Annotated in this window: 50 protein-coding genes and 1 pseudogene; 29 read left to right on the top strand and 22 right to left on the bottom strand. The window is 43.2% G+C overall.

The window, feature by feature from the left end; all coding sequences use genetic code 11:
• Positions 1–469: 469 nt before the first annotated feature.
• The 3 genes from F9Y84_RS18265 to F9Y84_RS18275 all read left to right on the top strand — a co-directional run bounded on the left by F9Y84_RS18265 (position 470) and on the right by F9Y84_RS18275 (position 4,480).
• Positions 470–1,837 (top strand): MFS transporter, encoded by a 1,368-nt coding sequence (locus F9Y84_RS18265; protein WP_128730838.1) that lies wholly within the window; start codon positions 470–472, stop codon positions 1,835–1,837.
• A gap of 17 nt (positions 1,838–1,854) precedes the next feature.
• Positions 1,855–2,505 carry a single-stranded DNA-binding protein gene (gene ssb, locus F9Y84_RS18270; RefSeq protein ID WP_125251194.1) on the top strand — a complete coding sequence of 217 codons (651 nt, stop codon included), beginning with the start codon at positions 1,855–1,857 and terminating at the stop codon, positions 2,503–2,505.
• A gap of 502 nt (positions 2,506–3,007) precedes the next feature.
• Positions 3,008–4,480, top strand: coding sequence for an EAL domain-containing protein (locus F9Y84_RS18275; RefSeq protein WP_225740663.1), 1,473 nt, complete (start codon positions 3,008–3,010; stop codon positions 4,478–4,480).
• A gap of 72 nt (positions 4,481–4,552) precedes the next feature.
• Here F9Y84_RS18275 and F9Y84_RS18280 read toward each other — a convergent pair whose 3' ends face one another.
• Positions 4,553–5,458, bottom strand: coding sequence for a 1-aminocyclopropane-1-carboxylate deaminase/D-cysteine desulfhydrase (locus tag F9Y84_RS18280; protein ID WP_147389360.1), 906 nt, complete (start codon positions 5,456–5,458; stop codon positions 4,553–4,555).
• A gap of 299 nt (positions 5,459–5,757) precedes the next feature.
• On the opposite strand from F9Y84_RS18280, the gene F9Y84_RS18285 reads away from it, so the two are divergent.
• From F9Y84_RS18285 to tldD, 9 genes are all read left to right on the top strand, one after another.
• Positions 5,758–7,770, top strand: coding sequence for an SUMF1/EgtB/PvdO family nonheme iron enzyme (locus F9Y84_RS18285; RefSeq protein ID WP_147389361.1), 2,013 nt, complete (start codon positions 5,758–5,760; stop codon positions 7,768–7,770).
• A 67-nt stretch (positions 7,771–7,837) separates the two neighbouring features.
• Entirely contained in the window at positions 7,838–8,881 is a 1,044-nt protein-coding gene (locus F9Y84_RS18290; RefSeq protein ID WP_010376642.1) for a rod shape-determining protein, read from the top strand.
• Positions 8,881–9,723: a rod shape-determining protein MreC gene (gene mreC / locus F9Y84_RS18295; RefSeq protein WP_128730842.1), complete on the top strand. Its 843-nt coding sequence runs from the start codon at positions 8,881–8,883 to the stop codon at positions 9,721–9,723. The genes F9Y84_RS18290 and mreC overlap by 1 nt, the downstream gene beginning before the upstream one ends.
• On the top strand, positions 9,716–10,195 hold the full coding sequence (gene mreD / locus F9Y84_RS18300) for a rod shape-determining protein MreD (protein WP_125251189.1): 480 nt from the start codon (positions 9,716–9,718) through the stop codon (positions 10,193–10,195). The genes mreC and mreD overlap by 8 nt, the downstream gene beginning before the upstream one ends.
• Entirely contained in the window at positions 10,195–10,770 is a 576-nt protein-coding gene (locus F9Y84_RS18305; protein ID WP_147389362.1) for a Maf family protein, read from the top strand. The genes mreD and F9Y84_RS18305 overlap by 1 nt, the downstream gene beginning before the upstream one ends.
• Entirely contained in the window at positions 10,763–12,235 is a 1,473-nt protein-coding gene (gene rng / locus F9Y84_RS18310; RefSeq protein WP_125251187.1) for a ribonuclease G, read from the top strand. Before F9Y84_RS18305 ends, rng begins: the two co-directional genes overlap by 8 nt.
• A 13-nt stretch (positions 12,236–12,248) precedes the next feature.
• The gene (locus tag F9Y84_RS18315; RefSeq protein WP_147389363.1) at positions 12,249–16,175 is read left to right on the top strand and encodes a YhdP family protein; all 3,927 of its coding nucleotides are present in this window, start codon (positions 12,249–12,251) and stop codon (positions 16,173–16,175) included.
• Entirely contained in the window at positions 16,168–16,983 is an 816-nt protein-coding gene (locus tag F9Y84_RS18320) for a carbon-nitrogen hydrolase family protein (protein WP_147389364.1), read from the top strand. Before F9Y84_RS18315 ends, F9Y84_RS18320 begins: the two co-directional genes overlap by 8 nt.
• Positions 16,980–18,419 (top strand): metalloprotease TldD, encoded by a 1,440-nt coding sequence (gene tldD, locus F9Y84_RS18325; RefSeq protein WP_128730845.1) that lies wholly within the window; start codon positions 16,980–16,982, stop codon positions 18,417–18,419. The genes F9Y84_RS18320 and tldD overlap by 4 nt, the downstream gene beginning before the upstream one ends.
• Positions 18,420–18,486: 67 nt before the next feature.
• Here tldD and yjgA read toward each other — a convergent pair whose 3' ends face one another.
• Positions 18,487–19,005, bottom strand: a complete 519-nt coding sequence (yjgA, locus tag F9Y84_RS18330) for a ribosome biogenesis factor YjgA (protein ID WP_125251183.1) — start codon at positions 19,003–19,005, stop codon at positions 18,487–18,489.
• A gap of 137 nt (positions 19,006–19,142) precedes the next feature.
• On the opposite strand from yjgA, the gene pmbA reads away from it, so the two are divergent.
• Entirely contained in the window at positions 19,143–20,492 is a 1,350-nt protein-coding gene (gene pmbA, locus F9Y84_RS18335) for a metalloprotease PmbA (protein WP_147389365.1), read from the top strand.
• A 53-nt stretch (positions 20,493–20,545) separates the two neighbouring features.
• Here the strand turns inward: pmbA and mgtE are convergent, their stop codons facing one another.
• The 12 genes from mgtE to F9Y84_RS18395 form a co-directional block, all read right to left on the bottom strand.
• Complete coding sequence (gene mgtE, locus F9Y84_RS18340; protein ID WP_125251181.1) at positions 20,546–21,904, bottom strand: magnesium transporter; 1,359 nt, start codon at positions 21,902–21,904, stop codon at positions 20,546–20,548.
• A 517-nt stretch (positions 21,905–22,421) separates the two neighbouring features.
• Complete coding sequence (locus F9Y84_RS18345; protein WP_167508234.1) at positions 22,422–22,694, bottom strand: HPr family phosphocarrier protein; 273 nt, start codon at positions 22,692–22,694, stop codon at positions 22,422–22,424.
• Positions 22,684–23,556 (bottom strand): RNase adapter RapZ, encoded by an 873-nt coding sequence (gene rapZ / locus F9Y84_RS18350; protein ID WP_147389366.1) that lies wholly within the window; start codon positions 23,554–23,556, stop codon positions 22,684–22,686. Before rapZ ends, F9Y84_RS18345 begins: the two co-directional genes overlap by 11 nt.
• A complete protein-coding gene (locus F9Y84_RS18355) occupies positions 23,549–24,007 on the bottom strand; it encodes a PTS sugar transporter subunit IIA (RefSeq protein WP_125251178.1) in 459 nt (152 codons plus the stop codon). The genes rapZ and F9Y84_RS18355 overlap by 8 nt, the downstream gene beginning before the upstream one ends.
• Before the next feature lies 1 nt (position 24,008).
• On the bottom strand, positions 24,009–24,296 hold the full coding sequence (hpf, locus tag F9Y84_RS18360; protein ID WP_010376661.1) for a ribosome hibernation promoting factor: 288 nt from the start codon (positions 24,294–24,296) through the stop codon (positions 24,009–24,011).
• Between the two features lie 29 nt (positions 24,297–24,325).
• Positions 24,326–25,825: an RNA polymerase factor sigma-54 gene (locus tag F9Y84_RS18365; RefSeq protein ID WP_125251177.1), complete on the bottom strand. Its 1,500-nt coding sequence runs from the start codon at positions 25,823–25,825 to the stop codon at positions 24,326–24,328.
• Positions 25,826–25,871: 46 nt separating this feature from the next.
• Positions 25,872–26,597: an LPS export ABC transporter ATP-binding protein gene (gene lptB / locus F9Y84_RS18370; protein ID WP_125251176.1), complete on the bottom strand. Its 726-nt coding sequence runs from the start codon at positions 26,595–26,597 to the stop codon at positions 25,872–25,874.
• Positions 26,594–27,148, bottom strand: a complete 555-nt coding sequence (lptA, locus tag F9Y84_RS18375; protein ID WP_147389367.1) for a lipopolysaccharide transport periplasmic protein LptA — start codon at positions 27,146–27,148, stop codon at positions 26,594–26,596. The genes lptB and lptA overlap by 4 nt, the downstream gene beginning before the upstream one ends.
• Positions 27,138–27,692, bottom strand: coding sequence for an LPS export ABC transporter periplasmic protein LptC (lptC, locus tag F9Y84_RS18380; protein WP_147389368.1), 555 nt, complete (start codon positions 27,690–27,692; stop codon positions 27,138–27,140). The genes lptA and lptC overlap by 11 nt, the downstream gene beginning before the upstream one ends.
• Entirely contained in the window at positions 27,689–28,240 is a 552-nt protein-coding gene (gene kdsC, locus F9Y84_RS18385; protein WP_147389374.1) for a 3-deoxy-manno-octulosonate-8-phosphatase KdsC, read from the bottom strand. The genes lptC and kdsC overlap by 4 nt, the downstream gene beginning before the upstream one ends.
• On the bottom strand, positions 28,240–29,211 hold the full coding sequence (locus tag F9Y84_RS18390) for a KpsF/GutQ family sugar-phosphate isomerase (RefSeq protein WP_147389369.1): 972 nt from the start codon (positions 29,209–29,211) through the stop codon (positions 28,240–28,242). The genes kdsC and F9Y84_RS18390 overlap by 1 nt, the downstream gene beginning before the upstream one ends.
• 9 nt (positions 29,212–29,220) lie before the next feature.
• Positions 29,221–30,180: a calcium/sodium antiporter gene (locus F9Y84_RS18395; RefSeq protein WP_125251172.1), complete on the bottom strand. Its 960-nt coding sequence runs from the start codon at positions 30,178–30,180 to the stop codon at positions 29,221–29,223.
• Positions 30,181–30,354: 174 nt separating this feature from the next.
• Here F9Y84_RS18395 and F9Y84_RS18400 point away from each other — a divergent pair, with 174 nt between their 5' ends.
• The 7 genes from F9Y84_RS18400 to murA are packed head-to-tail and all read left to right on the top strand — an operon-like array spanning position 30,355 to position 35,012.
• On the top strand, positions 30,355–31,155 hold the full coding sequence (locus F9Y84_RS18400; RefSeq protein WP_176033140.1) for an ATP-binding cassette domain-containing protein: 801 nt from the start codon (positions 30,355–30,357) through the stop codon (positions 31,153–31,155).
• Positions 31,156–31,157: 2 nt separating this feature from the next.
• Positions 31,158–31,937, top strand: coding sequence for a lipid asymmetry maintenance ABC transporter permease subunit MlaE (gene mlaE, locus F9Y84_RS18405; protein WP_128730851.1), 780 nt, complete (start codon positions 31,158–31,160; stop codon positions 31,935–31,937).
• 13 nt (positions 31,938–31,950) lie between these two features.
• A complete protein-coding gene (gene mlaD, locus F9Y84_RS18410) occupies positions 31,951–32,496 on the top strand; it encodes an outer membrane lipid asymmetry maintenance protein MlaD (protein ID WP_125251169.1) in 546 nt (181 codons plus the stop codon).
• 2 nt (positions 32,497–32,498) lie between these two features.
• Positions 32,499–33,185 (top strand): MlaC/ttg2D family ABC transporter substrate-binding protein, encoded by a 687-nt coding sequence (locus F9Y84_RS18415; RefSeq protein WP_125251168.1) that lies wholly within the window; start codon positions 32,499–32,501, stop codon positions 33,183–33,185.
• Positions 33,172–33,477 (top strand): STAS domain-containing protein, encoded by a 306-nt coding sequence (locus F9Y84_RS18420; protein WP_125251212.1) that lies wholly within the window; start codon positions 33,172–33,174, stop codon positions 33,475–33,477. Before F9Y84_RS18415 ends, F9Y84_RS18420 begins: the two co-directional genes overlap by 14 nt.
• 5 nt (positions 33,478–33,482) lie before the next feature.
• Positions 33,483–33,740, top strand: coding sequence for a BolA family protein (locus F9Y84_RS18425; protein WP_099643171.1), 258 nt, complete (start codon positions 33,483–33,485; stop codon positions 33,738–33,740).
• Between the two features lie 12 nt (positions 33,741–33,752).
• Positions 33,753–35,012, top strand: a complete 1,260-nt coding sequence (gene murA, locus F9Y84_RS18430; RefSeq protein WP_125251167.1) for a UDP-N-acetylglucosamine 1-carboxyvinyltransferase — start codon at positions 33,753–33,755, stop codon at positions 35,010–35,012.
• A 64-nt stretch (positions 35,013–35,076) separates the two neighbouring features.
• Here the strand turns inward: murA and F9Y84_RS18435 are convergent, their stop codons facing one another.
• The 3 genes from F9Y84_RS18435 to F9Y84_RS18445 form a co-directional block, all read right to left on the bottom strand.
• Positions 35,077–36,156, bottom strand: coding sequence for a trypsin-like peptidase domain-containing protein (locus F9Y84_RS18435; RefSeq protein ID WP_125251166.1), 1,080 nt, complete (start codon positions 36,154–36,156; stop codon positions 35,077–35,079).
• Positions 36,157–36,259: 103 nt separating this feature from the next.
• Positions 36,260–37,612, bottom strand: a complete 1,353-nt coding sequence (locus F9Y84_RS18440; RefSeq protein WP_147389370.1) for a DegQ family serine endoprotease — start codon at positions 37,610–37,612, stop codon at positions 36,260–36,262.
• A 110-nt stretch (positions 37,613–37,722) separates the two neighbouring features.
• Positions 37,723–38,178 (bottom strand): Z-ring associated ZapG family protein, encoded by a 456-nt coding sequence (locus F9Y84_RS18445; RefSeq protein WP_125251164.1) that lies wholly within the window; start codon positions 38,176–38,178, stop codon positions 37,723–37,725.
• Between the two features lie 122 nt (positions 38,179–38,300).
• On the opposite strand from F9Y84_RS18445, the gene zapE reads away from it, so the two are divergent.
• The 8 genes from zapE (at position 38,301) to F9Y84_RS18485 (ending at position 44,845) form a co-directional block, all read left to right on the top strand.
• Positions 38,301–39,389 (top strand): cell division protein ZapE, encoded by a 1,089-nt coding sequence (gene zapE, locus F9Y84_RS18450; RefSeq protein WP_147389371.1) that lies wholly within the window; start codon positions 38,301–38,303, stop codon positions 39,387–39,389.
• Between the two features lie 350 nt (positions 39,390–39,739).
• The gene (gene rplM / locus F9Y84_RS18455) at positions 39,740–40,168 is read left to right on the top strand and encodes a 50S ribosomal protein L13 (protein ID WP_010376694.1); all 429 of its coding nucleotides are present in this window, start codon (positions 39,740–39,742) and stop codon (positions 40,166–40,168) included.
• Positions 40,169–40,176: 8 nt separating this feature from the next.
• On the top strand, positions 40,177–40,569 hold the full coding sequence (rpsI, locus tag F9Y84_RS18460; protein ID WP_161568695.1) for a 30S ribosomal protein S9: 393 nt from the start codon (positions 40,177–40,179) through the stop codon (positions 40,567–40,569).
• A gap of 502 nt (positions 40,570–41,071) precedes the next feature.
• Positions 41,072–41,662 carry a ubiquinol-cytochrome c reductase iron-sulfur subunit gene (gene petA / locus F9Y84_RS18465; RefSeq protein ID WP_125251162.1) on the top strand — a complete coding sequence of 197 codons (591 nt, stop codon included), beginning with the start codon at positions 41,072–41,074 and terminating at the stop codon, positions 41,660–41,662.
• The gene (locus tag F9Y84_RS18470) at positions 41,662–42,963 is read left to right on the top strand and encodes a cytochrome b (RefSeq protein WP_125251161.1); all 1,302 of its coding nucleotides are present in this window, start codon (positions 41,662–41,664) and stop codon (positions 42,961–42,963) included. Before petA ends, F9Y84_RS18470 begins: the two co-directional genes overlap by 1 nt.
• The gene (locus F9Y84_RS18475) at positions 42,960–43,697 is read left to right on the top strand and encodes a cytochrome c1 (protein WP_125251160.1); all 738 of its coding nucleotides are present in this window, start codon (positions 42,960–42,962) and stop codon (positions 43,695–43,697) included. Before F9Y84_RS18470 ends, F9Y84_RS18475 begins: the two co-directional genes overlap by 4 nt.
• Positions 43,698–43,793: 96 nt before the next feature.
• Entirely contained in the window at positions 43,794–44,420 is a 627-nt protein-coding gene (gene sspA, locus F9Y84_RS18480) for a stringent starvation protein SspA (protein WP_125251159.1), read from the top strand.
• Positions 44,420–44,845: a ClpXP protease specificity-enhancing factor gene (locus tag F9Y84_RS18485; protein ID WP_125251158.1), complete on the top strand. Its 426-nt coding sequence runs from the start codon at positions 44,420–44,422 to the stop codon at positions 44,843–44,845. The genes sspA and F9Y84_RS18485 overlap by 1 nt, the downstream gene beginning before the upstream one ends.
• A 216-nt stretch (positions 44,846–45,061) precedes the next feature.
• Here F9Y84_RS18485 and dolP read toward each other — a convergent pair whose 3' ends face one another.
• From dolP to F9Y84_RS18505, 4 genes are read right to left on the bottom strand one after another with little or no spacing between them, the layout of a single operon-like run.
• Complete coding sequence (dolP, locus tag F9Y84_RS18490; protein ID WP_125251157.1) at positions 45,062–45,628, bottom strand: division/outer membrane stress-associated lipid-binding lipoprotein; 567 nt, start codon at positions 45,626–45,628, stop codon at positions 45,062–45,064.
• The gene (locus tag F9Y84_RS18495) at positions 45,625–46,212 is read right to left on the bottom strand and encodes an SIS domain-containing protein (RefSeq protein WP_128731595.1); all 588 of its coding nucleotides are present in this window, start codon (positions 46,210–46,212) and stop codon (positions 45,625–45,627) included. The genes dolP and F9Y84_RS18495 overlap by 4 nt, the downstream gene beginning before the upstream one ends.
• Position 46,213: 1 nt before the next feature.
• Entirely contained in the window at positions 46,214–46,579 is a 366-nt protein-coding gene (locus F9Y84_RS18500) for a YraN family protein (RefSeq protein WP_125251155.1), read from the bottom strand.
• A gap of 8 nt (positions 46,580–46,587) precedes the next feature.
• A complete protein-coding gene (locus F9Y84_RS18505; RefSeq protein ID WP_147389372.1) occupies positions 46,588–48,474 on the bottom strand; it encodes a penicillin-binding protein activator in 1,887 nt (628 codons plus the stop codon).
• Positions 48,475–48,534: 60 nt separating this feature from the next.
• On the opposite strand from F9Y84_RS18505, the gene rsmI reads away from it, so the two are divergent.
• On the top strand, positions 48,535–49,392 hold the full coding sequence (gene rsmI, locus F9Y84_RS18510) for a 16S rRNA (cytidine(1402)-2'-O)-methyltransferase (RefSeq protein WP_147389373.1): 858 nt from the start codon (positions 48,535–48,537) through the stop codon (positions 49,390–49,392).
• Between the two features lie 154 nt (positions 49,393–49,546).
• Here rsmI and F9Y84_RS18515 read toward each other — a convergent pair.
• A pseudogene (locus F9Y84_RS18515) lies at positions 49,547–49,660 on the bottom strand (IS481 family transposase); the annotation flags it as partial.

Here is a 49,660-nt window from a genome sequence, read left to right on the forward strand (position 1 = left end):
GCTAAGACTATTTAAACTGCCACCTAGAAGAGAAGATAGGCAGTATCCAAGAGCGATAAAGCCTAAGCCATCAAAGTACCCATATAAAAAAAGAAATGCCAGTCAGCTTAACTGACTGGCATTGGGCGTATTGCTGGTTTTTTGGAAGAGAAATTCAATATTCTATACCAGAGTCAAAACAACCCAGATTTTGAGATGTTTACAATAAACTCTCTGATTATCAACGAAGATCCAGTTTATTTTGCTTTCAGCAAAAAGCGCACTTCGATTGAGCGATTACAGCGCTTAACACAGGCATTTGAGCGCTTAAAGCGCAGTGGTAAATTAAATCAGATAACTGAAAAATATAGCGTAAACTGAGGTCTAACCGTGCTTTTCTATCACACACTTTATTCTGCTAATTAGTGTAAGTTAGCACTAGAGTTTGTTAAACTTGCGCGTGATTTTTGCTAGGGACGAATTCCGCCTTATGTCTACTGACTCTTTAAATCCGATAGAAAAGCGAGCCGCTATTTCTCTTGCTGGTGTATTTGCTTTTCGTATGCTTGGCTTGTTCATGTTGATGCCGGTATTGGCTATTTACGGTCAATCCCTACAAGATGTGTCACCGTTATGGATAGGGTTAGCTATTGGTGCGTATGGTTTAACTCAAGCATTGTTGCAAATTCCCATGGGGTGGTTATCTGACAAGTTTGGTCGTAAACCTATTATCATTGCAGGCTTACTGGTATTTGCATTAGGTTCTATTATTGCTGCGTTAGCAGATAGTATTTATTGGGTCACACTTGGTCGTGCTTTACAGGGAATGGGGGCAATTGCAAGCGCGCTACTTGCCTTAGCTGCCGACCTGAGTCGTGATGAGCAGCGTCCTAAAGTAATGGCTGTTATTGGTATGTGCATAGGTATGAGTTTTGCTTTTGCTATGCTCTTAGGACCTATGGTTGCTGCTTCATTTGGTATTGCCGGGATCTTCTGGTTAACGACACTACTGGCGTTTGTCGGCATTGCCATTATTATTTTTATGGTACCTAACGCCGTTAATAAAGCACCAAAAGGCGATACGGTCGCCAGTTTTTCAGATATTCGACGTCTGTTGCAACACTCACAGCTGCTGAGGCTTGATCTTGGTGTGCTTCTTCTACATCTAACCCTAACGACTATTTTTGTTGCTTTACCTGGTCAGTTAATTCGAGATGGACTAGCAGCTGACAAACATTGGCAACTTTATATCCCAGTTTTCTTGTTAGCCTTTTTATTAATGGCTCCGATGATGATAGTGGCTATCCGTAAACAAAAAGAGAAGCAAACCTTTTTACTGTCGATAGCAATGTTAGTAGTAAGCTCAGTTATTTTATATTGTTACGTTGATTCCTTATGGGTTATTGCAGGTGCGATGCTAATATATTTTATTGCATTCAATTTTCTTGAAGCAACGATGCCTGCGCTGGTTTCCCGTATTGCTCCTGCAAATCAAAAGGGCTCTGCGATGGGGATATTCTCCTCTGGACAATTTATGGGAGCCTTTATTGGTGGTGCACTTGGTGGAGTGTTGGCACAAAATTTTGCGATCGATACGATATTTGCCGCAACGGCTATTATTGGGGTAATATGGTTCGTTATCGCTTGGGGCATGCAAGTGCCACCAAAAAGCAAAACGATTAGTCTGGTTGCTGCTGTAGGTAGTGAACAGCAAGCATCGAAGTTAGCAGAACAGCTAGTTCTATTGCCAGGTGTGCTTGAAGCGACAGTCGTGAGTGACGAGAATCGTAGTTACTTGAAAGTAGACGATAAAGTTTTTGATTTGAAGCAAGCCAAGCAACTGCTAGGCTTGTCATAATGTGAGGAGACAATGCCATGGCACGTGGTGTTAATAAAGTAATTTTGGTAGGTAATCTGGGCCAAGATCCTGAAGTTCGCTATATGCCAAATGGTAATGGTGTGGCTAACATCAGCATCGCGACAACAGACAGCTGGAAGGATAAAAATACCGGTCAACTACAAGAGCGCACTGAGTGGCACAGAGTTGTACTATTTGGCAAGCTAGCAGAAGTGGCTGGTGAGTACCTGAGAAAAGGCTCACAAGTATACATCGAAGGGCGTTTGCAGACTCGTAAGTGGACAGATCAAAGCGGCCAAGAAAAGTATACAACAGAAATTGTTGTAGACATGGGTGGTCAAATGCAGATGTTGGGTGGCCGTGGTGAGCAGCAAGGCCAAGGCGGCGGTCAATACCAAGGTGGTCAGCAACAGCAAAATAACTATGGCCAACAAAGCTATAATCAAGCGCCACAACAACAGTATGCGCAGCCACAGCAGCAGTCAAACCAGCAACAAGGTGGCTTTGCACCTCAGCAATCGCAGCAGAATACACAACAATCTTCTGGCTTTGGTGGTCAATCGCAAGGTGGGTTTGCACCGCAACAGAATCAAAACCAGTCACAGTCAGGCGGTAGCTCAAACCCTATGGAGCCACCAATCGATTTTGATGATGATATTCCGTTCTAAAGAACATGTGAAATAGTGTAATTTTTTCTAACCCCAGCCTCGTGCTGGGGTTGTTGTAATTGATTTCCTCATAGGAACTTTTCCGTATAAATTGATATTGAACACGACCACTTTTCTGACTTGTTCTCAGGTGCTTAGTTTATAGAGGTAATTTAATACCAATTTGACTTAATACTTGCTCAATTTGAAGGAGTAAATCTGACGCTAACAGCGTTAAAAATTTCTTATTTAGAACAACAAAATAGCAAAATTTTTGCCTGGTTATCGACAATATTTTCTCGCCTCAAAATAGACCACTTAATTAAGAAAATTGGTATAACCTTCAACCTTGCTTGAGTTTTGTGCAATTTTGAACAACACTTCAGTTATCTTTCAAACCAAATCAAGCCTTATGCCAAGTCAGCTGTTAGATGGATGTAGTAGTCAATACAGGAACAAGTTAATCGCGGTCAGCTTGGTTGTGTTGTTATGCTTAAATTTTCTAATTCAACACTTGCTGCACATGCAAATTCACAGCCAAGGAGAAGCGGCTGCTGCTGAAATAACTCAATTAACAGCCAGTAAAGTGGAACAGGATGCTGAGCGCATTGCGGCAAATCATGGTTTCAGCACTTTACCTCTAGCACAGCACGAAGCTCACCGGTTTGTGGTTAACGAAAGGTCGGTTGTGCTCTATCATGAACCTGTCTGGGTCAGTCATGGTCACTTACTTATTTTTTTCAATTTGCTTTTTTTTGGTCTTGTTCTTTTCGTTCATCGCTGGTGGTTCTTATACGGTAAGCCTGAGCCTAAAGAAGATAACGATGAGCGCACATTGTTACCAATAAAATCTGAAGAAGGTTATGCGTTGTTTGCATTAGTACATTGGCAGTGTCATTCACCAAAAGAGGTTGATCTACAGCTACACTTTCAGCTTGCATTGGTTAAGGGGCTCAGTGAGTTTGGTACGGTGGCGGTAAAATACTTACCATCGGGTGCATTAGCGGTTACCGTAAAACAGGTTGATACCAGTAAAGGCATGGAATTGGCGAAGCAGATGCATGAAATCGTTTTTAAAGTCATGTTAGCGTTTCGTGGTGACCTATCGCGTAGCAAAGTAAAGCTTGGTGCGTGTCTTTATCAAGAGAATAAGCAACAAACGCAAGTTTATCAGAGTGCAAAGTCTGCACTTGCGATTGCGCAAAATCAAGTGTGGCAACATACCCACTTAGTTCACCTGACAGAGTTACTCGCAAGAAGATTAAATGAAGATGGTGAAATGCTGCTCACTCATCTTAAAACAGGACAATTTTCATTGTTTTTTCAGCCGCTGTTCGATTTTTTGGTGGAAGATGTCATTGTGAGCGAAGCCTTGTTAAGGGTCTCTCATAAGGAAATGGGACGCATTTCTGCAAAACAAGTGATGCAGCATCTATACACACCAGAGCAATTTCAATTTCTTGATAGGGCTATTGTTAAGCAAGTACTTTCGGTTTATCAACAAGAAAAGAGCTTTGGTAAGGTCAGTATAAATTTGCATATCAATAGCTGGCTAGATCAAACTTTTATTGATTGGTTAGAGCAGCAAATAGTCGCTGCCCATGGTGGCTCTGCAATCGGTTTTGAGCTTAGTATTGAAGATGTGCATTTACATGGAGAAAGATTGCTTCAAGCGTTTAGACGGCTCAAAGGCTTAGGTTGTGACCTTTACTTGGACAATGTAACACAAACGGTATCTTTGGCTTCTACCCCACTTATCAAACAGGTCAAAGCGATTAAGTTGAGTTATGAATTGGTGCATGAAATTGAGAAATCGGCTTATCGGAAACGAACCGTAAGGCAAATTGTTACACAAGCTAGAGGGTTAGGGATCCCTGTATACGCTGTGGGCATCGAAACACAAAGCGAGTTAAGTTGTATTAAAAGCTTAGGCGTTAAAGGCGCACAAGGACATTATTTTTCAGCGCCTCTGGAACAGCTTGCGGATATTCACTAACCCGATGTGGCGGTAGCAATAAATATCCTCACAACATATTGATTATGTACTTACACCACCGTGTCGCAAGGATTAACGGTGGTCTTGCTGCATGTAACGCATCCCATCAAGTCCTTGTAATCCACCTGTGTGGATAGCGGTGATCACACTGCCGCTATCAAAATAACCCTGCTGTGCCAAAGAGAATATAGCGAAAAATAGTTTGCCTGTATAAATAGGTTCCAAGGGGAGTGCGTACTTTTCCTTCATGTGAGCGCAAAATGAGAGTAATTCCGGTGTGGTTTTGGCATATCCGCCATGATGAAAGTCATGTAGAAGTCCCCAAGTATTAAAGCAATCGTTGGGTAGTAGCGCTTTTATTTCTTGTTCTAAGTATTGCGCGCCTTTTAACACGGTAACACCAAGTACTTGGGAACTTTTCGATGCAGCTATCAGGCCTGCGAGTGTGCCTCCGCTACCGACAGCTGTCATTATATAGTCACTCTGTGGTAGTGAAGTGGCAAGCTCTTGAATACCTTGTAAAGCAAAGTGGTTGCTTCCTCCTTCAGGTATAATAAAGGCATTTTCAAACTTGGCTTGCAACCGCAGTAAATAATCGGGACTCGACCTTTGTCTATACTCTATGCGACTGACGGGGTGTAGGGTTAGCCCACATGCGCTCGCCATTTTTAGTGTAGGGTTGTGATAGTCCAGTTCTGGACCTCTGACAATCAGGTGGCCTGCTATTCCAAATAGTTTACATGCCATACTTGTAGCGTATAAATGATTGGAAAAAGCACCGCCAAAGGTGACCAGCTCTTCAAGTCCGGATTTTTGTAGATGAAGTAAGTTATATTTCAACTTCCGCCATTTGTTTCCTTGAATTACTGGATGGATCAGGTCATCACGTTTCACTTGCAATGTAAGACCATATTTTTCCAGTATCGGATGATTGATGATTTGAATTGGCGATTCTTTAATATCTTGGATTGCTAACATGACGAGGTTGGTATGAACAGACACTGTGTTATGGTAAACAGCATCAACATTTCACTCCAGTGTTTGTTACTACTTTTTTAAGTGATGCGAAGATTGTCATGTTAAATGTGTAACGCAGCGTAATGAGAGAGAAAAATCGACAAAATCTCATCTAAAAACTGGCAAGACGCTGGTTAATAGTTGTAAACTCAGATATTAATTGTGCAAAGCTTGTGTTTTACTTTGTAAGTACATAGCATAGAGCCCTAACTATAAGAAATAACAAGACCAAACAACTGCCGCTGTTGGGAATGGAACATATGCGAATTGCTCCTTTAACTTTTATTGTCTCGGCCTCTATTCTGGCCATGAGTACTGTTGCTTCAAGCGCTATGGCGCAAGACACTGCGACGGTCACAGCCATTGAATCTGAGCTGTCTACTAAGCAAACTGAATTAGATAAATACTCGGTTGTGTTGGAAAAGCACTTAGCAGAAGAAACACGTCTACAATCTCAGCTTGAATTACTGCGCAAACGGTCTGGAGAGTTAGACAAAGAGAAAAACCAAGCATTGGATGCGATGAATGAGCTGTATAGAAGGTTGATTGACGATCCCTCTATTGATATTTCCGTAGCGCAGTCTCGTTATCAACAAGCGGTAGCGGATCACAAGCAAAACAAAGAAGATATTGCGATGCAAATAGCGGCAATTGCATCTCAACGAAAAGATATTGAGCAGGTTCGCATCACCAAACATACTTTGGTGAATACACTTGAAAACCTCAAGGATCAACTCGGCACTGCACGAGTTGAAAGGCTTCGCAACGAATTTACTCGCGAAGGTACATTAGAGATAGAGCATACGATTAATTGTAAACGCACAGAAACTTTGGCTGCTTGTGAACAGCGTGGTCAACAGATGGGTTTGCAAAAAGCAACAAAACGCTTTATTGACCAAATCTTTGCTAACTTGACAGAAAGCAGAGTGGTTGAGCCAAAACGCAATATGGCCGGAGCGCAGGTACACGTAGTTAGTAGTCATGTTGTAAATAGCGGGTTTAGTGGTCAAGGCAATTACAGCGTGAATTTAAGTGTGACGATGCGTGGCGATGTAAACAGCAGTCGTTTATGTAACTTGTTAAGCTTAGATAACCGTTATTGTGTTGAATATGGCACTCCACTGGCCGTCAATTACCAATCAAATTACACGGCAATATACAGCGACGACCAACTGACTTTTACAGATAAACAAAGTACGCCGGTGGATGTGGCTACTATTGCTAAACAACCCATCGTGGAGACCCCCCTTGTAAAAAAGTCACAAACGGCTGATAAAACAGTCGAGCTGACATTACGGTCTAATGTTTACGATGACGAAGTATTCATCAACGGAGTGAGCTATGGTGCGACCAAAACGACGGTTGTTATCCCAACGGGCTTCTATGATGTTGAAATCAGAAAAATCGGTTACGAACCTTACAAAGCGCGAATTCATCTACAAGCAGCACAAACTATCAATGCAAAGTTAGTCAAAAAGCGCCAGTCAGTTACTCAGTTAGTCAGTAAAAAAACAGGAACTAATACTTCACCGGTTCAGTCTATTGCTCAGTCACCTACTGAAAATGAACTCGCGATTATTCCAGCTGGCACTTTCAAGATGGGAGACTTAACGGGTAATGGCTTGCCAAATGAGCGTCCAATTGTGGAAAAAGTGCTAAGCCACTCATATGCAATGCAAAGTACTGAAGTCACGGTTGCCGCCTTTCGGCGTTTTGCACAAAGCACGGGTTATAAAACGTTAGCTGAGCAGGGTAAAGGGTGCGCATTTTATAAAAACGGTGAACCTGTTTGGGAACTTGAATTTAACTGGCAAAACCCTGGCTATGAGCAATCAGATAATTTTCCCGTTGTCTGCGTTGCTTACGATGACGCTAAAGCGTACGCTAATTGGTTATCTGGTGAAAAAGGACAACAATATCGATTACCCAATGAAGTCGAGTGGGAATATGCTGCTCGCGCAGGTACAACTTCAGAGTACCCTTGGGGAAATGAAATTGGTAGAAATTTAGCAAATTGTGGCTGGTGCGGAAGTGAGTGGTCAAATAAAAGCCCAGCTCCAGTCAGTCAGTTTTCACCAAATAGTTACGGTCTGTATGACACAGTTGGAAATGTATGGGAGTGGACGCAGAAGCGTGCATCTCAACAGGATGTTACTGTACGTGGTGGTGCGTGGAATTTTGCTCCGAGCTTGGCAAGAGTATCAACTCGCTTAGCTTTAGCACCAGATTTTAGAGCGAATTATATAGGCTTTCGACTTGTTCGAGAGCGTTAAGTAGTAAATTAAGAGCAGCGATTAGCGCTGCTTTGTTTGACAGAATTCTGAAAGGTCACCCAGCCTCATGTTTAAAAAATTACGCGGATTATTTTCTAACGATCTCTCTATCGACTTAGGGACAGCTAATACACTTATCTATGTAAAAGAAGAAGGCATAGTACTGAATGAACCGTCAGTCGTTGCTATTCGACAGGAGCGTGCCGGTGGACCAAAAAGTGTCGCATCTGTTGGTACTGCTGCAAAGCAAATGCTGGGTCGAACACCGGGTAATATAAAAGCCATTCGTCCAATGAAAGATGGTGTAATCGCTGACTTTTATGTGACAGAAAAGATGCTGCAGCATTTTATTAAGCAAGTACATAATAATAACTTTATGCGTCCTAGCCCACGCGTACTTATTTGTGTACCGTGTGGTGCAACTCAGGTTGAAAAGCGTGCTATCCGTGAGTCAGCAATGGGAGCAGGCGCGCGCGAAGTATACTTGATTGAGGAGCCGATGGCCGCGGCAATTGGTGCTGGTTTACCGGTATCTGAAGCCACTGGTTCAATGGTTGTCGACATTGGTGGCGGTACTACAGAAGTGGCGATTATCTCGCTAAATGGTGTCGTTTATTCTTCATCAGTACGTATCGGTGGTGATAAGTTTGATGAAGCTATTATCAACTATGTGCGTCGCAACTTCGGAAGTTTAATTGGTGAAGCAACGGCCGAGCATATTAAACATGAAATTGGCTCTGCCTTTAAGAGTGAAACGCCGATTGAAATCGAGGTTCGTGGCCGTAACCTTGCTGAAGGTGTGCCGCGTTCCTTTACCCTAAACTCGCATGAGATCCTAGAAGCGTTACAAGAGCCATTAATGGGGATTGTCAGTGCGGTTATGGTTGCTCTTGAGCAGTCCCCACCAGAGTTGGCATCTGATATTTCTGCTCATGGTATGGTGCTCACAGGTGGTGGTGCCTTGCTAAAAGATCTCGATCGCTTGCTAATGGAAGAGACCGGGATACCAGTTGTCGTTGCTGATGATCCATTGACTTGTGTCGCCAGAGGGGGAGGCAAAGCGCTAGAAATGATTGATATGCACGGTGGTGATGTTTTTAGCTACGACTGATGAATTTACTCTTTGGCCGAACCATCCCATTACAACTGCGACTTACTGTCGCAGTTGTGCTTAGTATTATTCTGATCATTGGCGATCGCTACACAGCTGGCGGCACGATGGTAAGAACGAGTTTGAATACGCTCGTGAGTCCTTTATTGTACGTTGCCAATATTCCATATGAAGCATTTAGTTTTGGGTTAAAGAGCCTAAATACGCGAGATAAATTACAACAAGAAAATCAGTTACTCAGAGAAAAACAACTGTTACAAAGTGAGCAACTGCAACAATTACAGTTTCTGCAAAAGGAAAACCAGGAACTACGTGCCTTACTGCGAGCTTCTGCTAGAGAAGGCAACCAAAGGCTTATTTCTCAGGTGTTGTCTGTACATTCAAATCCATACAGTCACCAGGTCGTAATCAATCGCGGCACTATTGATGGCATTAGTGAAGGCCAGGCTGTGATCGATGAAATGGGTATAGTCGGGCAACTTACCCAAGTTGGTACTACAACATCGCGTGTCTTGCTGATGACAGATACTACCCATGCAACACCGGTTAGGATCTTAAGAAATGACGTAAGAACAGTAGTAGAGGGAACCGGTAAAATAAACAGTGTACGCCTCGCGCATGTCCCCCATAGTATGGATATTCGAATTGGGGATATATTAGTGACATCAGGTTTAGGTGGGACATTTCCAGAGGGTTACCCCGTCGCAGTTGTGACAGAAATTGACCGTGATGAAGGGCTGCCATTTGCACAAGTGCAGGCTGAGCCTGTGGCACAACTTGATCGGATCCGATTGTTAGTGGTGCTAGGTAAGCGCAGGCAAGAGGCAATTAATAATGAGTAAAAATAGTGGTTTATTAATTGCGCTCAGCGTATTTGTAGCTCTGATCATGGCCTTGATGCCACTACCTTTTTCCCTAGAGCCATTTCGCCCTGATTGGGTTTTACTAGTGCTAATGTATTGGTCTTTGGCTGTACCTCACCGTGTTAATATTGGTTGGGCTTGGGTAACCGGATTAATCATTGATTTGGCTATGGGGGCACCACTTGGAGTAAACTCACTAACTTACTCAATTTGCATTTACATCACAGCCAGTAATTTTCAAAAAATTCGTAACTTCTCTATTTGGCAGCAGGCAGTATTAATTGGATTGTTTTTGGCTCTCTATCATTTGTTACAATTCTGGCTTAATCATTTCTTGCTTGATATCTACTTTAACCCGCATTATTTGTGGCCTGCAGTTACAGGCATGGTGTGCTGGTTGTGGATATTCCCGCTACTGAGAAAATACCGTAGACAGTTTAGGATCCGATAATGCCAACCAATTTATATCTCGCTTCGGCTTCTCCAAGACGCAGTGAATTGTTATCGCAACTAGGTTATGCCTTTGAGCAGTTTAGTATTGATGCTGACGAAAGCCCATTGGCTGGTGAAACCGCCATACAATTGGTTGAGCGGCTCGCGCGTTTAAAAGCGCAGTCGGGCGTCGCAAAAGGTTATACCGACAGACCTGTATTGGGCAGTGATACTGTTGTGGTGATTGATGGCGAGGCACTTGGAAAACCTCGTGATAAAGCTGATTTTATCAGCATGATGCGACGCCTATCAGGCAATACTCATCAGGTAATGACCGCAATCGCACTTGCTGATCCTAATAAAGTATTGAGTCAGGTAGTGACAACGGATGTGACCTTTAAGGAATTAGATGACACTGAAATTGAAGCATATTGGCAGACCAAAGAGCCGCAAGATAAAGCGGGTGGTTATGGGATCCAGGGGCTAGGCGGGCGCTTTGTTACTGAGATCCAAGGTAGCTATTTTGCAGTTGTGGGCTTACCTTTATATGAGACGGATGAATTAATACAACGGTTTTTAAATAATTATGAGTAGCGAACTACTAATTAACGTCACCCCCAGTGAAAGTCGTGTAGCCTTAATAGAAAATGGTGTGCTGCAAGAGGTACAGGTTGAGCGCATCGGCAACTTGGGAATAGTTGGCAATATCTATCTTGGAAAAGTGAGCCGAGTGTTGCCCGGTATGCAAGCTGCGTTTGTTGATATTGGTTTGGAGAAAGCTGCGTTTTTACATGCTTCTGATATTGTCAACAGTGCTTCTATCGAAGAAGGAGTTGCAGACTCACCAGTTAAAAAAGTACAAGATATTCGCGAACTGGTAAAGCAAGGGCAATTTATCATGGTGCAAGTGGTGAAAGATCCGCTGGGTACTAAAGGCGCTAGGCTAACCACAGATATCACCATTCCGTCTCGTTATTTAGTATTTATGCCAGATGCGACACATGTCGGTGTGAGCCAGCGTATTGAAACAGAACAAGAACGAGATAGATTAAAAGAAATCGTTGCTCAATATAATGATGAAAATGGCGGTTTTATTGTTCGCACCGCTGCCGAAGGTGCTTCAGAAGCAGAACTAAAACACGATGCGGAATTTCTGAAAAAGTTATGGCAGAAGATAGTGACGCGCCGCCGCAAAACCAGTAAAGCAAGGATCTTGCACGAAGATCTGACTTTGGCATTTAGAACATTGCGTGATTATGTCGGTGAGGACATGGAGCGCATCCGTGTTGACTCAAAGTTGACCTATCAAGAGTTAAAATTATTTACCGAAGAGTTTGTTCCACAGCTGGCAAGCGCACTGGAATACTATCCTGGTGAGCGCCCCATTTTTGACTTATTTGATGTCGAATCTGAAATACAAAAAGCACTACATCGCAAGGTAGAATTAAAGTCAGGCGGCTACTTGATCATAGATCAAACTGAGGCGATGACAACGGTTGATGTCAACACTGGAGCGTTTGTTGGCCACCGTAACTTAGAAGAAACCATTTTTAATACCAATGTTGAAGCGACTTCTGCTATTGCAAGGCAACTCAGGCTCAGAAACCTTGGTGGTATCATCATTATCGACTTCATCGACATGGTATCGGATGAGCATAAACGCCGCGTATTGCACTCTTTAGAAACTGCGTTGTCCAAAGACCGAGCAAAAGCCAATATTAATGGACTTTCTGCGCTAGGGCTTGTTGAGATGACGCGAAAACGCACGCGTGAAAGCTTGGAGCACATTCTTTGTGATGTATGTCCATCTTGCTCTGGGCGAGGATCGTTAAAGACAGTTGAAACCGTATGCTATGAAATTTTACGTGAAATAGTCCGTGTTAATCGAGCGTATGACGCTGATAAGTTCATGGTGTATGCCTCTCCTGCGGTGAGTGAGGCTTTGATTAATGATGAGTACCATAACTTGGCTGAGCTTGAACTATTTATAGGTAAACAGGTCAGTATTCAAACTGAGAGCTTATACAGCCAAGAACAGTTTGATGTAGTAATGATGTAAAAGGTAGTGGTACATGCAGGCTAAGGCCGTTTGTTTTTTCTGCCTGCGCAAAGCATGGCAAATTTTTGCGATCACTTTAGTGACACTTGCGGTGCTGGTGTCTGCGTTAAAGTATGCCTTGCCCTATGCAAATGATTATAAAAGTAACATCGAAGCGCTTATCCAAAAGCAGCTCAATGTTGACATCAGTATAGGTCAAATTAGTGCAAGCTGGGAGGGCAATGGCCCAGCTTTAGTGCTGGAATCACTCTCTTTTAAAGATAACCAGAATTCGCCTATTTCAATTAATATTGCGAAAACTTCATTACAGCTGAATGTGTTTGAGTCTGTGCGGCAGATGCAAATCGCATCTAATTACTTTGTGTTGGAAGGTTTTGAGGCTGATATTGACCTTCGCAAGCTCAGTAATACCCAAGAGCAAAATGAATTTGAGCAGCAAGCACTGCTTGAAAGTCTGTTTTTGGGAGATGTGGGGCACTTTGCTGTGCAAAGCAGTCGCCTTAACATTACCTTTGCCAGTGGTAAAACACATCGCTTACTGCTTAAAGACTTGGTATGGCAAAACTCTAGCGCGTTGCATGAAGGGATAGGGGAAATTGCATTACCGGGTTTTTCGCAGGGACAGTTTAATGCTCGCATATCTTTATCCGGAAGAAAGCTAAGTGAACTGGCGGGCGATATTTATGTGTCTGCTGACAAAGTAGATCCTGTTGACTGGTTAGAAGAACTTGTGACGTTAACCTATCCCAACCTCAGTGCAGACATTAATGCGCAACTATGGCTTGGGTTTGAACAGGGTGCGCTGCAAGACATCACGGTAGACATTAAACCAAGTGCGTTGACATGGGTTGAGGATGAGCGTGAGCGCACGCTGGTATTAGATGACGCACAATTTCTACTCACCCCCGATTCTGAAGGCCTGTGGATCCAAAGTAGTGGTATTCAGTTTACGCATAACCAAAAAACACTCGAACCAATCCAGCTTGAAGCAAAATGGCTTAAGCACAATAAAACGTTATGGCTCGAAAATATCAACGCTAGTTTACTGGCAGAGTTGGCCCAACTGGTGCAGTTTCCTGGGCGGGACTTACTTTATGGTATGAATCCTAATGGCCAACTGAGTGCGACTAAGTTCAGTATTAGCGATGACGCTTCATGGTCAGCATGGGGGGTCGTTGAAAATATTGCAGTGGAACCGTATCAAGGGATCCCAGGTATTTATGGCGCACGATTAGAAGTTGTGGCGTTGGATAATCAAGTCAGGTTAAATGTTAGTGTTGATCAAAGTGAGCTTTTATCAAAAGAAACCTTTAAGAATAATATTGAAATTCAACAGTTAAGTGGTGATATTTTCATCCGAGAGCAACAGCTAAGAGGGTGGCAAGTTTCTAGCCCTAATTTTTGGATAAGTAATCAAGACGTGGCGTTAGCTGCGGAGTTTTCATTACAACTAAATGACGATCCTACTTTAGACTTATATGCAGAGTTATCGGGTGGACGAGGTGAGATAGCGTCTCGATATTATCCAGTAAGTATCATGCGTAAAAGCCTAGTCGACTATCTAGAATCAGGTATACAGGGCGGTCAGCATTTACAAACCCAAGTGTTACTTAATGGCCCTTTCTCGCATTTCCCGTTTGCTGATAAGCAAGGCCAGTTTGAAGTTAAATCACGCTTGAATGAAGTTAAATTTAACTTTGCACCCGGTTGGCCAAGCGTAACGTCTGGCGATGTTACTTTACACTTTGCAAATGAAAGAATGGATATTTATGTACATCGTGGTGAACTGGTTAATCAGACAGTTGATCAAGGAGTGGTGGTTAGTATTGAAGATCTCAATCAAGCAGATGTACTCACTGTAGATATTCTTCACAACACTGAAGCCAGTACATTACAACCTTTCTTCAGTGCAACGCCAATTGCAGATCCGCTCGAAAATATATTAGAAATTGTTCAGGCAAAAGGGAACGCGACAGGAGAAGTGCTTCTCACTGTGGATTTACATGATGGCGCTGTGCGTGCTCAAGGCGATGTTTACCTTAAAGATAATTCGGTTTTTTTAGCAAAACCAGGTATGCAGTTGGAGAAGGTAAATGGCATCATTGCATTCGATGATGACAATATTCAGGTGAATGAGTTAACTGCGACTTGGCTTGATATGCCACTGTCTATGAATTTATCCGGCTTAGGTAACAAGCAAAGTTATCAAGTGAGTAGCAAGATTGGCTTACAAGCTGGAATCACCCAACTAACACCCTATGCAAATGGCATTATTGATGGCTACTTTGAGGGGATTAGCATGCTCAATACTGAGTTAACACTCAACTTTGCTGACTCTGGCTTCAACTACAAAGCAACGTTTGATAGTGATCTACGTGGTATAACTAGTTATTTACCTGATCAGTTTGCTAAACCAGCACATCAAACCAAACTACTAAGTGGTACGGTGCTAGGTGATGATATTTCTAACCTGATCACAGCAAGACTAGACAGTCAATTGTATTTTAATGGCATCATAGATAACAGCACGGGGACCATGCGCAATGCGCATCTAATAATCGGAAGTAAAGACGAAGGCTTAAATAGCGAAGGGTTTGATATTACGATAAAACAACAAGAGATCGAATTGCTTCCTTGGTTACCTTTGATTGACCGTATTGTTTCGGTACCAAGTAGTGATACCGACAGCGCATTTTTGCCTGCATTGAATCAGGTTAGTGGGGCGTTTTCAAAAGTAACTTTTTCGGATATTCCATTTTACGATGTTGATTTTGCAATGACGCCTTTAAATGGCGCTATGCAGCTTAAAATCAATAGTAAAGAAATGCGCACTCAGGTAGCAATACCAAGGTCTAGTTCTAGCCGACCGATACACATTAATAGTGACTATTTACGACTTAATTTGCCCAAAGAGGCGTCATCACAGCAAGGTTTACCCGCAGAGATTGATTCTCTTGACTGGTTACTCGAATTGCCTGCCACTGAATTTGTATGTGCCGACTGTAAGGTTGATGATTATCAATTGGACAAGGTGAACCTTTCTTTATTTGGTGACGGTAACAAGCTGATTATTTCCGAGTTAGTTATTGATAAAAAAGAACATAAATTAAATGCCAGTGGCCGGTTTGAACAAGGGAAAACGAGCCTAACGGGCGTACTTGCCAGTGATGATTTTGGGGAATTAATGGATGAATTTGATATTACTTCTACTATCAAAGACTCTCGCGCCAATATAGAGTTTGCTATGGACTGGCAAGGTGCGCCCTATGATTTGGACATGCCAAGTCTTGCTGGAACCGTAACATGGCGCTTAGGTGAAGGGCATTTGGCAGAGATAAGCGATAAAGGGGCGCGGGTATTTTCATTATTGAGTTTAGATTCGTTGATTAGAAAACTGCGCCTTGACTTCAGAGACGTGTTCTCCAAAGGTTTTTTTTACAATGGTATGAGTGGCTCAATACACTTAAATAATGGTGTAGCAGTCACTGAAGACACTAAATTAGATGGCGTACCAGCAGATTTAGCTATACGGGGTTATGCTGATCTCAATACGTACGAAATTAATTACGATTTGGCTGTAGCACCCCAAGTCACCTCCAGTTTACCAGTGATAATGGCGTGGGCGGTGAATCCCGTCACTGGGTTGGCGGCATTGGCACTAGACAAAGTGATCCACTCTGCACGGGTTATCTCTGAAATAAACTTTAAGATCACCGGCACGATGCAAGAACCCATAGTGACAGAGGTCGATCGTAAGAGTAAAGAGGTCGAGTTACCGACGCCTATTATTCCGGTAAGTGAGCAATTACCAGACGACGAAACAATAAAAAGTGACAATCAGAACGAAGCAACTGAGCCCCCAGTTCAAAGTGGGGATGCTACACTTAAACAAGAAACGCAGTCCATAGAGCCGCAAAATAAGGAAGGTGGCAATGGCTAAAGTCATCGCATTACCGATGTGCTCGGCACAGACGGCAGAGGTAAACCTAGCTTATCTGCGCCGTCAGTTAGCTTTGTTGGTCATTGAGGAAGAAACTTTAGTTTGCTTGCCTGAAAGCTGGCTGGCATTTTGTGAGAGTGCGCAGCAAGCTTGGGAAGGTGCACATCACAGTGAGCAGTACCTTACAGAGCTATCAGCTCTTTGTCGTCAATATGGCATTTGGCTTGCTGCTGGCACTATTGCAACACTGGGTGTTGATGAAAAGTACTTGGCAGCCAGCTATTTATTTAACTCGTGTGGAGAGATAGTAGCACGCTACAATAAGATCCACCTATTTGATGCCAATATAAGTGACAAGACTAAACAATACCGAGAGTCTGAGCGAACCCTTCCTGGACAGGAGATAGTGGTTGCTGACAGTCCATTCGGTAAAATTGGCTTCAGTGTATGTTATGACTTACGCTTTGCAAGCTTATATCAAGCGATGAGAGTATTAGGCGCTGAGCTATTTTTAGTACCTAGTGCGTTTACTTGTGCAACAGGGGCAGCGCATTGGCAGCCCTTGTTACAAGCAAGAGCAATTGAAAATCAGTGCTATGTGGTAGCGGCTGCACAGTCTGGTAACCATGAAAATGGTAGAGAAACATACGGTCATAGCTTAATCGTATCACCTTGGGGTGAGATTTTGGCAGACACAAAGACGAGTTTGGAGCCCATCTCCCAAAAGATTGATAGAGCACTTCTTGATTCTATCCGAAGAAACATGCCGGTAATGGATCACAACCGATTTAAAAGTGAGTTTTTATGAGTAATGTAGAGCAAAATTTACTGACCAATAGCCAGCTGACGAGAGAGCAACTTACACAAACGCTTGATTATATTCACCAGCACAAAGTAAATTATGCCGATTTATACTTTCAATCGAGTCACCACGAAACCTGGGTACTTGAAGACGGTATAGTCAAAGATGGTAGCTACAATATTGAGCGTGGCGTTGGTGTGCGTGCCGTCAGTGGTGAAAAAACGGGTTTTAGTTATTCAGATGCCATCAATATTGAAGCATTAAATAAAGCGGCTGAGGCTGCGCGTAGTATTGCACAAACTGGTGAAAGTCATAAAGTGCAAGTATTTAGCGATGTATCAGCACCAATCCAATTCCAACCAGCACAACCTATTACTAGCATGGCTGATGCTGATAAGGTGTCTCTGTTAAGAGAAATGGAGCAATGTATCCGTGACTTAGCACCAGAAGCACAACAAGTCGTTAGCTCATTATCCGCGGTATATGAAGAGGTGTTAATTGCTGCGAGTGACGGTACATTTGCGACCGATATTCGTCCATTAATTCGCTTAAATTGCTCAGTACTATTAGAGAAAAATGGTCGCCGTGAACGCGGCAGTGCTGGAGGTGGTGCGCGTTTAGATTATGGCTACTTTAAGGAATTGGTAGATGGTGAACCTAGATGGATGCAGTTTGCAAAAGAAGCGGTAAGGCAAGCTCAAATTAATCTTGAAGCCATTGATGCTCCGGCAGGCACTATGCCTGTCGTCCTCGGTTCTGGTTGGCCTGGAGTTTTGTTGCATGAGGCTGTTGGACACGGCTTAGAAGGTGACTTTAACCGAAAAGGTGCATCAGCATTTAGCGGCCGTATTGGTGAACAAGTTGCTTCTAGCTTATGTACTGTGGTTGACGATGGTACGCTTGCTAATCGCAGAGGCTCTTTAAATATAGATGATGAAGGGACTCCAGCAGCTTACAACGTGCTGATTGAAAACGGTATTTTAAAAGGCTACATGCAGGACAAGCAAAATGCGAGCTTGATGGGAGTTGCGCCAACAGGTAATGCTCGTCGCGAGTCATATGCGCATCTACCTATGCCGAGAATGACAAATACCTACATGTTAGCGGGAGAGCATACGCAAGAGGAAATCATCCGCAGCGTTGATAAAGGCATATTTGCTAATAATTTTGGTGGCGGTCAGGTCGATATTACGTCTGGTAAGTTTGTATTTTCAGCTTCAGAAGCCTACCTAATCGAAAATGGCAAGATCACCCAACCGATTAAAGGAGCCACTTTGATTGGCAATGGCCCTGAAGTGATGAAAAAAGTTTCTATGGTTGGTAATGATTTATCGTTAGATAGAGGTGTTGGTGTGTGTGGTAAAGATGGCCAAAGCGTTCCTGTTGGTGTTGGTCAGCCAAGCTTGAAAATTGATGAGCTAACAGTGGGTGGCACCGCTTAATACTATTTTGTAGACAATAAAAAGGCGCTGATGCGCCTTTTTGTCCTTATTCATTGGCCCGGGTGAGCTATGGCATAATCACTTCTTTTAAATATTGAAATAGCTCTCTGTACGCTTTACCAGGTTTCTCTGCCTTTAACTCTTTGCTTGCTTGGCGTGCCATTTGGCGCATTTTTTGGCGCTCAAGTTCAGGGTACTCTAGCAATAATTCGTTAATTTTACTGTCACCCTTGGCAATAACATCATCTCGAATATGCTCAATTTTATTGAGCAAAACGTCTGCTTGGTTGTTCTTATTAAGGAGTAAATCCATTGCCGCTTGAATATCATCAATGTTTGCAGTGGTACGTAACGTTTTCGAGATATAATTCATGTGACGGCGATAAGCATCTGTTTTGGCTCGGATCTTATCAGCAACGGCCATTGCTTCTTTGAGCTCGTCGGTTAAAGGGAGCTTCTCACGCTGTTTTTTACCCAGCCCTGCAATCTCACAGCCAAGCTCGTGTAATTCCTGCGCCTCACGTTTTAGCTCACTTTTGGAAACGTAAATAATCTCTTCTTCAGTCGGTTGCTCGTGTTTAGCCATTGCTCTTGTCTATACTTTGAATAATTAAGGTCTCTAACCCTAGAGTATACCACAATTGATCACTACAATAGTGAGTAGCTGTGTTAGCATATTAACTTAATCAGCTTTAGTCAGATGAGCAAGCGGACAAGGTATCTATGACTCAACCTCAACAACACCCAATATTTAGCCAAATTGATGATGTAAAAAATGCTGTTGCTGAAGTACTTGCACAGGCAAAAAAACTAGGAGCAACCTCCGCTGAGGCTGCAATGTCAAGTACCTCAGGGTTATCTGTAAGTACGCGTATGGGAGAGGTTGAAACCATTGAATTTAACCAAGATGGTGGGCTGGGGATAAGTGTATATGTTGGCAACCACAAAGGTTCTGCATCGACAGCTGATCTTAGCCCTAAGGCATTGCGCTCGGTTGTAGAAAAGGCAATCGATATCGCCAAGTTTACATCGGATGATCCTTGTAATGGGGTCGCAGATGAGGCGCTATTGGAAATGTCTCCTCCTGGACTAGATCTATTTCACCCGTGGGAAGTTTCTCCGGATGAAGCCATAGAGCAGTGTATCGCGGCGGAAAAAGCAGCGCTTGACTACGACCCCAGAATAGTTAACTCGGATGGTGCGAGTTTATCCAGTCACCAAGGGATCCGAGTGTATGGTAATAGTCATGGACTGATCGCGGGCTTTCCACGAACAAGACACAGTTTAAGCACTATGGTAATAGGGAAAGAAGCAGAGCAAATGCAAAGAGACTCTGCGTTTACGCTTTCCCGCGTACATACTGAGCTTAAATCTGCTAATGCTGTTGGACTTGAAGCGGCTCAGTCGACGTTAGCGAAGCTAGGTAGTCAAAAGCTATCTACACGCAAAGTGCCTGTGATTTTCCGCGCTGATATTGCCAATAGCTTATTTGGACACTTAGTGTCAGCCATTGGTGGTGGCGCTTTGTATCGAAAATCAAGTTTCTTAATGGACTCTTTAGATACTCAAATTTTTAATACTTGTGTCAATATCGAAGAGAAGCCTCATTTGCTGCAAGGGTTAGCATCAAGCCCATTTGATAGTGAAGGAGTGAAAACAATAGATCGTGAAATTATCACAGACGGTGTACTGAATACTTACTTATTGGCAAGTTATGCGGCGCGCAGGATGAATATGCAAGCTACAGGGCATGCTGGTGGTATACATAATTGGCTAGTAAAACCTACCCATGATGACTTGAGCGCTTTACTGGCGACTATGGGCACAGGTTTACTGGTAACCGAGTTGATGGGACAGGGGGTCAATACGGTAACTGGTGACTACTCAAGAGGTGCAGCAGGGTTTTGGGTAGAAAATGGTGTGATACAGTATCCTGTCAGTGAAATCACGATTGCAGGTAATCTAAAAGACATGTTTGCCAACATTGAAGGGTTAGGTGGTGATATCGAATGCCGAGGCGCGGTACAAACTGGTTCGGTGCTACTCAATAGCATGCAGATTGCAGGAGAATAACACTGCACCCTATTAAGTAATGCTGGCGGTATTGCCAGCATTATCTGTCATTGTTAAACGAGCAGCCAAGTTGCAGTGCCAAGGAATGCAAAAATTCCGACAATATCAGTGACTGTTGTTAGCACCACACTTCCTGCTAGAGCAGGGTCGATATTCATTTTTTTCAGCATAATTGGGATACTTGCACCAGCAATACCCGCTGCGACTAAATTCATAAACATAGCGAAGGCGATGACTGCACCGAGTGTGAAATCCCACTGCCACACTGCAATGACACCCGCGATTAACAACGACCATAGCAACCCATTTAACGCACCAATGGCCAGCTCTTTACCCATTAAAAACTTCTGGTTGGTTTGATTGATATGACCAAGGGCTATACCACGAATAACCAGTGTTAACGTTTGACTACCTGCAACCCCACCCATACTTGGTACGATGCCATTTAGTACTGCAAGGATTGGCAAAATATCTAAAGTACCTTCGAAAAAGCTGGCGACGAATGCTGCCATTAACGCTGTAAGCAAGTTTATGCCCAGCCAAATTGAACGGCGCTTGCTACTTTTAAGAACAGGAGCAAAGGTGTCTTCCTCGTCCTCAAGACCGGCCATACTTAATAGACTGTGCTCGGCATCTTCACGAATAACATCGACCACATCATCAATGGTAACACGGCCGAGAAGGTGGGCATTATCGTCAACGACAGGAGCTGAAATCCAGTTATGACGCTCAAACAGTTGTGCAACCTCAGATTCATCCATGGAGATAGGAATGGTTTCCTTATCTTCATCCATCAACTCGCGAACAATACTATCTGGTGAATTAGTGAGTAAAATATTGACAGGTAGCGTGCCTAAAAAGCAGTTATCTTTATCCACGACATACAGCTCATCAGTACCATCAGGTAGCTCACCTTTGAGGCGAAGGTACCTAAATACCACTTCCAAAGTGACATCTGGCCGTATAGTGACCGTATCTGTGCTCATCAGAGCGCCAGCGGAGTTCTCCTTGTAGGATAATGCCTGTGTAGCACGCTCTCTATCCTGTGTATCCATCGCACCGATAACATCCTGATAAACGGTATCAGGAAGGCTACGAAGGACATCACCTAAGTCATCATCATCCATGTCTTCGGTTGCAGCTGCGATAAGCTCAGGTTCCATCTGAGCGATGATCCCCAGCCTTACATCCTCAGACAGTTCCTCGAGCACATCCCCTTGAATATCTGGGTCAACAAGTTGCCAGAGCATAGAGCGAACTTTATGAGGTGATGACTCTAGTAGGAGTGCGGTATCACAAGGAGCGGTTTCTGCTAGCATACGCCTTACTTGAACAAACTGACCACTGTTTAAGGCTTTGGTAACCTTTTGAAGTTGCTCCAGTGTATAGTCTTGTTCAAATACTTCAGGCATACGCGTCCTTTTTGATAATGTTGACAGTAAATGATAGTGTTTTGCTCGCCCCAACATGCTGTAATGTATTCAGAAACCATGTCTTGTAAAAATGTGACACAATATATTTCCGTGGGTGGGCTGCCGGTTTATTCTAGCTTTATTTATTATAAATGAATTACCACCTCAACCGACTCAAAACTGGGATATACCATACTAGCTTCGTTTAGCCTCATGTATCGAAATAATCAACCTCAGCTTAGGAGCATTAATTTATTCTAAATAAGAGTTTTTTTAACGCAGTTACTAGCGTCAGGCTTACCCCTTCAAATTGAGCAAGTATTAAGACAGTTGGTATCACGCCCTTCTAGCAGCCAGTTTTAGCGCTAACAGCCACTACAGTGTAACGCAGTTTTCTTTGTTCTACCAAGGTTTACAGGCGAGTAGGCGAGACTTATTTAATTGAATTTGCGTATCGAAGTGTAGCACATGTTATATGAATTGGTGCTGACACAATACCTGTTACGGTTGTGGGGAGTTATTCTGATTCATTGAACTTATTGTGGATCAGCATACCGATAGCATCCAGTGCGGGCTGCGCATCAGGGCCGCTACACACAACTTTAACTTCTTTACCTTGGCTGCTCTCCAGAAGTAGCAGTGCCAGAACGCTATCCGCTGACGCGCTTTTATCGCCCTGATATAAAGTCACCTCTGCATCAAACTGAACGGCAAGCTGAGCCAGTTCAGTCGCTGCTCGAGCATGTAATCCAAGCTTATTTTGGATTAAAAATGTATCTTCACACATTATTCTCTTGCTCACGATGGCGGATTTTTACGTTAGAGTGTGTTTTTGCAAAGCGCTCACCAATCGTTTGTGCTAAATAAACAGAGCGGTGCTGGCCACCAGTACAGCCTATAGCTATGGTTAAGTAGCTACGGTTGTTTCGTTCAAGGTGTGGCAACCAAGTTTGGACAAACGTTTGAATTTGCCAAGTAAATTTCTGCACTATGCTATGACTTGAGAGATAGTCTTTTACCGGCTGATCTAGCCCTGTTAATGGCTTTAGCTCTGGTTCCCAGTGCGGGTTTGGTAAAAAACGCGCATCAAATACGTAATCTGCTTGTTTTGGAATACCGTGCTTGAAGCCAAAAGATTCAAAGGTAATGATAAGTTGTTTATTTTTCTGACCTAAAATCTTTTCACGAATATCTTCTGCCAGTTGGTGCACGCTGAGGCTGGTAGTATCAATTAAGAAGTCAGCTCTAGTCGTCAATACATTTAACAGCTCACGCTCTTTTTTAATTGCAACGTCTAAAGGCAGGTTGTGTATTGATAATGGATGCAAACGGCGCGTTTCTGAAAAACGTTTAATGAGCGTCTGATCATCGCTGTCTAGATAAAACAGGATTGGTTTAGCAAAACCTGGTAAGTACTCGAGTATATCGTTGAACTCATCTTGTTCTTTGGGGAGGTTGCGGACATCGATACTAACAGCAACTTTGTTGTAGTTGTCAGAAACACTACGAACTAAAGAGGGGAGTAAATTAACCGGAATATTGTCGACACAATAGTAGCCTAAATCTTCTAATACTCGAAGTGCTACAGACTTACCAGAACCAGAACGGCCACTGATAATGATAAGCTCGAGTCCTTTTTCTTCATCACTCATCAAATTCACCTTGGATCACTGCATATAACTCATCGTCATTTTTCGCTTGCCTGAGCATTTTGCAAAATGACTTATTTTTGAGTGTATCAGCAATCGCAGCTAAGGTCTTTAAGTGTTGTTGATTATCTCCTTCAGGTACGATGAATGCGACAAAAATATCGACAGGCTGTTTGTCGATCGCCTCAAACGGGATCCCTTGTTCGCTTACCAAGACCATCGCCAGTATTTTATCAATACCTTCAAGTCGCCCATGAGGAATTGCGATCCCTTTACCTATACCTGTACTTCCCAGCTTTTCTCGTGCCATAAGGGCATCTAAGATAGTGTGCTGGCTGGTATCAGGGATTTGGCTATGCGCTAATTCGCTAATGTATTCGAGAATACGTTTTTTGCTACTAAAAAGGACCGCAGCTTTGCTACAGTCCTTATTCACTAATTCACTTAATTTCATTTTAGTGTCGAGTGAGCTTCTCTTTGTGTTTAATTACTTGACGGTCTAGTTTGTCAATCAGGCCATCAATTGCTGCATACATGTCTTGATGCTCTGTTGATGCAAATAGCTCGCCGCCATTTACGTGCAATGTTGCTTCTGCTTTTTGAACTAGTTTTTCGACATCAAGGATCACATGAACGTTATTGATATGATCAAAGTGCCTCTCAAGCTTCGCAAACTTGTTGGTGACATAATCTCTTAAAGAGTCAGTGATTTCTACATGGCGACCAGTTAAATTTAGTTGCATAAGCATTTTTCCTTCTTGTGTTTAACGTCTTATATCAAGCTTTTACGCTGATTTGACGGTGGAATGGCTAGGGATTCACGATATTTTGCAATCGTGCGTCTCGCTACCTTAATTCCTTGTTCAGCTAAAATATCTGCAATTTTGCTATCACTTAATGGTTTAGCAGTGTTTTCCGCAGCTATTAGCTTTTTGATGAGTGCTCGTATTGCTGTTGAGGAGCACTCACCTCCATTTTCGGTACTGACATGGCTTGAGAAGAAATACTTCAGCTCAAATATGCCCCTTGGTGTGTGCATGTACTTTTGGGTGGTGACACGAGAAATCGTAGATTCGTGCATATCAACCATCTCTGCGACATCGTTTAACACCATAGGTCTCATCGCTTCGGGGCCATGTTCAAAGAATGCCTGTTGTTGTTGCACAATGCAATTGGTAACTTTCAATAAAGTGTCATTGCGACTTTCTAAGCTCTTAATAAACCACTTTGCTTCTTGAAGGTGTGAGCGAATAAACTGGCTATCAGTACTCGATTTAGCAGTTCTCGACATCGCAGCGTAGTGGTCATTTACTCTAATCTTAGGCATCGCATCAGGGTTTAGCTCTACAACCCAGCGGCCTTTCACTTTTTTTACCGACACATCTGGAATAACGTATTCTGGTTCTTCATGAATAATACTCGCAGCTGGCTTAGGGTTAAGACTGTGGATCAGCGTCATAACTTCTTTTAGCTCAGCTTCTTTTAAGCGCGTTTTTTTCGCCAAGGTACGGTAATCACGGCTCGCAAGTAAATCAATGTGCTCGGTCAGGATCATCTTGGTTTCGGTGATCCACGGTGTGTCAGGTGCAAATTGATTTAACTGAATACATAAACATTCTTGCAAACTTCGTGCAGCAATACCGACAGGGTCAAACAACTGGATACGTTTAAGTACGGCTTCGACTTCATCCAACTCTACCGGCTCTTCACTGTTTTCATCATTGATACTTTCTAAAATATCTTCACAGGAAAGCGTTAAAATGCCAGACAGATCTACCGCTTCGATGATGGCAATAGCAATGGCTCTATCTGTTGGGCTAAATGGCGTAAGTTCTAACTGCCACATTAGGTAGTCGTGTAGTGATTCGGAAGTTTCTCCCTGGTAGACGTTATCATCATCAGGTAAAGGAGCTGCGCTTGATGCTGGTGCAGCACTCATATATTCATCCCAAGTCACATCCATGGCAAGATCATCACTAACCGTTTCTTTGCTCATGGCGGTATCTGAGTCCATTTCATACTCGCTGACAGGCGCTTCATCTGAGCTTTGCTGACTATCGTCCGTATTATTTTTATCTTGGCTGTGTTGTTCAGTACTTTCTGCGTCTGCGGTATCGCCTTCTTCCACTTCCAATAGTGGGTTGCTGTCCAACGCTTCTTGTATTTCTTGCTGTAGATCCAACGTACTAAGCTGCAACAGGCGTATGGCTTGTTGCAGTTGTGGAGTCATTGTAAGTTGCTGCCCCATGCGCAGCTGTAATGATTGCCTCATGTATCTCTAACAATCCCTTTTAACAGTTATTAATACTACGTCTTAACTATAGCTTGAATTGTTCGCCTAGGTAGACATCTCTTACGGTTTGATCCGCTAAAACATGTTCTGGCGTACCAGCGGCGATTAATTCACCGTGTGAAACGATGTAGGCTTTTTCACATACGTCCAGCGTTTCTCTTACATTGTGGTCGGTGATCAGTACACCGATCCCACGATTTTTAAGGTGCTCAATGATTGTCTTTATATCTAACACTGAAATTGGATCAACGCCAGCAAAAGGTTCATCTAACAAGATAAACTTAGGATTAGCGGCTAAAGCACGAGCAATTTCTACCCGTCTTCTCTCTCCTCCAGATAATGCCATCCCTTGAGAATCACGGATGTGTTGGATATTAAATTCATCCAACAACTCATTAAGCTGAGCTTCTCTTTCAACTTTAGACAAATCTTTGCGGGTTTCCAAAATAGCCATGAGGTTTTGATATACCGTTAGCTTCCTAAATATGGATGACTCTTGAGGTAAATATCCAATCCCTAGGCGTGCGCGACTGTGCATCGGGAGTAGGGTGATATCCTCATCATCGATTTGTATAAAGCCTTTGTCACTTGGTACTAAGCCCACAATCATATAAAAAGTAGTGGTTTTCCCCGCACCATTAGGGCCAAGTAAACCAACGATGCTACCTGCTTCGACACTCAGTCCTACATTTTTGACAACTTGGCGACCTTTATAACTTTTTGCCAAGCCTGTTGCTTTGAGCTCGCTCATGAATTGTTACCTTTTTCCTGTGGACCTTCACTTTTTTCCACGTTGGTGTCAGATTTCTTTTCAACAGGAACCAAAATTGTTCTGACCCGAGAGTCGCCCTGTTCAGAGCGTTCGGCACTAATGAGTTGCTTTTCGATATGATAAGTAATGACTTGTGCACTACTTTTTTGACCTGCTTGCGATATTTCAGCATTGCCAGTAAGTACTAACTTTAATTCAGCAACATCATAGCGAATTTCATTAGCCGCAGCGCGTAAGGTTGTACCATCTGCCTGAGCTTCTTCAAAAACCGCAGGGTTGCCAGTAGCAATTAGTAGCTGCTTATTTGAACCAAGCTCAGCGCGGCGGTGCACTTCCAAACGATCAGCATTGATTTTTCTTGTGCCATGAATAATGACAACGTTTTGCTCGAAAATGCCTATGTTACTTTGCAGTTGAGCTTGCTGACGGCCAGCATCGATAATGACTTCATTTTGCTCTGCAGCAGCTGCGAAAGTGGAACTTGCGAGCAAGCCGACGAAAACTAATTTGTTAATTATTTTACTGGTCATAATAAATTGTCTTTGTATGGTTGATGAGCTCAATCAGCTGTTTTTGCAAGTCTGCATGTAAGCCTTTACCGGTAATTTTAAGGCTAGGGCCTGTGATAATGACGGGGTGTTCTGATTTCATCAACTTTTGTTTAATTTCAACCCTGACATTGTCGGCATTGATAGTACTGATCATTGCATCTGGTGTGAGGTTTTTTGCTAAAACATCCCCTTCTAAAATCAGGGTGTTGTTCTCGTATAATGTGGCTTCCAATGCGCTTATCTGCCAATTTTGCTCACCGTTATATAATGTAAAAATGGGTTTTGCAAAGTGGCTAAAACCAAGATCCTGATAAAGTTCCATTTTATCAGCAGTCACATGGTAGTTTAGTAAGCCATTTTCACTGTAGGTAGTCTGCTCTAATGCGGTCGCCACATAATCAGGTTTTGCAAGTGGTTCATCGTCACTTTTCTTGTCGATTTCTGATGCGTTAAACATCGGCGACCATAGCCAAATCATCAGCGCACTAAAAGTAATGAGCAGAATGACACGAAGCACAGTCATGTACTTGACCCTGTAGTGGTAAGAGGGTGGTTTTGGCTGAGCATGAGCAGATCTGTTAACTCTCTGACGGCGCCAAAGCCTCCCGGCATCAAAGTGGTATAGTGGGCAATGCGTTTTATCAGCGGATGTGCATCATTCACGGCGACAGCAAAGCCAACTTGCTCCATCACTGGCAGATCAGGGCCATCATCACCAATATAGGCAATGTCTGCATCCTTCAGATTAAGCTGCGTTTTTAGTGCTTCATATGCCACTAGCTTGTTTTCTTGACCTTGGTAAATATGCGTTACATTTAAACTAGTCATGCGTTGCTGAACTATTTGTGAATGTCTACCTGTGATGACCGCAACCTCAATACCGCAGTTTACTAGCGCTTTGATACCGAAGCCGTCTTTGGTATTGAATGCCTTTAATTCTTCACAGTTGTTACCTAGATAAATGCGTCCGTCAGAGAATACACCGTCAATATCACAAATTAAGAGTTTAATTTGAGTTGCTTTTTGCCAAGCATCTGTTGAGATATCTTGATAAAGGTCGCTAAACTGCATCATAGCACTCCCGCTCTAAGTAAATCTTGGGTATTCAATGCACCTACAGGGACATTATTCTCGTCAACCACAATTAGTCCATTGATGCGTTTATTTTCCATAATATTTAGCATCTCAGCAGCGAGCATATCGGCACGTGCGGTGGTACTTTTTGCGGTCATAACTTGTGTGATTGGCGTTGTATGAATGTCTACTTTTTGTTCTATGATACGGCGCAAGTCACCGTCTGTAAAAATACCTTGCAATTGTGTCTGCTCGTCGACAATCGCTGTCATTCCAAGACTTTTTGCAGACATTTCGAAAAGGGCTTCTTTGACGGTACAGTTGCTACTGACCATTGGAATGGCACTGTCTTTGTGCATGATGTCAGCGACTGTGAGTAATAGTCGTTTACCTAAACTTCCTCCCGGGTGAGAAAGCGCGAAATCATCGGCAGTAAATCCTCTGGCTTCAAGTAGAGCAACTGCTAATGCGTCTCCCATAACCAGCGTTGCTGTGGTACTTGCTGTGGGCGCTAATCCTAGTGGGCACGCCTCTTTTGACACTTTAACGCAAAGGTGAACACTAGCGTTGCGAGCCATGGTTGAGCTTGGGTTGCCTGTCATAGAGACCACAGGTGCACCTAAACGTTTAATTATCGGTAAGATTGAGATAACTTCTTGGGTTTCACCTGAATTTGATATCATCAAAACCACATCATCTTTGGTGATCATACCTAAATCGCCATGACTAGCCTCACCTGGGTGCACGAAAAAAGCAGGGCTTCCTGTGCTGGCGAGTGTAGCGGCAATTTTATTTCCAATATGACCTGACTTACCCATACCAATAACAATAATTCGACCTTGGCAATTAAACATTATTTTACAAGCTTGCTCAAACTGTTGATCGACAAACTGCTGCACTTCCTCTATTGCTGCAAGCTCAGTAGCAAACACTTGATTAGCAGATTCAATAAATGGGGTCGTTGTCACGTGTATTCCTTAAATGATGTAGTAAATATATCCGATAAAGCAGGCGAGTAACAAACCACCTTCAAAGCGGTTGATACGACGTTTACCAGTAATGCTTAAGCTCATAATAAGTAGCAATAGTGTTGCACCAAGCATAATAAATATATCACGAGCCGCGATATTGGTATCTAATACGGAGGGATTGATGATCCCCGCAATAGACAGTACCGCAAGGATATTAAAAATATTCGAACCAATGATATTACCTAGCGCTAAATCGTCTTCATTTTTTAATACGCCAGCTACACAGGCTGCGAGTTCAGGTAAACTGGTTCCTACCGCGATGATAGTTAACCCAATCAATAAGTCGCTCATCCCAAAGTACTTTGCAATATCAACAGCTGCACCCACCAGATAATCGGCGCTAACGGGGAGCAAAATCATACCAACAACAAGCCAAAAAATAGCTTTTTGTGTGGGGACATTGTCCGGCACCTCTTCACACGCTTCACTAACGAAAGGATCGTCATTGCTGTTGCCGCTGCGTTTGGTAATGATAATTAAGGTAAGGAGAAATGCTGCGAAGCCAATAAGCAGTAATATACCTTCAACAAAACTGAAGTTATTGTCACTGACAATATACCAAGCTCCCAAGGAAACAATGATAAGAAGTGGCATTTCTCGACGTAAAATTCCTGAGCCAACCGAAAGCGGTCGGAGTAAGGCGGTGATCCCAAGGACTAATAATATATTGGCAATGTTAGAACCTACGGCGTTACCAACGGCTGTGTCTGTTTTATCTGCAAGAGCGGCCTGTGCAGCAACCATCATTTCGGGGGCTGAAGAGCCCATGGCGACAATGGTTAAGCCAACAATTAATGTTGGTACACCAAAGTTTCGAGCTAAAGCTGCTGCGCCAAAAACGAAGCGGTCGGCACTCCAAACCAGTGCAATAAAGCCAAGAATGAGAATAACAAACGATAAAACCATGAACCTCTAGCCAATAGGATTAAAATTTCGTTAGATACTACCAAATGCGCCTTGGAAAGTATAAGCAAACCGTCACATTTAACGACTTACAAAATTTTACCAAAACGATTTTCCATCTTGTTTGAAAAAAAAGTATCATACTCCGATGAATATAGTCTTGATCTGGAGAGCGACTTGTCGCAATCAATTGTAGAAATCAAGGATGTAACCTTTTCCAGGGGTGAAAGGATCATCTACAAAAACATGAGCTTTTCCGTACCAGAAGGCAAAATCACCGCAATAATGGGGCCAAGTGGCATAGGTAAAACGACTATGCTGCGATTGATCGGTGGCCAGTTAAAACCTAATAGTGGTGATATTCTTTTTGCTGGAAACAGTATCCCAAGTATGTCCCGTAGTGAATTATATCAAGCAAGAACTCGCATGAGCATGTTGTTTCAAAGCGGTGCGTTGTTCACAGACATGAGTGTCTTTGACAATGTCGCTTTTCCTTTGCGCGAACACACGGAATTGTCAGAAGAGCTCATTCAGTTAGTAGTATTGATGAAGCTGCAAGCAGTAGGACTGCGTGGTGCAAAGGATTTAATGCCAGCAGAGCTTTCTGGCGGCATGGCGAGGCGCGCTGCTCTAGCGCGTGCGATAGCGCTTGACCCCGAACTTATCATGTATGATGAGCCATTCGCTGGGCAAGACCCCATTTCGATGGGGGTGTTGGTACGTTTAATTAAGTCACTAAATGAAGTGTTAGGTCTATCATCCTTAATCGTAACCCATGATGTGACAGAGGTACTGAGTATCGCGGATCATGTTGTCATTATCGCTGAGCAAGGCGTGATAGGTGAAGGGACGCCTGAGCAAATGCTAAAGCATGACTCAGCGCTAGTGCAGCAGTTTTTACAAGGGCTTGCCGATGGCCCTGTACCATTTCACTTCAATGCCCCTGATTATCAACAAGCACTGTTGCAAGGAGAGTAGAGTTGGTCGATTTTCTACAAAAAATAGGTCATAAAACACTAAGTCGCTTTGCTGCTCTTGGTCGTGCAACCAATATGCTATTTGGGGCGTTATTTAGTTTACCTAACTTTCGCAAAGGCACACCGCTATTAATCAAACAACTCTACATGGTAGGTCATCAGTCACTGTTGATTATTATGGTCTCGGGGTTATTTATTGGTATGGTTTTAGCGCTACAAGGCTATACCGTATTAGTAGGATATGGCGCTGAGGATAGCCTTGGGCCGTTGGTGGCGTTGAGTCTACTAAGAGAATTAGGTCCCGTTGTTACGGCGCTGTTATTTGCTGGGCGTGCGGGTAGTGCACTGACTGCTGAAATTGGTTTAATGAAAGCAACTGAGCAATTATCTAGTTTAGAGATGATGGCTATTGACCCATTAAAGCGCGTTATTGCACCACGATTTTGGGCAGGCTTTATCAGTATGCCACTGCTTGCGTTGATATTTTCAGCAATCGCTATCTTAGGTGCACATTTGGTTGGGGTGGATTGGTTAGGAGTCGATTCTGGTAGCTTCTGGTCTATCATGCAATCACAGGTATCGTTCCAAAAAGATATTTTAAACGGTCTTATTAAGAGCTTCGTATTTGCACTATTGGTGACTTGGATCGCGTTGTACAAAGGCTATGACTGTGTCCCTACATCTGAAGGGATAAGTAAGGCGACGACAGAGACAGTAGTACACTCTTCACTGGCTGTACTTGGCTTCGACTTTGTATTAACAGCGGTTATGTTCTCAAGTTAAAAGGTTTTAAAAAATGAATACACGGAAAATTGAAATTTTAGTTGGGCTATTTGTAGCGTTGGGTGTCGCTGCATTTATCATGTTAGCGCTCAAAGTGGCAAACTCAGGCTTGAGTGGTAATGGTGAAACCTACATGCTGCAAGCTAAGTTTGAGAATATCGGTTCACTGAAAACACGTGCACCAATCAAAGTGGGCGGAGTTGTTATTGGCCGTGTTGATGGCATTCAGATACACCCGCAGGAATTTGTACCTGTGGTTTCGATGAGTATCGACAAAAACTATGAATGTCAGTTTTCTGATACTTCATCAGTTTCCATATTAACGTCGGGCATTTTAGGTGAGCAATATCTTGGTATTTCTCCAGTAATTGCCGCTGAGTCAGCTAAGCAAAAGTGTTTAGGTCAAGAAGTGACGAGCGAAGATAGTGTTGATCTTGAGTCTCTCTTCGGGGTGGAAACAAAAGCGCTTAAAGACGGCGATATGATCACAGACACAAAGTCAGCGCTTGTATTAGAAGAGTTGATTGGTCAGTTCCTATTTAATCAAGGGAGCGAGTAAATATGTTAATGAATCTTTATACCAAATGCCTGATTTGGCTAGTTGCCATTATGGTTACGATGTCATTGCAGGCAAAAGAAGTGGACTCAAGCGATCCATATAAAATGGTTGAGCAAGTTGCAGCACAAACTTTTCAGCGTGTAACAAAAGAGCAGAGCATTATCGAAAAGGATAAAGAGCACCTACGTGTTATCGTCGAAGAAGAGCTTTTGCCTTACATCGATTACAAATATGCCGCATATCGCGTTTTGGGATCCTACATTCAAACAGTACGTAACATTGAAGATAAACAGGAAAAAGCAGCTGCAGTTGAGCATATTAAAACCTTTATTGAGGTGTTTAAAAGCTATCTGGTAGCAACGTATGCAGGTGTGTTTACTCAGTATAAAGATCAAAAAGTAGAATTCGGTGAACATCGGCCATTTGATAAAGAAGATATTGCTATTGTAAAAACAAAAATAGTTGAGGCTGGTAAACCGGATATTAAAATTGATTTTAAGGTCAGGCGCGGTAAAGACAATGATTGGCGTGCCTTTGATATGATGGCAGAAGGGATCAGCCTATTAGATGCCAAACAAAGTGAGTTGCATGGTATCTTGCGCCAACAAGGTATTGAACATGTGATCCAGTTGTTGGACAAAAAGAGCAAGCTTCCTGTGCAATTTAGAGGGGATGATGGTGACGCCTAAAATTTCATTCACCGAAAGTAAAGGTGAAATCGTGTTAACTGGTGAACTAACAAGAGCGAGTTTACCAAGCGCACTGAAACAGTCGGCTATCGTTCAATTGCTGAAAAATGCACAATCAACCGTCTATTTTGACCTTTCTAAGGTCTCAAGGGTTGACACCGCGGGCTTAGCTTGGTTAATTCACTCTTTAGGTCAATTAAAGCAGCGCGACATTCGTCTCGAGCTGAGAAATACACCTGAGCAACTGCAAAATTTAATGGAGTTGGGGCAGGTGACAACCCTATTTGAGTGAGTCTAATGGAAACAAATCAAGTCGAAACTTTATTAAAAGATGCGCTATCGCTTGACGAAATTATCGTAAAAGCAAACGGTAGTCACTACGAAGTCATTGCTGTTGGAACGTGTTTTGACGGATTAAGAAGGCTAAAAAGGGAACAGTTAATTTATGGACCACTAATGGATACCATCAAAGATGGGACTATCCATGCGGTGAGCATTCGCGCATTCACGCCTGATGAGTGGCAAAAAGAGCGTAAATTTATTCTTCCACAATAACGGGGTGCCGCAATGGATCAGTTTGTTATCCAAGGTGGCACCACTCTTGCCGGTGAAGTCACTATTTCTGGGGCTAAAAATGCAGCCCTTCCTATCCTATTTGCTGCGCTATTAGGCGAAGGTAAAAGCCGTTTTTCTAATGTACCGCACTTACGTGATATCGGTACGACAGAAGCATTACTAAAGACTCTAGGTGCCGAAGTGGAGTGGGATGGCGACACGCTTGAAATCAACGGCGCGACGGTAAACAATGTGCTTGCTCCTTATGATCTGGTGAAGCAGATGCGCGCATCGGTATTGGCGCTCGGTCCTTTGGTGGCTAGATTTGGTAATGCACAGGTATCGTTACCCGGTGGTTGTGCTATTGGTGCTCGTCCTGTTGATCTACATATTTCAGGCCTAGAGAAAATGGGTGCAACCATCAAAGTTGAGAATGGTTATATTCATGCAACGACAGAAGGGCGATTGCGTGGTGCAGAGATCTTCATGGAAACGGTCAGTGTTGGTGCGACCGAAAACTTGCTGATGGCTGCCACACTTGCTGATGGTAAAACCGTATTAGAAAATGCTGCCAGAGAACCTGAAATCATCAACTTAGCCCAGTGCTTGGTTGCTATGGGAGCAAAAATAAGTGGTGCAGGTTCTAGCCGAATTGAAGTCGAAGGTGTGGAACATCTCAGCGGTTGTGAGCATAAGATCCTTCCTGATCGCATTGAAACGGGGACTTTCCTCGTTGCAGCGGCAATGGCAAAGGGTGAGGTGCTTTGTAAAAACACGGACTATCATAGTCTTGAACCCGTTCTTGAAAAGCTTCGAGCCGCCAATGCTATCGTTGAAGTAAATGACGACAGTATCTATGTGGACATGCGTCAGCGCGCGTTGAAAGCGGTAAATATTAAGACTATGCCACATCCAGGGTTTCCAACAGACATGCAAGCTCAGTTTACTGCACTAAACGTAGTAGCAGAAGGGAGCGCAACAATTACAGAAACCATCTTTGAAAATCGCTTTATGCATGTGCCAGAATTGCAGCGTATGGGAGCGAATATTCGCTTAGAAGGGAATACAGCGATTTGTGGCGATACTGCCTCTTTGTCTGGTGCACAAGTAATGGCAACGGACTTACGTGCATCAGCAAGTTTGATCCTCACAGGGATCGTCGCTACAGGTGAGACCATTGTTGACCGTATCTATCATGTTGATAGAGGGTATCAAAAGATAGAAGATAAATTGAGTCGGTTAGGGGCTAATATAAAGCGCCGTAAAACTTGAACTTAATAGTCTGAGTAAAAGCGTCCATTTGGACGCTTTTTGCTTAATATAACCTGAGTTCAGGTCAATATAGTCCCGTTTCTAGCTCTGCGACTTCAACTGTAATAGTAAGGCGCTGACCTGCTCTTAACACTTCAAACTCGAGCTCTGTGCCTGGGGCTGTGTTACCTATTCGCTTCAACGTTCTTTGTGGGTTAGTGACAGACTCCCCACCGACTTTCACCACAATATCATGCTCTTTCATACCAGCTTGCCAAGCAGGTCCCAATGGATCTAATTCACTGACGGCTAGGCCGATGATTGGTGTGTAAAGGTCGGTGACGCTTTTTCCTGTGCTATCAACAGGTGTACCTCTAAACCCTAGATAACCCCGGATAACTCTACCGTCCATGATGAGTTTATGCATTACATCCATGGCGAGATCATAAGGGATCGCAAAAGATATGCCTTGAATATCAATATTGAGGCGGGTACGAAACTGCGCTGAGGTGATCCCAACAAGTGCGCCGTTTGAGTTGACAACCGCTCCTCCTGAATTACCAACATTGATGGCAGCATCCATTTGCAGCAAACTATTAAACTGGCTCTCTGTAAGCGTTTGTTTGCCGGTCGCACTAATAATCCCTTGTGTAATCGTTTGTCCTATATTGAGCGGGTTACCAATGGCAAGCACGACATCCCCGACCCGCGGTTGATAGCTCGGGTCGATTGGAATAACGGGAAGGTTTTCACCAGGAATTTTTAGTAGCGCTAAATCCGTAATGGTGTCAAAACCAATAAGTTGAGTATCACTGTATTGGCGGCCATCTGGAAGCAATACAATTATCTGATCGGCATTATTCACCACGTGGTAGTTAGTGAGAATATAGCCGTCACGACTCATGATAACACCTGAGCCGAGCTCTCGAACCGTGCTTTGGCGTTGATACCTTGGCTGCGTACTAAACCCCTCAGAAAAAATCGTTACCACAGCAGGAGCTGTTTTTTCAACAGCATCGGCAAAGCTCATATGCTGAGATTTAATACGGGGCGCTTCGAGTGTTGGTAGATTTGCCCTGAGTTCAGGGTTAAACCAAATGATGATGAACGCTATCCCAAGTCCAGCTAGTAGAGGTGGAAAAATGAATTTAATTAATTTGAACACGCGTGTTTATATTTATCGTTATCTAATACTGCTAATAATGACACAAAAAAAAACACAGCGACAAGCTTCGCTGTGTTTCATTTTTTAATATTGGGTCAACGTGTTACTGAATTAGGTAGAATACGGTTTCACGACCGCGTTTGATCCCAAGTACAATATTGCCTCTGATCCCATCAATTAGTTTGGACATCTCTTTGACACTGGTGACACGCTTGCGATTCACTTGCATGATCACATCACCTTCCTCGAGACCGACGCGAGCCGCAGGAGAGCGAGGTTCAACTGAAGTAATTACGACTCCTTCATTACCATCACGCTCGCCACTTTCAAGCACGGCACCACGAAGGTTTGGATGCACATCTTCAGCATTGGCTTGCTCTTCTTGTTTGCCGCCAAGTTCTACGTCAATAAATTTGGTTCTGCCATCTCGATAAACGCCCAGCCTGACTTCTCGGCCTTCACCTAAAGTGGCAACCTTGCTAGCAAGCTCTGCCATGCTTTCGACTTCATCACCATTGAGGCTGACAATTACATCATTGGCTTTTAGTCCTGCTTTATCTGCAGCTGAATCTTCAACAACGCGCATTACGTAAGCACCGCGCTTAACATCAAAGCCTTGTGCTTTAGCAAGACCTGCATCAAGAGTACGACCATGGATCCCTAAAGAGCCGCGACGCACTTCGCCGTATTCAATGATTTGATCGACTAGGCTTTTCATCATATTTGATGGGATAGCAAAGCCAATACCTACGTTCCCACCGGATGCGCCAAGAATAGCGGTATTAATACCAATTAGCTCGCCATTGAGGTTAACAAGCGCTCCCCCAGAGTTACCTTGGTTGATAGCAGCGTCGGTTTGAATAAAGTCTTCATAGCCTTCTATATTCAAGCCACTTCGGCCAAGTGCGCTGATGATACCTGAGGTTACTGTGTGGCTTAAGCCAAATGGATTACCTATTGCTACCGAAAAGTCGCCCACTCTTAATCTGTCTGAGTCCGCCAACTTAACTTCTGTAAGGTCTTCACCATCGATCTGCAACAACGCGATATCAGATTCTGCATCGCTACCAATGAGCTTTGCTTCAAATTCTCTGCCATCTTTTAAAGTTACCAGCATTTCGTCGGCATCATCAATTACATGGTTATTAGTAACCACGTATCCTTTATTTGCGTCAATGATGACACCCGAACCTAATCCACTGAAAGGTCGCTTTTGGCTGCGAGGTTGGGGTTGACCGAAGAAAAAGTCAAATGGGTCAACACGGCGGCGCACCTCTTTTGCACCTTTTACTTGAATACTAACAACACCCGGCGCGACCTTTTCCAACATAGGTGCAAGTGTCGGTAATTGTTGACCATCAACGGCAACAGGAAGTTTGGCCACGCTCTGTTGTGGTATTAACAACAGGCTTGAAGAAAGTAAAGCGGCCGATAACAAAGATAAATTAAATTTCATAGTCGTGAAGTACTCCGCTATTAGCGTTTATATAGTTCGTAAGGGGCTGCTAACTAGCCCCTAGAATCAATAACTTCTTTTAAAGACTATGGGGTCTACAAAAAGTTTCATCAAGAGGCTTTAATTTGCTCACTTTCTTTTTTTTGACCAGAAAATAACCCAGTTTCGCCCTCTGCGTAGTCACTAGGAGGTACTTCAAAGCTCGGATCTTGCTTACGTCGTCTTTCTGGGCGAGCTTGAAGAGAAGCTTGTAATTGCTCAGTAGTTTCCTTTGAGAAAAATGGATCAGCAGGATGAGAAGGGCGTTCTTGCGTTAGTAGCTGATTGGTCTCTTCAACATGAGTTAGCAGTTGTTGGTAACTGTCTTGCATTCTGTTCACTAGCTTTTTAGTGCTAGCTAAGTGGTCAGAAACATCCTGTCGATATTGCTCCAAGTCATGTTTTGCTTGCTGTGCTTGCACTTCTAACTCGTCATGCTTGAATTGTTTCTTAGTGACAAAACCACCAAGAAAAAATGCAGCCACGGCAACAATGATCAGTAATCCAAGCCAAGTAACGGTAGTCATAGGTTTCTCCCTGTATGCCCTAAGGCAAATAAAAATAAAAACTCTGATAGAGTTAAATATACGCTGTGAATGCAGTCGTGTTAATATAACCCACAAACAAATCGTAAAAAATATTTAAGTCGATGACGCCTTGGGAAAAATATCAGCAAGATCTACAACGTGATGATTTTCAATATGACAGTGCACAGGAAAATGCGGTAAGGCATTTACAGCGCTTATACGATGATCTTATCAATCAGCCAGTGGTCAAGCAGAGTTTCTTCTCGCGCCTGTTTGGCAAAGCTGAGCAACCAAAAGTGAAGGGCTTGTACTTTTGGGGAGGCGTTGGGCGAGGCAAAACATACCTTGTCGATACTTTTTATGACGCATTGCCAACAGAGCGTAAAATGCGCGTGCACTTCCACCGTTTTATGCATCGTGTACATAACGAGTTAAAAAAGCTCAAAGATGTTAAAAACCCACTTGAAAGTATCGCTGATACTTTTAAGGCAGAAACCGACATAATCTGTTTCGATGAGTTTTTTGTTCAAGATATAACAGACGCTATGTTGTTAGGTGGTTTGATGGAAGCCTTGTTCGAGCGAGGCATTGTATTGGTTGCGACTTCGAATATCATTCCTGATGAGTTATATCGAAATGGACTGCAACGAGCACGATTCTTACCTGCAATTGCTTTGGTAAAGGCAAACACTGAAGTCGTTAACGTAGATTCTGGTATTGATTATCGATTGCGCACTTTGGAGCAAGCTGAAATATTCCACAGCCCGTTAGATGCGCAAGCAGATAAAAATTTATTTGAGTATTTCAGTAAATTATCACCTGAGCCGGGCCAAGAAAACCAAGCGATAGAAATTGAAGGGCGAATGATCCAAACTCGTATGGTCTCAGATTGTATCGTGATGTTTGACTTTTCGGCACTCTGCGAAACGGCGCGCTCCCAAGTTGACTATATGGAAATCAGCCGCTTATACAACACAGTGATTTTGTCTAATGTGAAGCAAATGGGGCAGCAAAACGATGATGCAGCGCGGCGTTTTATTGCTTTAGTCGATGAGTTTTATGAGCGCAATGTGACGCTTATCATCTCTGCTGCTGCACCGATCACAGAGTTATACAGCGAGGGTACACTCACATTTGAATTCAAACGCTGTGTTAGTCGATTGCAAGAGATGCAGTCGCATGAGTACCTTGCGAGAGAACACTTAGCTTAAGGTGTGCATTTTTTTATGTTGCAGCGCTGTGTGGGGTGTCAGTTGAAAGGCACTGTAAACGCAGCTTGCAGCATACCCGCAACGTCGCACTGACGGATTTTTCGTCTTTTTGATTTTTTTCAAAATTCTTGAGATTTTCTTGTAGAAAAAAACATCAAGCGCTGGTTTTCACCCAGAAGGCTTGCTATAATCCGCGGCCTGCCACGTTGCGTTCTATTGCCCTCGTCGGCTTAGCCACTGACTTGAGCGGCAAAAAAGTCTTCAACTCGAAGGGGTTAAAGCAAATACAAGTAGAGCGGTAGTCCAAGGACTGCCTGTGGTTTTAAAATTGAAAACTTTGGATTTTTATAATGAAAACGTTTGTTGCTAAACCAGAAACTGTAAAACGTGACTGGTACGTAGTTGACGCTGAAGGTAAAACTTTAGGTCGCATCGCTACTGAAATCGCTCGTCGCCTTCGCGGTAAGCATAAAGCTGAGTACACTCCACATGTTGATACTGGTGACTACATCATCGTAATCAACGCTGAGAAAGTTACTGTAACTGGTAACAAAACTCAGGACAAAATGTACTATGCTCACTCTGGTTACCCAGGTGGCCTTAAGTCTATCAACTTTGAGAAACTTCAAGCTAAAAAGCCTGAAATGATCATCGAGAAAGCGGTTAAAGGCATGTTACCTCGCGGTCCTCTAGGTCGTGAAATGTTCCGTAAACTTAAAGTTTACGCTGGTAACGAGCACAACCACGCTGCACAGCAGCCTCAGGTTCTAGACATTTAAGGAGCACTATCATGGCAAATCAATACTACGGTACAGGTCGTCGTAAAAGTTCAAGTGCTCGCGTATTCCTACGCCCAGGCACTGGCAACATCGTAATCAATAAGCGCTCTTTAGAAGAGTTCTTCGGTCGTGAAACTTCTCGCATGGTTGTTCGTCAGCCTCTAGAGTTAGTTGAAATGACAGAAAAGTTTGACTTATACATCACTGTTGCAGGTGGTGGTACAACTGGTCAAGCGGGTGCTATCCGTCACGGTATCACACGTGCACTAATGGAGTTTGACGAGTCTCTACGTCCAACTCTACGTAAAGCTGGCTTTGTTACTCGTGATGCTCGTAAAGTTGAGCGTAAGAAAGTTGGTCTTAAGAAAGCACGTAAGAAGACACAGTTCTCAAAGCGTTAATTTATTACGTTTCAAGAATTCAAAAACCCAGCTTATGCTGGGTTTTTTGTTTTCTATGCTCTCAATACTCACATCAAAGTGAGCACTGTTACAAAATTCCGCTTAATTTTGCCTAAAAATATCGTGTCAGATTAAAAAAGTTCAATAAATATAATAATTAGTGCAAATCGAACGGTAACTTGACGGTTTTTTTTGCTACAATTGGCGGAGCAAGTAGAAAGACCTGAGATCCAGTCATGCGATTTGGTGCGTATCCTTAGTCGGGGGTTGATCTTAGTCAGTATATTGTTGTGTCAGATGCGATATTATAAATACGCGGTTCCATGCTCGAAGTAATCATAGATGACTTTCTTCCGGTTTATTCGGGCATGGATCTGGAATAACCTTGTTTTAATCAAGGTATTTATTTATGATCGCGTCTATTTTGTAATTTCTTAAATTAACCTGCTGTAACTGATGTTCTCAATATAGCAAGTGTTGGGAATCAAGTGGAGATAAGTGGATGAGCAATGCGCCTGTAGACAACAGCCGACGTCGCTTTTTAACTATCGCTACCTCTGTTGTAGGTGGCGTTGGTGCGGTTGGAGCTGCTGTTCCTTTTATTGCGTCCTGGAATCCAAGTGAGCGAGCTAAATCTGCAGGTGCGCCTGTAGAAGTAGATATCAGCAAGCTTGAGTCTGGACAACTTATTCGTGTTGAGTGGCGAGGCAAACCAGTTTGGATTGTTAATCGTACACCAAAAATGCTAGAACAAATGAAGCAACACGAAGGTAATCTTCGTGATCCTAACTCAGAAGAGCCACAACAGTTGGCATCAGCTCAGAACGGGTATCGTTCTAAGCGACCTGAAATCTTCGTTGCGGTTGGGATTTGTACTCACTTGGGATGTTCACCAACCTTCTTAAATGGTAGTTTTGGTGAGTTAGTTGAAGGTACTGATAGTGGCTTCTTCTGTCCATGTCATGGTTCAAGATTTGATATGGCAGGGCGCGTATTCCAAAACGTACCTGCACCTCTAAACTTAGAAATCCCTCCGTATACCTTTATTGACGACACTACCATTTTGGTAGGTGAAGAAGAAGGGGTTGCATAATGTCTGGTCAAGTAGATAAAGCTGCAAATACGGGTGTTGTTGGTAAAGTTGTGGATTGGATTGACGATCGTATTCCTATGACTCGCGTCTGGAATATGCACATCGCACAGTACCCAGCACCAAAAAACTTTAACTTTTGGTACTTATTTGGCTCGCTTGCCATTCTAGTACTAGTAAACCAGATTGTTACTGGTATCTGGCTAACCATGAGCTACGTACCTTCAGCCGAAGGTGCGTTCGCGTCTGTTGAATACATCATGCGTGATGTTGAATACGGTTGGTTATTGCGTTACTTACATTCTACCGGTGCATCCGCTTTCTTTGTGGTGGTTTATCTCCACATGTTCCGAGGCATGATTTACGGTTCCTACCAAAAACCACGTGAACTACTGTGGTTGTTTGGTATGTTTATTTTCCTTGCACTAATGGCTGAAGCTTTCATGGGTTACTTATTACCATGGGGTCAGATGTCATTCTGGGGTGCTCAGGTAATTATTTCACTATTCGGTGCTATCCCAGTAATTGGTGAAGATTTAACACAGTGGATCCGTGGTGACTACGTAATTTCAGGTGCGACACTAAACCGTTTCTTTGCATTACATGTAATCGCACTTCCTCTGGTATTGGTTATCTTAGTATTCTTGCATATCGTAGCATTGCATGAAGTTGGCTCTAACAACCCTGATGGCGTTGAGATCAAGCGCAAGAAAGGTTCAGTAGCTGAAGAAGACAAGCCTAAGTTCAAGTTCCACGAGTACTACACAAGTAAGAAAGATATTGTGGATGCAATTCCGTTCCACCCTTACTACACAGTAAAAGATGTGCTGGGTGTTGCTGGTTTCTTAATTTTGTTCTGTGCTGTTGTATTCTTTGCTCCAGAGATGAAAGGTTTCTTCCTTGAAGCGCCAAACTTTGAAGCTGCGAACCCGCTTAAGACACCTGAGCATATTTTCCCAGTATGGTACTTCACACCATTCTATGCGATTCTACGTGCAATTCCTGATAAATTATTAGGGGTAGCGGCGATGGGTGCATCGATCGTAGTGTTAGCGTTGCTACCGTGGATTGACCGTGGTTCAGTTCGCTCAATTCGCTACCGCTGTGGTTTCCATAAAGTGAACATCGCACAGTTTGTTGTTACCTTCTTAATCCTAGGTTGGGCAGGTGCAACACCGCAGACAACGTTCTCGACAATTTTGTCGCAGATCTGTACTGTGACGTATTTCATGTTCTTCGTTTTACTATTCGTGTACTCGAAGAATGAAACAACGAAGCCACTACCAACGAGGTTGACGAAATGATGAAAAAGCTAGTAATCGGTTTATTCGCATTGTTGCCAACACTATCGATGGCAGCTGGCCCGTCAGTACCGCTGATGGAAGCAAATAATGATTTAACTGATAACGCATCTTTGCAGCGTGGCGCTAAGCTATTTATGAACTACTGCTTAGGCTGTCACCAAATGCAGTATCAGCGTTATGAGCGTACTTTCAGAGATATTGGTATTCCAACCGAAATTGGTAAAGAAACCCTTATCTTTGATGGTTCAAAAGTGGGTAGCCACATATTGAACGCAATGGATCAGGATGACGCCGCTAAGTGGTTTGGTGCTCCTCCTCCAGACTTAACGCTTATCTCTCGCGTTAAGTCACCGGACTATATCTATACTTACTTGAAGTCATTCTACAAAGATGATTCTCGCCCATTTGGCGTAAACAATGTTGTTTTCCCACTGGTGGGGATGCCTCACGTATTACAAGAGTTACAGGGTTTACCAACTCCTATCACTGAAGAAGTGGAAGAAAATGGTCAGACAGTAACTAAAGTGGTTGGCGTAGAGACTGATGGTACTGGTGAGATGAGTGTTGATGAATACGATCAAGCAGCTCGAGATATTACAAACTTCTTAGCGTATGTTGGTGAGCCATCTCGCCTACAGTCAGAAGCGCTAGGTATCAAAGTAATTGGCTTCTTGGTTATCTTCTTCATTTTGGCATTCTTCTTGAAGAAAGAATACTGGAGAGATGTTCATTAATTTGAATATTCAAAGGTAGTTTTTGCAATAGGGGCGTTCGCCCCTTTTGCTGTTTAAAGTGATTTAATTACTTTTAGTTTTTTAATGGAGGTAGGCATGGCCGTTGCTGCCAATAAGCGCCCTGTAATGACACTTTTTTCTGGGTCAAACTGTATGTACAGTCACCAAGTACGTATCGTACTTGCTGAGAAAGGTGTAAGTGTTGATATTCATCAGGCTGAAAAGGACAACTTACCGGAAGCGTTACATGAGATTAATCCGTATGGTACTGTACCTACGTTAATCGATCGTGAGCTTGGTTTGTATCAAGCAAATATCATTATGGAATATCTAGATGAGCGCTTCCCGCACCCTCCGCTGATGCCTGTATATCCGGTAATGCGTGGTCGTAGTCGTCTAATGATGCATCGTATTGAAACTGATTGGTACTCACTAGCTGAAAAGATTAGTGACGGTGGTGACGATGCTGCTCAAGCTCGCAAAGAGTTAACTGAAGCTTTGCTCGCTGTTGCGGCTATCTTCACTGAAGCGCCTTACTTTATGAGTGAAGAATTTAGTCTTGTAGATTGCTACTTAGCACCACTGTTATGGCGTTTACCACAACTTGGTATTGAACTAAATGGCGCTGGAAGCAAAGAGCTTAAAGAGTACATGTTACGTTTATTCGAGCGTGATTCATTCCAAGCATCACTAACGGATGCTGAGCGTGAGATAAGATCGTAATGACGTCTAATCGTCCTTACTTGCTCCGCGCTTTTTACGAGTGGATAGTAGATAACGAATGTACGCCACATTTAGTGGTCAATGCAGACTATCCCTCGGTACAGGTTCCTGCACAATTTGTTCAAGAGGGGCAAATTGTGTTGAATGTGAATCCGTCGGCGGTAACGAACTTTTCCATGGATAACCATGCAATCAGCTTTAATGCGCGCTTTAGCGGACAGCCTATGCAGGTGTATGTGCCTAATGGTGCTGTATTGGCTATCTATGCACGGGAAAATGGTGAAGGCACCGTATTCACGCCTGAAGAAGAAGTCTTTGAAGATGAAGCGTTAGAGTTGGTAGAAGAGACTGAAGTCTCACCAGAGCTTGACGCTAAACCTGAGCCAGAAAAGAAGAAAGGCTCGCATCTTAGAGTAATAAAATAAAAAAACCTGCGAATGCAGGTTTTTTTATGTCAGCATTTTATGCTCTTTACCATGTGGTTATTGGTCACTCTTTCAAGTAGAGCAAGTATTAAGACTAATCAGTTTTGGGGATAACAAGGCAAATTTACGTACCAATAGCGAGCTATTGGAAGCGAATTCAACGCAGTTAGCGCTAAAATTAACTGCTAGAAAGGCATTAATTATCCGAAGCTCAGGTTAAATATATTCAAAGGCCTTAACCACTCGTTTGACGCCATTAATGTGGCGAGCTATCTCAACAGCTGAGTTGGCTTCTTGCTTTGATACTAAACCCATCAAAAATACTTCTGAGTTTTCAGTAACCACCTTAATATTTGCACCATTGACCTCATCAGCCGCCAATAGTTTGGTTTTTACCTTAGAAGTTAGCCAAGTGTCATGGGTTTTTGTGGTGATGCCTATATTGGTGCTTATTCTAAGCTGGTTATGGACTTGCTTGACCCCCGCGATATTGTGTAATGCACGTTCGGCTTCAGTTTTCATTTCTTGATTGGCTACTTGACCAATCATCAGTACAACACCATTGACACTAACGAGTGTGATATTGGCATGATCGGCAAGACGTTTAACCTCTTTAATCGCCAATGTGCCTTTAATCTCGATATTATTGTCGTCAATTTGCGCACCAATCGTGCGTCTGTCATTGGCAGCGGATACTGCGCCAGCAGTACCTGCTACCACAGCAGCGGCACAGCCCTGCAAGAGTAATACCGCGGCAAGTAAGGAAGCTATTCTCATCATCATACTTCATCCTGAGGGAATAAAATGGCATCAATTAATTCACTGAGACAGTGAGTATTAAATAGTTGTGACTCAATGATCCGGCTAGGTCGCTTACTGGGGATCCGGATTTCTACATCCTGAGGGCCAAGTAGGCCTGTTAATTCTCCGCCGTCATCCCCGACTAATGCTATCACTTTCATATCTCGAGTTAATGCGGCTTCAACCGCGCCAATTACTGCCTTTTCTTGTCCATTAATGGCATATGCGACAAGTAAGTCACCTGGTTGTGCAAAAGCACGTACTTGTTTGGCAAAGCGCTCTCGCGCTTTGCCATTTTCGGGTGTTGCTAAGTTATACTGTTCATTGGTCAGTGCGAGTGCTGGTAGGCAAGGGCGCTCTGTTTCATAAAAGTTACTAAGTATTGTTGCTAAATGATGCGCTAGCATATGATTGCTTGGCGCGCCGCAGCAGATTATCTTATTGCCATTAATAAGGCTTTGCGCCATTGTCATTGCTGCCATCTCCAGGGCCTTAGGTAGCACTTCCCCAGCGGCAATCTGCGCTTGAATTGATTCTGTAAATATAGACTTAATAGATTCTTGCATGCTAAAAAATATTCTTAATCCAGTTTATTTCAGAAGGAGCTACCCCTTGAATTGCAACAAAGTCGACTCTCAGCTGTGTGTTATGCAAATTGTGTTGTGCCAAGTAATTATAAATACTACGCTTTAATCTTTGAAGCTTAGTTTTGGAAAGTGCATTAATTGCACCGCCAAAATTTTTACTGTCACGGTATTTAACTTCGACGAACACCAACACTTGCGCTTCTCTCATAATGAGGTCAATTTCACCATACTTGCAATGAAAGTTTCTCGTTACAGGTGTTAGTCCCTGCTTTACCAAGTATTGTTCCGCAATTAACTCAAAGTGTTCACCTTTATTCCGTGTGTTATTAAATAGTCCCTTAAACATACAAAATCCTATCTTATTAGTGAGGTGCTCTGTGCTTCCTCTTTTTGCATAAACAATGGCAGTGGGGGTTGCTCATCCAAGCTAACTAAACGGATCTGCTTGTTGCGATATTGTGCCCAGCTGAGGCTGCGTACAATGTCGGCATTATCACGGATGCTGAGCTGCCCGGTCAGGCCCTCAAAGCTTTTCCCCGATAACCAAGCAAGTTGGCGCAGCTCTGATATAAGGTTAGTCGCATCATATGCCATGGCAAATAGGCGTTGCTCCAAGTCAGCTTGCTCAGGCCAAAGCGCTTGGTATGTCTCCCTAATGGCGTTTCTTTCTATCGCTCCTGGTAGCATCCAAGGCTGTTCAGTAAAATAAAGCCCTTCTAAATCCCCTTTATCAGTTACATCAATTTGTTTACTGTAACTACGTGAACTTGCGTACAGAGGAATTTTATTGGCAAAAGTACTTACATTCACATCTAAATAAGGCTTAAGTAGGCGCGTTTCCATCGCATCGCCTAGGATATAAACCACATCTATATCGCGTCGTGAGCGAGTTTCACTTTTTACTTCCTTGCGAAAGAGGTTTTTGATTACGTTGGTACGGGCTTTTGAGGCATCGACTTCAAGTAGGTCGGTGATCACCTCAGCCATGTTTTCGCTGTTCGTGTAATAGCCAATCTCAGGTGCAGTTTCAGAATAGTGCTTCCAACCCTCAACAAAATGCTCAATTAAACGCTTGCCCGATGCACTAGCTGGTGCCAGTAGCATTGGCTTTTTGTATGCCTTAGCTAAAAAGTGCTTCATCGCTTGCTCGACTTCATGCTCAGGATTTAGCGCAAAAAAGTACTGCTCATTAGTGCGTGGGGTAACGCTCTCTCGAGCGTTCAAAAAGAGTGTTGGGTAGAGAGAGAAATCAGGATTATCAACCAGTTTTTCGACGTTAGATTTCAGCAACGGACCTATAACGAAGTCCGCATTCGCTTTGGCCAGTTGTGCCAGAATATCTTGCTCTGACGACATTTCATCAATAAAAAAAACTTCTTCAATGGTGCTACTATCCGTTGCTGCTAAAAAACCATTTTTAAGCGCGGTACCAAGGCGCTCGCTTGCTCCTGATTGTGGAATGAGTACCGCAAGCTTTCTTACATCGTAAGGCTCTAGTGCAACTGCACCCTGTAGATCTTTTGGTAGCAAGGCTGCGGCTGGATGGTTAGCAAAGCGACGGCGCCAGTTATTCATAGCCTGGTCTAATTCAATGCTAGAGCCGAGATAAATTTGCTGATATTTAGCCAATGTGACCCAGCCACGTTGCAATACGCTTCCAGAATCAAAGCGCTCTAGTGCATAACTAGATAGTTGTTGCAGGGCTCGCCAAATCTCATTGTCTAGCCCTGCGACATTAAGGTTGTTTTGTTGAGCAATGTCTGCCGCTTTGAAAAATTCAACGAGCGCTTTTTTAGGAAGTTGTTGTGAAGCATAAATGCTACCGAGTAGATATTCATACCATGCTTGGTGTTCAGGTGTATTTAACCTTCCTTCTAATGTATGCAATATAGCCAAGGCGCTTTCATATTGCTTCAGCTCTTTACGAGCATAGGCTACATATAATTTATTTTGTACGTGATCGACACTGGCCTTGCTTCCCATTGCCAAGCTTATCTGCTCTAGCATGAGCCAGTTTTTTTCTTCAATCGCAGCGTCTCTGGCTACGTACAGTAGCTGAATTTTTGTGATGCCAGATTTACTTTTTGCTTTGGCAAAGAGTGAGGCAGCACTATCATCTGTCTGATTGATGGTGGTTGCTGTTTCGCTTTGTTGAGGCAATTTGGTGACATTTGTGCTTGTACTGCAGGCGGATAACCCCGACAATATGGCAACTAAAAGCGCTATCTTTTTAAACTGCACTGGCAAACCTTCTATTTCACGACTAAGTGGACATCTTACTGACTGACATTGGAGAGCTCAATGGCTAATCTTCACAACGAAAATAAAATCGGCACCCTCTATATTGTTGCAACACCAATAGGTAATTTAGAGGACATCAGTGAACGTGCACTGAAAGTATTAAGTCAAGTTGATTTAATCGCTGCTGAAGATACTCGTCATACGGGTAAATTATTAAGCCACTTTAGTATTAAAGCAAAAACTTTTGCCCTACATGATCATAATGAAAAGCAAAAAGCGCAGCAAATTTTGGATTGGCTTAATGAAGGCAAGGATATTGCGCTGGTTTCAGATGCAGGCACACCACTTATCAGCGATCCTGGCTATGCGGTGGTTAATTTATGTCGTGATGCGGGGGCAAGTGTCACCCCTGTTCCTGGGGCATGTGCAGCTATTGCTGCGGTGAGTTGCTCTGGGCTCGCAACCGATAAATTTCAATTCGTCGGCTTTACTCCAGCAAAGAGCCAAGCGCGTCAGCAGTTTTTTAAAGAAGTTGTGACGTCAGGGATCACCAGCATCATGTATGAAAGCACCCATAGGATTATGGCCAGCCTCGAAGATATGAAAGCAGCCCTTGGCGAAACACAAAAGGTAGTATTTGCAAAAGAATTAACAAAAACGTATGAAACTTTTTTTAGTGGTACGGTAACAGAGCTCATCACTTTTTTGCATGACACACCAGAAAAGCAAAAAGGTGAGCTGGTATTGATGCTACCTGGTGAGGAGCGCGATGAGCAAGCTCTGACTCCAGAGGCAAGTAAGTTGATTGCGTTACTTGAGTCCGAAATGCCACTTAAAAAAGCATGTGGGGTTGCGGCTGAATACCTAGGACTGAAAAAGAATGCGTTATATAAAGCTTGGCTGGAAACTCGAGCGTAATAAGCAGCTGCTTTGAACAATATTGGATCGAGAGAAACTTTATTGTTCAAAGCTTGAGTTATCTACTTTATAGAGACGGAATAACAACAACGTAACTTGTACTAGCTCAGACTTGATCTGACAGTTACCCGTTTTTCAATAGGTGGCTGTCAGTTTAGATTTGAGCTAAATTTTTCTCAGCCCAAATTGATTTTCCATCAAGCAATGTTTCAAATGGCGTTCTGCCACAGCACATTTTTCCCTGATGAGTTCGCTTATTATTGTAATA

This window comes from Pseudoalteromonas peptidolytica (genome assembly GCF_012641745.1).
GTDB lineage: Bacteria > Pseudomonadota > Gammaproteobacteria > Enterobacterales > Alteromonadaceae > Pseudoalteromonas > Pseudoalteromonas peptidolytica.

What these genes read in the sequence shown, in the direction of transcription:
- rapZ (WP_147389366.1), bottom strand. Translation starts at nt 23,556, where the DNA reads ATGAGTGATGAAGAAAAAGGACTCGAGCTTATCATTATCAGTGGCCGT.
- F9Y84_RS18365 (WP_125251177.1), bottom strand. Translation starts at nt 25,825, where the DNA reads ATGAGGCAATCATTACAGCTGCGCATGGGGCAGCAACTTACAATGACT.
- rng (WP_125251187.1), top strand. Translation starts at nt 10,763, where the DNA reads ATGAGTAGCGAACTACTAATTAACGTCACCCCCAGTGAAAGTCGTGTA.
- F9Y84_RS18395 (WP_125251172.1), bottom strand. Translation starts at nt 30,180, where the DNA reads ATGGTTTTATCGTTTGTTATTCTCATTCTTGGCTTTATTGCACTGGTT.
- F9Y84_RS18445 (WP_125251164.1), bottom strand. Translation starts at nt 38,178, where the DNA reads ATGACTACCGTTACTTGGCTTGGATTACTGATCATTGTTGCCGTGGCT.
- F9Y84_RS18495 (WP_128731595.1), bottom strand. Translation starts at nt 46,212, where the DNA reads ATGCAAGAATCTATTAAGTCTATATTTACAGAATCAATTCAAGCGCAG.
- ssb (WP_125251194.1), top strand. Translation starts at nt 1,855, where the DNA reads ATGGCACGTGGTGTTAATAAAGTAATTTTGGTAGGTAATCTGGGCCAA.
- sspA (WP_125251159.1), top strand. Translation starts at nt 43,794, where the DNA reads ATGGCCGTTGCTGCCAATAAGCGCCCTGTAATGACACTTTTTTCTGGG.
- tldD (WP_128730845.1), top strand. Translation starts at nt 16,980, where the DNA reads ATGAGTAATGTAGAGCAAAATTTACTGACCAATAGCCAGCTGACGAGA.
- hpf (WP_010376661.1), bottom strand. Translation starts at nt 24,296, where the DNA reads ATGCAACTAAATTTAACTGGTCGCCATGTAGAAATCACTGACTCTTTA.
- F9Y84_RS18280 (WP_147389360.1), bottom strand. Translation starts at nt 5,458, where the DNA reads ATGTTAGCAATCCAAGATATTAAAGAATCGCCAATTCAAATCATCAAT.
- F9Y84_RS18315 (WP_147389363.1), top strand. Translation starts at nt 12,249, where the DNA reads ATGCAGGCTAAGGCCGTTTGTTTTTTCTGCCTGCGCAAAGCATGGCAA.
- F9Y84_RS18485 (WP_125251158.1), top strand. Translation starts at nt 44,420, where the DNA reads ATGACGTCTAATCGTCCTTACTTGCTCCGCGCTTTTTACGAGTGGATA.
- kdsC (WP_147389374.1), bottom strand. Translation starts at nt 28,240, where the DNA reads ATGCAGTTTAGCGACCTTTATCAAGATATCTCAACAGATGCTTGGCAA.
- F9Y84_RS18500 (WP_125251155.1), bottom strand. Translation starts at nt 46,579, where the DNA reads ATGTTTAAGGGACTATTTAATAACACACGGAATAAAGGTGAACACTTT.
- mreC (WP_128730842.1), top strand. Translation starts at nt 8,881, where the DNA reads ATGAATTTACTCTTTGGCCGAACCATCCCATTACAACTGCGACTTACT.
- F9Y84_RS18440 (WP_147389370.1), bottom strand. Translation starts at nt 37,612, where the DNA reads ATGAAATTTAATTTATCTTTGTTATCGGCCGCTTTACTTTCTTCAAGC.
- dolP (WP_125251157.1), bottom strand. Translation starts at nt 45,628, where the DNA reads ATGATGATGAGAATAGCTTCCTTACTTGCCGCGGTATTACTCTTGCAG.
- rplM (WP_010376694.1), top strand. Translation starts at nt 39,740, where the DNA reads ATGAAAACGTTTGTTGCTAAACCAGAAACTGTAAAACGTGACTGGTAC.
- F9Y84_RS18470 (WP_125251161.1), top strand. Translation starts at nt 41,662, where the DNA reads ATGTCTGGTCAAGTAGATAAAGCTGCAAATACGGGTGTTGTTGGTAAA.
- F9Y84_RS18275 (WP_225740663.1), top strand. Translation starts at nt 3,008, where the DNA reads ATGCAAATTCACAGCCAAGGAGAAGCGGCTGCTGCTGAAATAACTCAA.
- lptA (WP_147389367.1), bottom strand. Translation starts at nt 27,148, where the DNA reads ATGACCAGTAAAATAATTAACAAATTAGTTTTCGTCGGCTTGCTCGCA.
- pmbA (WP_147389365.1), top strand. Translation starts at nt 19,143, where the DNA reads ATGACTCAACCTCAACAACACCCAATATTTAGCCAAATTGATGATGTA.
- F9Y84_RS18425 (WP_099643171.1), top strand. Translation starts at nt 33,483, where the DNA reads ATGGAAACAAATCAAGTCGAAACTTTATTAAAAGATGCGCTATCGCTT.
- mlaD (WP_125251169.1), top strand. Translation starts at nt 31,951, where the DNA reads ATGAATACACGGAAAATTGAAATTTTAGTTGGGCTATTTGTAGCGTTG.
- murA (WP_125251167.1), top strand. Translation starts at nt 33,753, where the DNA reads ATGGATCAGTTTGTTATCCAAGGTGGCACCACTCTTGCCGGTGAAGTC.
- lptB (WP_125251176.1), bottom strand. Translation starts at nt 26,597, where the DNA reads ATGAGCGAGCTCAAAGCAACAGGCTTGGCAAAAAGTTATAAAGGTCGC.
- F9Y84_RS18305 (WP_147389362.1), top strand. Translation starts at nt 10,195, where the DNA reads ATGCCAACCAATTTATATCTCGCTTCGGCTTCTCCAAGACGCAGTGAA.
- F9Y84_RS18290 (WP_010376642.1), top strand. Translation starts at nt 7,838, where the DNA reads ATGTTTAAAAAATTACGCGGATTATTTTCTAACGATCTCTCTATCGAC.
- zapE (WP_147389371.1), top strand. Translation starts at nt 38,301, where the DNA reads ATGACGCCTTGGGAAAAATATCAGCAAGATCTACAACGTGATGATTTT.
- F9Y84_RS18355 (WP_125251178.1), bottom strand. Translation starts at nt 24,007, where the DNA reads ATGAAATTAAGTGAATTAGTGAATAAGGACTGTAGCAAAGCTGCGGTC.
- F9Y84_RS18475 (WP_125251160.1), top strand. Translation starts at nt 42,960, where the DNA reads ATGATGAAAAAGCTAGTAATCGGTTTATTCGCATTGTTGCCAACACTA.
- F9Y84_RS18265 (WP_128730838.1), top strand. Translation starts at nt 470, where the DNA reads ATGTCTACTGACTCTTTAAATCCGATAGAAAAGCGAGCCGCTATTTCT.
- F9Y84_RS18415 (WP_125251168.1), top strand. Translation starts at nt 32,499, where the DNA reads ATGTTAATGAATCTTTATACCAAATGCCTGATTTGGCTAGTTGCCATT.
- mgtE (WP_125251181.1), bottom strand. Translation starts at nt 21,904, where the DNA reads ATGCCTGAAGTATTTGAACAAGACTATACACTGGAGCAACTTCAAAAG.
- rsmI (WP_147389373.1), top strand. Translation starts at nt 48,535, where the DNA reads ATGGCTAATCTTCACAACGAAAATAAAATCGGCACCCTCTATATTGTT.
- mreD (WP_125251189.1), top strand. Translation starts at nt 9,716, where the DNA reads ATGAGTAAAAATAGTGGTTTATTAATTGCGCTCAGCGTATTTGTAGCT.
- lptC (WP_147389368.1), bottom strand. Translation starts at nt 27,692, where the DNA reads ATGACTGTGCTTCGTGTCATTCTGCTCATTACTTTTAGTGCGCTGATG.
- yjgA (WP_125251183.1), bottom strand. Translation starts at nt 19,005, where the DNA reads ATGGCTAAACACGAGCAACCGACTGAAGAAGAGATTATTTACGTTTCC.
- F9Y84_RS18420 (WP_125251212.1), top strand. Translation starts at nt 33,172, where the DNA reads ATGGTGACGCCTAAAATTTCATTCACCGAAAGTAAAGGTGAAATCGTG.
- petA (WP_125251162.1), top strand. Translation starts at nt 41,072, where the DNA reads ATGAGCAATGCGCCTGTAGACAACAGCCGACGTCGCTTTTTAACTATC.
- F9Y84_RS18285 (WP_147389361.1), top strand. Translation starts at nt 5,758, where the DNA reads ATGCGAATTGCTCCTTTAACTTTTATTGTCTCGGCCTCTATTCTGGCC.
- F9Y84_RS18320 (WP_147389364.1), top strand. Translation starts at nt 16,168, where the DNA reads ATGGCTAAAGTCATCGCATTACCGATGTGCTCGGCACAGACGGCAGAG.